Here is a 56272-nt window from a genome sequence, read left to right as displayed (position 1 = left end):
CGGGTTCGGCTAAGGGTATCAATGCTTTTGATTGGCCATCACCCAATGGGTGAGTCATGATCTCTTGCATAAGCGCCTCATTCTCAATTGATATCAATTACTTGAGATAGTTTAGCAAGTTTTAACTGCTCTTTTTAGGATCATGTTTGAAGATCCTCTCGCCCACGACCATGAAAGCAGTGTCGCTGGTCGAAGTTTGTTCTGCTGGATGCAAACACGCTTAAGTGTCCAATTTCTTTCGTCTTAGAGGGTAGATCCGAGTTTTTTGTAAAGTAGGGATATCAAATTATTTTGACCCACTTGGTTTTTACATCGATCAGTTTCTTTTCCATGCTCAAGCTGGCAGGCGTTATTTCGCCGGAAGTGATATTTCCTAAAATTATGCCGTTGGAGGCTTTGGTATGGGCATCGGCATAGAGTTCAGAGCAAATTCTTGTGCGTTGGGGATAAGTAAATGTTCTGGTTCCCCAGTAGCCTGAAAATTGGGATTTCCATAGTAAGGTGAGAATAGAGCGATAACCATATCGGTAGCTTCGTAATTTTAATGCATTGACAGCGAGTTCCCATCTTTGATCATTATTAAGTGTAGGGTTTCTCCTCACTCTAATCAGGTGCTGTCCAATGTATTGGTAAATATCGCTCACGACAACGCCTTTGCGCGTTGCTTCGCACAAGGCGCTCGATCCTATATAGACCGCAGCGTGCTCCCAGCGTGCATGCACAGTGTCATAACCACCCTGTGCTTGTATTCTACGAATGGATTGCTGAATTAAGCCTGGTTTTTGTGCGCTGACTAAAATCAAATCACCGGGAAGCCAGTTGCTGAAGTCAGCACAAAAGCCCCAATTTCTAACGGATCGAGGAATAGGGTGATCAGGTGTCCATGTTAGCAAGGTGCTACGAGCTTTGGCTGGATCAAGCAACTCTTGCATCAATCTAGGCGGCCGTTATTTGTTGGGAATCGATACCGCATTGACGTGTTGATCGTCATCGTATTCGACGATAACTTCTGTGCCGTTGAATAACCCTAGTTCCTTGGCAGTCTCGCCTTTGTAACCTTTTATTTGTTCAAAAGAAAATGCGGTGATGCTATGGCTGACATCATCATTCATATAGCCTATGCCGTTATCAGTCAAACGCAGAATTTTTGCTGATCTAGTTGTCATCTCTCGTACCTCTGTGAGCTTTATGCGTTCACGCCGTTACAGTGATTATCATTATTAGTTTGTGTTGAGTCAATCTTGCATTTATTCGGCATTAAATAGCAGCATTAAGTTTCGGTTATGGCTAAAAATTGAGTATAAGAAACTTGTAACTACTCGCCTTAAGCCTTGCTCAGTCGGCTCTGCCTTCATAGCAAATCATTAAAATAGCCATTTGCTTTCAGCTATTGGCTAGCAGCCAGCTCTTTCGGCCCATTGACATCTTCCGGATCACCTTCATACGGTGTCGCATATTTACAGTCTTTTTGTGGACACACTTTTTCAACGCCGCGCCGTTTAGTTGATTTTACGGTAAGAATCGGCCATTGGCAGGTAGGGCATTCTTCTTTGATTGGCGCATCCCACAACGCATAACTACATTTGGGGTATTCGGAGCACGAGTAAAATATTTTGCCGAACCGCGATTTACGTTTGAGTATGCTGCCCTCTTTGCATTGAGGGCAGGTGACCCCAGTATCCAGAGGTTTTTCCAAAGGCTCAATGTGTTTACATTTGGGATAAGCGCTGCAGCCGATGAACTTGCCGTATTTACCGGCTTTGATGACCAGAGGCGAGTCACATTTCGGGCACGTTCTTCCCTCTACGACTTCCGGTGCGTCGGCGCTGCTGCCGTCTTCATTCAAATTCCGTGTATAAGAGCATTCCGGGTAATTATTGCAGCCGATGAAACGGCCATTACGGCCCAATCGAATCGACAGTTGACTACCGCATTCGGGGCATTTTTCATCAATCGCTTCATGTGTCACATCCTTGCGTTGAACGCTTTCATCTTTTTCATGGATGAGGGTGTTGAAGGGGTTCCAAAATGCATGCATCAAAGGAATCCACTCTTTTTCACCGCGCGAAACGGCATCCAGCTCATCTTCAAGATTGGCTGTGAAATCGTAATCGACGTATTTGGTGAAATGTTCGGTCAGGAATTTATTGACGATGCGTCCCACGTCAGTAGGATAAAAACGTTTGCTTTCCAGTGTGACATATTCACGGTTTTGCAAAGTCGAAATGATCGATGCATAGGTAGAGGGACGGCCAATGCCGTGTTCTTCCAATGTTTTTACCAGGCTGGCTTCGCTGTAGCGGGGCGGTGGCTCGGTAAAATGTTGCCCGGCTATGATGTCATTAAGCGGGACAGGGCGGCCTTGTTCCAATGCGGGTAAAAAGTTTTCTTTGTCGTCGCCTTCCTGGGTATCGTCAATACCTTCAAGATAAACAGCCATAAAACCCGGTTTGGCTATGGTTGATCCTGTTGCTCGGAAGAGGTGTTGCTGCTCTTCGCCGCAGCAAAAATCAATGGCCACCATGTCTATCGTGGCGTGAATCATCTGGCAGGCGATCGTGCGCTTCCAGATGAGATCATACAGTTTAAATTGTTCCGCGCTCAGGTACTTCTGAACCTCAGCGGGCTGATGCCTGATGGAAGTGGGTCTTATCGCCTCATGTGCTTCCTGGGCATTTTTTGACTTGGTTTTGAATTGCCGGGGTTCTTTGGGTACGTTGATTGCGCCGTATTTTTCGGCAATCAATTCCCTTATTTCCAGCACCGCGTCAACCGACAAATTGACCGAATCGGTACGCATATAGGTAATCAACCCGGCTGTTTCACCCCCCAGGTCAATCCCTTCGTACAGTTGCTGCGCCACCATCATGGTGCGCTTGGTGGTAAATCCCAGTTTGCGCGCTGCTTCCTGTTGCAAGGTCGAAGTTATAAAAGGGGGGGCCGGATTGCGGCTACGTTGTTTTTTCTCGACTTTGACAACATGCAGTTTGCCGTCAGCGGCATCCAGCAAGGTTTGTTTGACCTGGCTGGCGTGCTCCTCCGTTTCAAAGCTGAACTGGTTGAGTTTTTCGCCATTGAAATGAGTCAATTTGGCTTTAAACGTTTGCTCTTGCGCCGTCAGTTCCGCATCTATACTCCAGTATTCTCGCGTTTTGAACGCTTCGATTTCAAGTTCCCTTTCGACGATCATTCGCAGGGCAGGGCTTTGAACGCGTCCGGCCGACAGGCCGCGGCGAATCTTTTTCCAGAGTAAAGGCGATAATTTAAAGCCGACAAGATAATCCAGAGCCCGCCGGGCCTGCTGGGCATTGATTAAATTGATCGAAAGTTCGGTCGGGTTGGCGATGGCTTCAGTTACCGCTTTCTTCGTTATTTCATGAAAAATAACCCGGTGTACCGGCTTGTTTTTAAGCAGTTTTTTTTCTTTCAGTAATTCGTAAAGATGCCAGGAAATCGCTTCGCCTTCTCTATCGGGGTCAGTTGCCAGATAGAGGGTTTGAGCTTCTTTTATGGCTTTACTTATGGCCTGCACATGGCGTTGGTTGCGATCAATGATTTCATATTTCATCGCAAAGTCATGTTCCGGATCTACGGCGCCTTCTTTAGGGATCAGATCCCTGACATGGCCATAGGAGGCCAAAACATGAAAGTCTTTGCCCAGATATTTTTCAATCGTTTTAGCTTTTGCAGGGGATTCTACAATGACAAGGTTGTTACTCATTAGGTCTTTAATTCGAGGCCGGTTTAATGCAAGTAAGCAGGAATCTGATCGTAAACGATATCTTCCATTCGTGAAAAAGCAATTTCTTCATCGGGCTGACTTAACAATACCATCAAGACGATCCATTTCAGTTTTTCCAGAGAAATCTCTTCATTTTCCAGTGCTACTGCACGGTCTATAACAAGTTCACGGTTGGCAGGCGACAAAATGCCGTTGTGTTCAATAAACATTAAAAAATTGCGGCATTCAATATCCAGTCTTTCAAGTTCCTGGCTTGAAAATATACGGAAGGCATGAGAGGCCGAAGGATTGATTTTGCCTTGCAAACTCAAGGATTCCAGCCAATCGAAAGCCTTGTTGACTTCGGTTTGATCAAATCCAGCTTCTTCAAGTTCGTTCTTGATCAGCTCACTGTCAGGCAGGATCTCAATCTCATCCTCCATATAGTTTTCAAACAGATACATCAAGACATCAAAAATATTTTCTTTCATAGTAGGTATAAATTATTTAATGCGGGTGTAACACCCGCCGGGCATTGATTCAATGTAACCTTGAAGTTCCATAACCAGCAACATTGACGAAATGACTTCAACGGATTGGCCTGTGCTTTCTACCAGTTTATCAACAGAAGTGGGGCTAAACATGATCAGATTCAATAATGTTTGTTGCTCCAGGTCAAGCATTGATTGTGATAAAGACGGAGTTGTTATGGCATCTTGTTGATTGTATTGACCTAATTCTTCGAGAATATCCTGAGATGTTTCAACAAGTTTTGCGCCTTCCCTGATCAGTGCATTACAACCGCGGGCGAGCGGGTTATGAATGGATCCGGGAATAGCAAAAACTTCCCGGTTTTGTTCAAGTGCCATTCTGGCCGTGATCAGTGAGCCGCTTTGTTTAGCGGCTTCTACCACCAGTAAACCCATGCTTAAGCCGCTGATGATTCGATTCCGTCTGGGGAAATGGTTTGCTTTAGCCGTAGTGCCAGGCGGAAATTCAGAAACTAAAACGCCGGTTTCCGAAATTCGGGTTGCCAAGGCTTTGTTACAGGCAGGGTACACCCGGTCAAGCCCTGTTCCAGCCACGGCAATGGTAAGTCCATTAACCAGCAGCGCGCCTTCATGACTGGCGGCATCTATCCCCAAAGCCAGTCCGCTGGTAATGACAAAGCCGGTGTTGGCCAACGATTTGGCAAAACTGAGCGCTGTCTCCCGGCCCAGGGTAGAAGGGTTGCGGCTGCCGACCATAGCAATTTGCGGCAAGTTCAAAATAGCGGACTCACCCCTGAAAAACAGTAAGGGCGGCGGGTCCGATATTTCTTTGAGCAGAACAGGGTAAGCCGGGTCGGTGATGCTTATAACGCCTTGATGTGGCGATTCCAGCCACAGTAAATCGCTGTCTACTTGAGACCAGTCAGGTGCTCGAATGAATTCAATACTTTTATCATTCAAGCCTAATGCAGATAGAGCGGTTCTGGATTCCTTAAACAACTGTTCCGGCGCGTGCCCTTGCAGCAGTCTCAGAAAAGTTCTACAGCCAACGCCCGGCGTGCGTAATAACGCCAGCCAGAATTTAAGATCATTGGCGGGGATGACGCTGTTCAGGGTGTTCTTACGCGGTCAAGAACATGAATAGCCTGTGTGGCTTCCATAACCAGGGCATAGCTGACGCGTTCAAAGACTCTGAAGACCATCAATTTTCCGGCTATTTCATCGGGCATTTGAATCTCATCATTACGCTGGATGCTGAAGGTATCGCGAACTGTCTTGCCGCTACGGTAGATATCAAATACATGACCAACGCTGATATTATCAACTTGACCTTTGTCTATGGACACAACGTTATAACGGCCGATTTGCGTGACGCCGTCCAGTACATTGATGATATTTCCCTCTATTGTCTCCTCGGGAGCGTGCGGAAAATAATTAAGCGTGAAATCCCCTTCTTCACGCGTCATTAATCGGTCACCGGTTCGAATTTCGCTTGTAGATTTTGTAATGGTCAGTGTGGCGGGATCGCCTTTCTCATTGAGTGTCGCTTCGGCGATATATTTAGCTTCATAGCCCAGAATTTCTGCTGAATTGGGGCTTTTCAATGTGTCGCCCTGCCGGTATATCGTATAAGAGAGCGTTTCCGGTTGCTCGATGGCGCGAACATAGATGCGATCTCCTGCGCCAGCGAGCAGGCGGTCACCGGCAAAGTCGATGATGTAAGGCGCTTTATTGAGTTCATCAGGGCCGACAATGCGCGGCGATACCAGATATTTGGCAATGGTTTCAGACGGGATCAGTTTGATTGCCTGTCTCAAATCCGTTTCACGGATGCGAGGCGTCAGTTTTACATAGTCCGCATTTTCTGAGGTTTCGTAGGATGAGACATTTGTGTTTGTAAGGCTTAACTGCGGCTGACCGTTAACCAGGGAAAAAACGATGGTATCGCCCGGGTAGATCAAATGGGGGTTTTCAATCTGCTGGTTGGTTTGCCATAAATAGGGCCATTGTTCGGGGCGTTGTAAAAATCGTCCGGCAATATGCCACAATGTATCCCCCTCGACCACCGTGTAACGGTCAGGGTGATTGGGGTTTATTGCTATCAATTCCTCACTGATGGCTAAGTTGGATATTAGAAGTGCTAATAATCCCAAAAGGTTACGCAAGGCCATAAACAGGTTCCTGATCGGTCATTTTTATGTGGAGTGATTTCAAAGTTTAGATTAAATCATATAGAATTCCAGCATTGAAAATTATGCAGGAGAGATTGTTGAGTATTTTGACTATTTTAGAGTTTCCTGACGAGCGTCTGCGAAAAAAAGCACAAGCGGTTGCGCGGGTTGATGAGGGTATCAAGAAACTGGTCGATGACATGTTTGAAACCATGTATGAAGCAAAAGGTGTTGGCTTGGCCGCTTCGCAGGTCGATGTTCATCAGCGTATCATAGTAATGGATGTCAGCGAGGACAAAAAATCGCCCTTGTGTTTGATCAATCCCGAAATCATCGAAAAACACGGTGTTGAAGAGGGCGAAGAAGGCTGCTTATCAGTGCCTGGCTTTTTTGAGAAAGTTAAACGGGCCGAACGCATCAAAGTAAGAGCGCTAGACAGACAAGGCAAAGCGTTTGAAATGGAAGCGGATGATTTATTAGCAATTTGTGTGCAGCACGAAATGGATCATTTAGAGGGCAAATTATTTGTTGATTACATCTCTCCGTTAAAACGGCAACGCATCAAGCGGAAGCTGGAAAAAATTCACAAGTTGGAACAAAAAATCTTATGAGAATTGTATTTGCCGGTACGCCGGAATTTGCTGTGCCTGCGTTGCAGATGCTGCTGGCTTCATCGCATGAGGTCTGCGCCGTCTATACACAGCCCGACAAACCGGCGGGCCGCGGGCGAAAATTGACTCCCAGTCCTGTCAAAGCCTTGGCTCTTGAATCCGGAATCACCGTGGTTCAACCTGCGTCACTCAAAAATGAAAGTGATTTCAAGCAGCTGGCTGACTTTAATCCCGACCTGATGGTTGTTGTCGCCTATGGAATGATTCTGCCGCAATCCGTATTGGATTTGCCAAAATACGGCTGTATTAATGTTCACGGATCTTTGCTGCCCCGTTGGCGCGGCGCGGCGCCTATTCAAAGAGCGCTGATGGCGGGCGATAAAGAAACCGGTGTGACGATCATGCAAATAGTCCGGCAATTGGATGCGGGTGATATGCTGCATAAGGAAGTTTACGTGATAGAGCCTCATGATACGGCCAGTGATTTGCACAATAAACTCGCACAATTGGGTGCTGTCGGGCTAAGCAAAGTGCTGGATCAGCTTGATAAGAACGAGTTGCACCCGGAAAAGCAGGATGAAGCTTTGGTGACCTATGCAGAGAAACTCGACAAATCCGAGTCTTTGATGGATTGGAGCCAATCTGCCGAGGTGCTGGCGCTTAAAGTCAGAGGCATGAATGCCTGGCCGGTGGCTCAAACCACGTTTAACGGTGATGTCTTGAGGATCTGGCGTGCTGAACCGGTAAGTAGTGAATCGAACGAGGCTCCGGGTACGGTTTTAATCAACGATAAACAACTGGATGTCCAAACCGGAAAAGGTGTATTGCGTTTGTTGGAAGTTCAATTGCCCGGAGGAAAGCGCGTTTCAGCCCGGGACTTTATCAACGCCCATGATCTTCATGCCCGAAGATTGGGTTGTGGCACGTGAACTTAAGACTTCTGTCCGCCAAAATTATCGGTCGTGTTTTAAAAGAAGGGCAGTCGTTGACGGCGGCTCTTGATCAGCTGTTGCCGGAGGGTATCAAGCCTCAAGACAAGGCCTTTGTTCAAGCGATTTGTTACGGTGTCATCAGGCAGTTTTATCCGCTGGAGTTTTTGCTTAATCAATTGGTGATAAAACCCATTAAAGATAATGAAGTCAAAGTGCTGGCGCTAATGGGCATTTATCAGCTGGCTTACATGCGTGTTAAAGAACACGCTGCCGTATCAGAGACGGTGGCCGCGCTGCCGAGAAAAAAAATCTGGGCAAAATCCCTCATCAATGCCGTGCTTAGAAACTATCAAAGACAGCAGGACCAGTTGCAGGCCAATTTGGATAATGATCCTGTGCTGGCCGCCGGTCACCCCAAATGGCTGATCACATTAATTCAGCAGGATTGGCCGGAACAGGCAGGCACGATCTTCCTTGAAAATAACCGTCAAGCGCCTATGGTGCTTAGGGTTAATCAGTCGCGTTTGACTCGAGGTCAATATCTTCAGCGGTTGACTGACAATGGTATTGCTGCGGCAGAGGTTAGCGCTGCACCCGCCGCATTGATATTGGAGCACCCTGTTCCGGTTGAACAGTTACCCGGTTTTGGCGAAGGTCTGGTGTCGGTTCAGGATGCCGCTGCGCAGCTGGCCGCCGGATTATTGGGTGTTGATGCCGGGCATCGAGTGCTGGATATCTGCGCGGCGCCGGGCGGAAAAACGGCTCACCTGCTCGAAATTCAACCGGAGCTTGCTGAATTGGTGGCGCTTGATTGTGATGCGGCCAGAATGGAGCGGGTCGAGGAAAATATGGCCCGCCTGGGTTTAAATGCGACTTTATTGGTTGGCGATGCGGCAAATCCTGATTCCTGGTGGGACGGCAAGCTGTTTGACCGCATTCTGGTCGATGCGCCGTGCTCGGGCTTGGGTGTTATTCGCAGGCACCCGGACATCAAGTTATTACGCAAACCGGATGACATGGCTAAATTAGTTGAGTTGCAAGGCAGTATAGTCAACGCGATATGGCCTTTGCTGCTGCCGGGTGGCGTGCTTGTTTACGCGACCTGTTCTATCCATAAACAGGAAAATGAATTCCAAATGGCTACATTTCTAAAAGCGCATGATGATGCCCAGGAATTTCCCATTGAACCTTTATGGGGTATTCAAGCCAGTGTTGGCAGGCAGATTCTGACCGGAGAGTCAGGTATGGACGGTTTTTATTATGCACGCTTACGCAAGCAGTAAATTTCTTTCCTTACTGTGCCTGCTGATCTTGGCGGGTATTTTTCCAGTTTCTGCCAGACATGCTCATGCTCAAAATCCCCGAGTTGAAATTAAGGATGTGCTGATTAACCGGCAGGATGGTCATTATCAGTTATCAGCGAATATTGTTTACAACTTAAGTAGCAAGGCCAGGAATGCTTTGCAGAAAGGTATCCCTTTGTATTGGGATGTATCAGTCAAAGTGGCGCAGAGTCGAAACTGGATGTGGGATAAAACAATCTTTAGCTATTCAACGCGGCTTCGTATTCAGTATCAGGCTTTATTTAACTCCTATCGTGTTACCCGAATCGAGAATAACGAGAGCGAAAGCTATTCTAATTTGCAAGCTGCGTTGACTGACATGGGGCTCATAAAGGATTTGATGCTGGTAAAACAAGGCGAAATGGACCCGGATGAAAAATATTATGCGGGTATTAAAGTCAATTTTGACAGAGAGGCGCTGCCGTTGCCGTTACGGCCTGAGTCCTATGTTAATTCTCAATGGTACTTATCGAGTGATTGGATGTTATGGCCGGTAGAAAACTAAGATTCCCGGTCAGTGTGCTGATTTTTGTCCTTTTCGGCTTTGTTCTGCTGTCTTTGCAGCTCATGAGTTCGGCGACTCAGGAGTCATCGGAGTTAAATGAGCTGTATTCCTGGCTGTTGATCATCAATGCCTTGGGGTCGATCATTTTGCTGGGTTTGATCGGCGTCAATACCCTTTCTCTGGTACGGCAATTAAAAAAACGCGAGGCCGGCTCAAGACTGACGACCCGGATGGTTTCGTTATTTGTGTTGCTGGCTTTGGCTCCGGCTGCCATCGTGTTTTACTTTTCCATGCAGTTTTTACATCAAGGCATTGACAGCTGGTTCAATGTGGAAATTGACAGAGCCATGGAGGATTCTCTCGAATTAAGCCAGGTGGCGCTTGATCAGCGAATGCGCTGGTATCTCAAGCAAACCGAGCAGTTGATAGACCGGTTAAGTGATAAGTCAGAAGCCGGGGTAACACTTGAAATGGAGCATATGCGGGATTTTTCGGGGGCGTCGGAAATGACGCTTTTTTCCCGACAAGGCCGGATTATTGCTTCCAGCAGCATCAATCCCAGTGAGATTTTGCCCAGTATTCCCGATGAGCATATCTGGATGCGCCTGCGCCAGAATAGCAATTATGTCGCATTAGACCCCTCGCTTGAGGGGCAGCTGCGCATACAGGTGATTGTTACGGTTAATTCTGAAGATATTCAATATCTGCAGGCGCTTTATCCTGTTCCACTGAGAATCACCGATCTAGCGGATTCTGTCGAATTTGCCTTTGTGCGTTATCAGGAAATGAATTTTCTCAGGGATTCATTGAAACTCAGCTTTTCGCTGGCGCTTTCTCTGGTTTTGTTAATGAGCTTGTCGGCAGCCATTTGGGTCGCCTTTATCAGTATCCGTGAAATTGTTCAGCCGGTTAAAGAACTGGTCAAGGGAACTCAGGCGGTGGCTCAGGGTCATTATGAGCAATGTCTGCCGGTTATGGCTCAGGATGATTTGGGGTTTTTGGTAGAATCCTTCAATGATATGTCTCAACGCATCGCCAGGGCCCGTGATGAAACGCGCATGGCGGGGATTGAAGTAGAAAATCAGCGTGCCTATCTTGAAACGATTTTGTCCAATTTGACGGCAGGCGTTATCAGTTTCGATAGGCATTATAAAATCCGGACGGCCAATCAAGCGGCGTATCGTATTTTTCATATTCAGGTCAGCCGGTTTGTTGATCAAACCTTGCTGGATTTGGCGGATGAGCATAAAGAGCTGGCCGAACCGTTGCGGCAAATTCAGGAGCTTCTGGAGCAGGCGGATGATATTTGGGAGCAGCGTATCTCTTTTCTGGGGATCAACGGATTACAAGAGTTGTTGTGCCGGGGAACGCCGTTGTTTTCGCCTGAGGGAGGCCGGGTTGGGGCGGTTGTGGTGTTTGATGACGTGACCGATTTAATTCAGGCTCAAAAAAATGCGGCCTGGGGAGAAGTTGCCCGGCGTTTGGCGCATGAAATCAAGAACCCGTTGACGCCCATTCAGTTGTCCGCAGAGCGGCTGCAGCTTAAACTGGCTGGAGAGCTGCAAGCAAAATCGCAGGAAATTCTGCTGCGTTCCACGCAAACGATTGTTCAGCAAGTCGAAGCCATGAAAGAAATGGTTGACGATTTTTCTCAGTACGCAAGGGCTTCAAAAAAACAAACCGAAAATATTGATTTGGCTATATTGGTTCCCGAAGTATTAGCGCTTTATGCCTTGCAATCCGGCGTTAAATTTATTACCGCTTTCAACGATAATCCTCTTGTTATTAGTGCAGATCGTGTTGCAATTCGCCAAGTCTTGCATAATTTAATCAAAAATGCGCTGGAAGCGGCTGGAAAGACCGGAGAAATTTATATTGGACTCAGCCGCGCGAGAAAAAATAATGCGAATTTTATCGAAATGTTGTTTCGTGATAATGGTCCCGGTATCAATGAAGATCAGGTGGATAAGGTCTTTGAGCCCTATGTGACGACTAAAGCGAAGGGCACAGGTCTCGGACTTGCGATAGTTAAAAAAATCATTGAGGAACATGGTGGTTCGATTTGGGTCGATACCGTTTATAAAGAAGGTGCGGGTTTCGTTGTACAGTTGCCCGCCGTTTAACGTTTTATTCTTGAGTATCCTATGAATGTACAAGCAGCACATATACTGGTGGTGGATGATGAGCCAGATATTCGCCGGTTAGTCCGGGAGATACTGGAAGACGAGGGCTATCGCGTCTGTGTCGCTGAAAATGCGGCAGAGGCAAGAACACTGAAAATCAATCAAAACCCGGATCTTATATTGCTCGATATCTGGATGCCCGATACTGACGGAATCACCTTGCTCAAGGAGTGGGTGAGTGAAGATCCAGTGATGTGTCCGGTTGTTATGATGTCGGGTCATGGTTCGGTTGAGTCGGCAGTTGAATCGACCCGGTTGGGCGCGTATGACTTTTTGGAAAAACCGCTGTCACTGGCTAAATTATTGTTGATTGTCGAGCGCGCTTTGGAATCCGGAAAACAGTTGAGCGATAGGGCTTCACTGAGACCGTTAATACAGGACATTGAGCCGGTAGGAAAAAGCGCCGCCGTAGCGCGAACCAAAGAGCAATTAAAGCGCTTGGGTCAGCATGATGCGCGTGTTCTCTTTCAAGGCGTTGCGGGTGTGGGTAAGGAGCTCTATGCGCGCTATATGCATAACAACAGCACGCGACGTGAAGGCGCCTTCATTGCCGTTGCGGTTGGCAGTATTTCGCCCGAAAATTCAGCTATTGAGTTTTTTGGCAAAGAACAAGCCGGCAAAATTTACCCAGGGCTTCTGGAACAAGCCAATGGAGGCACGTTGTTTTTGTCGGAAGTCGGCGGTATGGATAAAGATTCTCAGCAGAGGTTGCTGGGCGCTCTTGAATCCAGTTCATTTCTAAGGGTAGGCGGCAGCGAGCCGGTGCGAGTCGATGTGAGAGTCGTCGCTTCGACAAGGACGCCGCTGGAAGAGGAAGTCAAAGCCGGGCGTTTTCGTCAGGATTTGTATTACTTGCTCAACGAAGTCACGATGGAAATCGCCCCTTTACGCGAACACAGCGAAGATATACCGGGGTTATTGAATTTTTATGTCGATTATTTCAATACTCAGGAGAAGTTGCCGTTTAGAAAATTTACTATGGCAGCGCAAAATTATCTGCGAAATTACACTTGGCCGGGAAATGTCAGGGAATTAAGAAATCTGGTCCAGCGTCTGATGATATTGGGTGTCGGTGATGATATGGATGTTGAGGAAGTCAAATCGGCATTAGGCTCAGTGACTGAGGGCGTTATAAACAGTTCTTCAGTGCCCGAGTTTTATAATATGCCTCTTAAAGAAGCCAGAGAGCATTTTGAAAAAGCCTATCTGGAGTATCATTTTGAGAAAAGCGGCGGCAGCGTCGCCAAGTTGGCATCAATTATAGGAATGGAGCGGACTCATCTTTATCGCAAGCTGCACTCGCTTAACATCAAGTTGTAATATACCCATCGCAGATCAAAATTCGGCACCGGGGTGCCCGTCAAAGGACGCCGTAAATACATCCGTGTAGGCTCTATGCCAGCATCCATGCTGGCAAAGCCTTTGCCGAACAACCCGTTGCCTCCTTAGGCACTGCTGAAATTTGAAGTGAGAAAGGTATAATAAGAGCAAGGCGAACTACAAATAAAAGGTCTGATTAATATAACACTTGAATAAAATGTGTTTTTTGAGTACTATTCTCGATCTTTTATTAAGCCTTAACAGATCAAACAGCGACAATGAAAACATTTAGTGCAAAGCCAGCAGAAGTTAAGCGCGATTGGTACGTAGTTGATGCAGAAGGGAAGACGCTTGGCCGCCTTGCCACTGAAATAGCACGACGTCTTCGCGGTAAACACAAACCAGAATTTACGCCTCATGTCGATACCGGGGATTACATTATCGTAGTCAACGCTGAAAAAATTGGCGTTACAGGCAATAAAGAAAAAGACAAAATATATTACCGTCACACCGGTTATGTTGGTAATATGAAATCAACCAGCTTGGGTAAGCTGAGACAAACTTTTCCTGATCGTATTATAACTACTGCCGTGCAGGGAATGTTACCCAAAAATCCACTAGGTCGTGCAATGTTCAAGAAATTGAAAGTTTATGCAGGTCCTCATCACGATCATCAGGCTCAACAGCCAAAAGTTTTAGAATTATAAGCGGGTAGATCATGGCAGCAGCACAGTATTACGGAACAGGCCGTCGTAAAAGCGCAGTAGCGCGAGTTTACGCTACATCCGGCACTGGTAAAATCACGATCAATAAACAAAGCATCGAAGAATATTTTGGCCGTAAAACCGACCAGATGATTTCGCGTCAGCCTTTAGAATGCGTTGATATGGAAAGCAAATTCGATGTTAACGTGATTGTCAAAGGCGGCGGACCTTCCGGTCAAGCTGGCGCAATTCGTCACGGGTTGGCCAGGGCTCTTATGGCGTACGACGAAGCTTTACGTCCATCATTAAGAAAAGCGGGCTATGTTACACGTGATGCGCGTGTTGTTGAACGTAAAAAAGTCGGCTTGCACAAAGCCAGAAAACGTCCTCAGTACTCAAAACGTTAATTGTTGTAACCGCCTGCTTATCAGACGTGTTAAAAAAGCCGCATTAGATGCGGCTTTTTTTTTGCTCATTGATTTGTTAATTTACAACCAAGGTAACTATTCAACGGAACAAAAAAATTAAGTTGATGCGCAGGGTGGGTTTTGGTTACGGCTATCGCCAATCTAACCAATGAATAATTTCGGCCAAGCAGTAAAACCGTTTGTAAAGGGGGACGTGATGGTAGATTGGAACAGAACTTATGCCGCGATATGGCGGCAGAGAAAAGAATATCTGAGACCGGTCAAGCAGCTGGATCCGATAGGTTTGCATGACTTGTTGGGAATTGACGTTCAAAAGCGGCAATTGATCGCTAATACGGAAAAGTTTCTTGCTCGGCAACCGGCTAACAATGCCTTGCTATGGGGTGCGCGCGGCACGGGAAAGTCATCGTTGATCAAAGCGTTGCTTAATGCCTATCATTCGGAAGGATTGCGTGTCATCGAAGTGGATAAAGAGGATCTGGTTTATTTGCCGGAAATTGTCGATGAGATTCGTGAGCAGCCTCAACGATTTATTATTTATTGCGATGATTTGTCTTTTGAGACGGGCGAAAATCAATACAAAGCGCTAAAGAGTGTTTTGGAAGGTTCCATAGAATTACCCCCGGATAATGTTTTGCTCTATGCGACGTCCAATCGCAGGCATTTATTGCCTGAACTGATGAAAGATAATCTGGATACGCGGCTTGTGAATGGCGAAGTCCATTACTCCGATGCCATTGAGGAGAAGATTTCATTGTCCGATCGTTTCGGATTATGGCTTTCGTTTTATCCGGTTAATACAGAAACTTATCTGACCATAGTTGACAGCTATTTTGCTGCTTATCAGGGTAGCTCTGACGCCTTACATCAGGCTGCGCTTGAATTTTCACATCTGCGTGCAGCAAAAAGCGGCAGAACGGCCAAGCAGTTCTACAATGCCATGGCGGCGGTGTTTCTGAAAGCTTGACGGTGTTTAAGGGAAAGATTTGTCTTGCAATGCAAAATATATGGGCACCTAAGTCAAAAAAAAGCCTGCTCTTGATGAGCAGGCTCGTTGTTAGCATTAAGAATTGCCGGATATAAAGCTTTTCAGTGTCAGTCTTTTTAAGCTTGGACAGATGTTTTAGCTTTACGCGAAACCCCCATTAAGCCTATCAAACTGCTTCCCATAAACCATACGGCAGAAGGAACAGGGACGGGGGCGCCATCAAATGTGACTGTAGTTGAAATGTCTTTTGAACTTCCTGAACCGTTAGGTCCGACTGATTGGCTTCTTACGCCAAATACGGAAAATGCATTTTCCAGAGAATTACCCAGACTTGCTATAGCGAAATTAGTGCTGGTAATAAAACCTGAGCTAGACCCTGCACTGCCTATTGACAATAAAAAATAATTATTTTCGCCGGTAAACAAACCACTGCCTTGTCCATTGAAATTGTTTCCGTCTTTGTTATTTAAAGTGTTTAATCCTATTTTGGTGATATCGCTGCCGCTGATATCATCAGCTGTAATCTCATAGTTCAAAGCAAAAGCAATCCCACGGATGTCGCCTTGGTTAGGACTGTTCTCGGCAATTTTTACATTAACGTTGAAAAATCCGGCGGTTAAATCATCAATCGAGACGACATAATCGACCGGATCACTTCCGTATTGATCAAAAGCAGTAAATAGAACGGAGGCTGCATTCGTTGCTCCTGAGGCGGCCATTAATAAACCGGTAAGCATTGCTGCGTAGCTGTAATTCTTTTTCATAGTATTTTTTCCTGTAAGTTATTGAGAGATGTTGCTAAATTACTTAAAGCAAGGTTAGTGCCAACATCCTGGTGCGGTTTTACTTTTCTTTTAAGCCGGAAATAGCAGTCATTCTAAAAGGGCTGGGGGGAAAGATTTTTGAGGGTGTCGTCAGCAGGGCTGCTGTTGTCAACCCAGGGATGGGTTTACGATGTTCCTATGCCCATCGTAGATCGAAATTCGGCACCGGGGTGCCCGTCAAAGGACGCCGTAAATACATCGATGTAGGCTCTGTGCCAGCTCCATGCTGGCAAAGCCTTTGCCGACCTCCTTAGGCACTGCCGAAATTTGAAGTGCGAAAGGTATAGAAAGGCTTTTTCCAGTCCAAAATGACGCTGAACATTTCAAGCGGGAAATTGTTGCGGAAATAGAAGCGGAAGTGACAGTTATGTCAGCTGTGCTGTCAGTTGTGTCATGACGAATTGACATACGGTTTTCAAACCGCTGTCATCTGCCATTTTGAGCGGATCAGGAGGATATTGGTTGTCCGGGCATACATTCTCAATTTTAAAAAAAGCGGCCAATCTCGGAAGAATTTATGGGCTAATTGTCAGGGCTAAACAAGTCAATTTGTTTGGCGACTGATTCGGGTTCAAGGTCATTTAATGATGACAGCGTGACGCCCAGCAAACGCACTTTTTTTGTACCGACATCGGTAGATTTAAGAAGATCTTTAAATAAAGCGGTTGAGTCCATCTTCTCTGAGATGGCTTCTTGGAAAGTCCGGCTACGGGTGATTTGTTTGAAGTCGAAATACTTTACTTTGAGGGTCAAGGTGCTGGCTTGCAGATTTTTATCGGTGAGTTTGGTCTGGGCTTTCTCTAAAAGAGCGGTCAATTGGGTCAATATTTCATCGCCATCGTCGATATCTTCTGGCAGAGTGATTTCAACACCTACCGATTTAGTGATACGGTCCCATTTAACAGGGCGATCATCGATAGCTCGCGCGATATGGTAATAATAGACGCCTGCTTTTCCAAAGTGCTGTTGCAGGTGGGTTAAAGACAGTTTTCTTAGGTCATTGCCGCTATAAACGCCTAACTGATGCATCTTTTTTTCCGTGGCTTTGCCTATGCCATGAAATTTGCCAATCGGTAATTGCTCGACGAAAGCCAACCCTTGATCGGGCGTTATAACAAACAGTCCGTCCGGTTTGTTGATGTCGGATGCAATTTTGGCGAGAAATTTGTTGTAGGAAATGCCGGCTGACGCGGTCAGTCCGGTTTCTTCTTGGATGCGCGTCTTTATCGCTAACGCAATACGTGTGGCCGAACCCTGATAATCGGCTGAGTCTGTTACATCCAGGTAGGCTTCATCCAGCGATAAAGGCTCAAATATAGGAGTGAATTCGGCAAAAATTGTTCTGATTGTGTTGGAAACGGATCGATAGGCCTCAAACCTGGGTTTAACAAACAGCGCATGGGGGCACAGTTGCAGGGCTTTGGCGCAGGACATGGCTGAATGTATGCCGTACTGACGGGCTTCGTAATTGCAGGTTGCTACTACGCCTCGACTGCAGGGGTTGCCGCCGACGATCAGCGGCTTATCGCGGTATTCGGGGAAATCTCTTTGTTCAATGGCGGCAAAAAAAGCATCCATGTCGATATGGATGATTTTTTTAATGCCCGCCATCACCGCAAATTAATTATCGCTTTTATATTTATTGGGGATTTCCAGCGTTTCGGTTGTGTTCCAATCCGAAAAAGGAAAAGGCATTTCATCCGTATTGAACGTCAGAAACAACAGGATATGGTACAGATAAGCAGCCAGTTTTTTGCCCAGGTCCAATATATTCTTATTGCTGTTTCCAGTCAGTAAGGTGTAGGCGATTTGCAATAGAATGATTCCCCACAATACGACTCTGACCAAGCCGACTATGATGGCAAACAGCATAATAAATACAATTCTTTTCCAGGTACTTGGCTTTTTTAAGTTTTCGTTGATTTGTTCTTGCATGTGATTAGCCGCGATTCATGATGTCTCTTAAGTCCAATGCTGCTGCATTGGCTCTGGCGATATAGTTAGCCATGGTGAGTGAGTAGTTGGCAAATAGACCGTAACCACTGCCGTTCAGGACCACCGGGCTTAATGTAGGGGCCAGTGAATTTTCAAGGGCATGGATCATGATATCGACCGTATTCATGGCGCGTTTATCCAGCAAAATGTCCCTGAAGTCATGTTCGATTGCTTTTAATACATGCAACAGTGCCCAGGAGGCACCGCGCGCTTCATAAAAAATATTATCAATTTCCATCCAGGGAGTTTGGGTCAGTGGTGTGGTTTTCTGGTCTATCGTATTTTGTTCGGTTGCCGTCAACGCCAATGTTTTTTGGGCTGTCAACTCTCTGACAATATTGCCGGCATCACTGGCTGCCAGACGGGTGGAAATCCCCCCTAAACGCTTAATGACTAATTCCACGTACTGCCATAAATTATCAGTCCTGGGATAGAAATGGGCCTTTTTGCCTTTGCCTTTACCTCTGCTTGCATCCGGATTTTGCAGTCGGGTCATGTAGTTGTGTAATGCATCTATACCTTTTTGGTATTCCGCCTCTGTTGATGGCAAGGCCCATGAGTTTCGCTCATAGTAAAAATAAGGTTCGGCTATCGCCAAATCAGGGTCTTCAGCTGATTGAGACTGGTCACGGGCAAAGTGATTTCTGAGTGCGGAAGTCGCATCGCGAAGGATGACCAATGCGCCAAATTCCCAACTGGCAATGTTATCCAGCAATAAACCGGGCGGGGCCACGTCATTAGTGATATAGCCGCCGGGCTTGTGTAGCAGAACCTCGGCGATGTGGGCCAGTGTATTGGAATATACATAGCCAATCGGCATGTTATTCGTCGTATTTGTGTCTTTGGTGCGAATGACCGCTTCATCAAAAACATTAAATGGCTTGGGCGGTTCGCCCCACCATAAGCCCAATACAATCATTACCACTAAAACGACGGCGCTTATTACGCCAAGTACCCATAGGATCCCTCTGTATTGCTCACTTTGCGGCGAATCGTTTTCTGACATTTCCAGTATCCTTTAAAGAGAACATTCTTATGCCCCAATGATAACAGTTTTTTTTGCGATGACGTAATATGCCTCGTCGTTATTCCGGCCTTTTTTTTGCCCGAGGGTGGGTTTGATCATAGACGTCAGCAAGATGTTGAAAGTTAAGATGTGTGTAGATTTGCGTGGTGCTGATATTGGCGTGACCCAGCAATTCCTGGACGGCTCTCAGATCCTGGCTGGATTCCAGTAGATGGCTGGCAAATGAATGGCGCAGCATGTGAGGATGGACGTGTTCGGCTACACCTTTTGTCTGACACCAGTTTTGTAAGCGTTGATGGACATTACGGGTGCTGATGCGTTTGCCGCGATTGGAGACAAACAAGGCCGTTTCATCACCGGCGTTAAATTGAGGTCGTTGCATCAGCCAGCTGGTAACTGACTTTACCGCTTTACTGCCTATGGGCAGCACCCTCATTTTATTGCCTTTACCGGAACGTACAATTAACGTGCGGTCCGATAGGTCCAGGTCGTTGATATTCAAGTCGGTCAATTCACTCAAGCGTAGACCGCAGGAGTAAAACAGCTCGAACATGGCTTGGTCGCGTATTTCCAGCACAGAAACAGTGTTCGCATCCAGTAAGCCGCTGACTTGATCCACATCCAGCAGTTTGGGTAATTTCCTATCCTGTTTGGGCGCTCGGATCGCTTGCGCAGGATTTATTGATGCTACTTGAAGTTTTAACAGAAATTTAAAAAATCCGCGAATTGAAGATAATTCACGTTGCAGGCTTTTGCTGCCCATCCCCTGACGATGACGGGCAGCGATGTAGCCGCGAATCAAGGCGGGCTGAATATCCGGCCAGTCCTGAATGTTGTGTTCATCACAATAGGCGGTTAACTTAAGCAAATCATGGCGGTAGCTTATGACGGTATGCGGCGATGACCTTTTTTCGATCTGCAGCTGTTCAATAAATCGCTCCAGCCATTGAGTCGCAGCAGGCGTCACGTCAATTGTGCTCGAGTAGGGCAATCAAGCGCGTGCCGATAATTTCACTCATCTGGGTCAGAAATAGGTTGCCCATACTGTAATGAAACCGGTTTTCCTCTTGGCTGCCGATTGCAATGATGCCTTCCAGTTGCGTAAAAGCCATCGGAATAATGGCGCATGACTTGACTTGCAGCGCATTGCCGCCAAACAGAACCTTGGCTTGTGCCAGGCTGGGACGCCCACATTTTGCCTGGTTGCTGGATAAAATAGGGTAAAAATGCTGCAAATCCGGGCTATCAGCTGAAATAAACAAGTTGCCGAGGTAAGAGTGTTGATCGGAAATGATTTTGATAGACACGAAGTCAGTCAAAAAATACTCGTTAAATACGTGTTCCAGATTGACAATGGCTTCTTCTAAAGTTGAAGCGTCCAATAACGCCAGCGTCAATTTATGCATGCGATTGAACGACGTATCATTGTCACGGGCAATCTCTATCAAGGCCGTAAGCTGGTTTTCCAATTCCTGGTGCTTGACTCTGAAAATCTCCAGTTGCTTGGATATCAGGGAAATAGCATCTCCGCTGGGATGCGGGATGGTCAGTTTTTCCAGCAGATTAAGATGATCATTAAAAAACTCCGGGTGTTTACGTAAATAATGCTCGACTTGCTCTTCGGATATTTCAGAAGTGATGTTGGGGTGGCTCATAGTTCAATATTTCCCTCGAAAACGATGCTGGCGGGACCAGTCATCAAAACAGGCTGACCTCGCCCGTCCCACTCGATTTTTAATTCGCCTCCGGGTAATTCCACGGTGACGTGATGATCCAGCAAGTGCTGTTCAATACCAATTACGACAGCGGCACAAGCGCCGCTTCCGCAGGCCATGGTTTCACCCGTACCGCGTTCATAGACACGCAGTTTAATATGATGTTTATCGATGATCTGCATAAAACCGATATTGGCCCGATCCGGAAAGTCAGGGTGGTTTTCCAAAAGCGGTCCAATCTCATGGACCGGCGCTGTTTTGACGTCGTGAACCTGCAAAACGGCATGAGGATTACCCATGGATACCGCTCCGAAAGCTTTTTCCGTGTTATTAACAATGGCGGTATAAAATCGGGATTCAACTGATGCCAAAAGCGGTATTTCCGCCGGATTGTGTTTGGGGATGCCCATATTGACGGTGATCATGCCGTCCCGGTCAAAGGATAGCAATAATTGACCGCTGTTGGTGTCGACCAGGATTTCATCCTTTTCTGTCAGTTGCTTGTCTCTAACAAATTTAGCAAAACAGCGAGCGCCGTTACCGCATTGAGAGACTTCGCTGCCGTCTGCATTGAAGATGCGGTACTTGAAATCGGCCGCATCACTTACCGGGGGTTCAACCAGTAGAACCTGATCACAACCGATACCAAAATGTCTATGAGCGATAAAGCGAATCTGCTCCGAAGACAATGAAATGTTTTGATGGATGGCATCAATAACGACAAAGTCATTGCCTAAGCCGTGCATTTTGGTGAACTTGATCATGCTGTTTTTTCTCTGTACATAAAAATGTAAAAACGTACGTCTTGTATTTCGAAACTATTGAATGTCATTGGTAACTACTTGCCTGACGGGGAATGGTTTCGCATTTTCCTGGCTTGCCTACGCAACAGAAAGCAGCGATTAGGCTGCTTTCTTAAGGCAGGAGTTTTTCACCTGTCCACAATTGTTCAAGGGTTTCGCGTTCCCGGATAACATAAGCAGACTCGCCGTCAACCATAATTTCGGGCGCTTTGGGTCTGGAATTATAGTTTGAACTCATGGTGAAACCGTAAGCGCCTGAAGACCGGATAGCCAGCAAGTCACCCGCATTGATTTTTAACTGACGGTCTTTACCCAAAAAATCGCCGGTTTCGCAGACCGGTCCGACAATATCCCATTCCAGTTCTTCAGCGGTACTGGTTTTGTCTACTGGAATAATAGCTTGCCAGGCGCCATAAAGCGAAGGCCTGATTAAATCATTCATCGCTGCATCGACGATGGCGAAGTGCTTGTCGGCGGTTTTTTTCAAATATTCGACTCGCGTGACCAAAATTCCGGCATTGCCGGCTATGGCGCGCCCCGGTTCCATCAGAATTTCGTACTCGCTTGAATCCAGCCGCTTCAGCACGGCTTCGACATATTCAGCCGGTTCATAAGGTTTTTCATCCCGGTAGCGGATACCCAGGCCTCCGCCCAGATCAACATGGTGTAATGCAATGCCTTGCTCAGCCAGCTTGGCAACCAAGACAAGAATGCGTTCCAGCGCATCCAGAAAAGGCTGGATTTCGGTCAGTTGAGAACCGATGTGACAGTCGATACCTGCGATCCTGATATGGGGCAATTGCGCGGCGCGCAGATATTCCGTATAGGCTTGTTCTATGGATAAGCCGAATTTATTTTCTTTTAATCCGGTAGAAATATAAGGGTGTGTTTTTGCGTCAACATCCGGGTTAACTCTGAACGAAACCGGAGCAACGACGCCGAGTTGTCCGGCAAGCTCATTGATCCTGTCCAGTTCACCGCTGACTTCAATATTAAAACAACGTATGCCGGTTGTTAGCGCAAAAGTAATTTCATCTTCGCGTTTACCGACGCCCGAAAATACGATTTTTTGTGGATCGCCACCGGCTTTTAATACTCGCTGTAATTCTCCCAATGACACAATATCAAACCCCGAGCCTAATCTGGCCAGCAGATTGAGAATGGCGATATTGGAATTGGCTTTAACGGCGTAGCAGATCAGGTGAGGATGATCGCCAAAGGCATCATTGAATGCGTGCCAATGCCTTTCCAGTGTGGCTCTTGAATAGATATAACAAGGTGTACCGTATTGAGCAACGAGGTCTGTTACCGGGCAGTCTTCAGCGAAGAGCCGGTCATTGTGATAATTGAAATAGTCCATGCTTATTTTTCTTTTTCTACCGTGATGGGGGGACGTTGATCCGGCAAGTACAGCGGTCCGGTTTGACCGCAGCCGGTCAGTAAAATGCTAAAAAGCAAAAGAACGGGGATGAATTTTTTTATCATAGCGGTTTAGCGTAAATGAGAGCAGGTAACCAGGTGGCTAATGGTGGCCAGAAAGCGAGTAAAGCCAGCATTAAGATCTGAATTGCGATAAAAGGTATCACGCCTTTATAAATCTGGAGTGTCGTGATTTCAGGTGGTGCGACGCCTCGAAGATAAAACAGTGCAAATCCAAAAGGGGGGGTCAAAAATGAGGTTTGTAAATTTAAGGCCATCATGACCCCCAACCATACCGGATTGATATCCATCGCCAGCAATACGGGGCCGACAATCGGAACGATCACGAAGATGATTTCGATAAAATCAAGCATAAAACCCAGCAGGAACATGATCAGCATGACGCAGAAAACCGCGCCGAACTTGCCGCCTGGTAAGTCCGAAAGCAGGCTGACAATCAATTCGTCTCCGCCAAAACCTCTGAAAACCAGAGAAAACAGAGCTGCACCCATCAGTATCATAAAAACCATACTGGTTACTTGCGTGGTGTTTTGTACGACGTAACGGATTTGCGGTAGATTAAATTCGCCTTTGACAATGGCCAGAATAATGGCGCCAACCGCGCCGACTGACGCCGCTTCGGTTGGCGTGGCCAGGCCGCCGATAATAGAGCCCAAAACCGATACGATCAGCGCCAGCGGCGGTGTCAGGCTGCTTAATACTTTGCCATAGAATCGCCAGTCACGTTCTACCGGTTGAACGGTCAACGGCATCAAGCCAGGTTTAAACAAGGCAAGTGCGGCAATATAGATAAGATACAAAACGACCAGGCTTAATCCGGGAATCAGGGCGCCGGCAAACAAGTCGCCTACTGAAACGGTTTCAGGCGCGAAAATGCCGTTATCCAATTGAGCCTGCTGATAGGCCGTAGAAATAATATCGCCCAGCAAGACAAGCACAATGGAGGGCGGGATGATTTGGCCCAGCGTTCCTGAGGCGCAAATCGTGCCGCAGGCGATGGCCGGGTCGTAATTGCGGCGCAGCATGGTGGGCAAAGAAAGTAAACCCATAGTGACTACTGTTGCACCAACTATGCCGGTGCTCGCCGCCATTAGCATGCCGACCAGAGTGACAGCAATGCCCAGGCCGCCTTTCAGAGAACCAAACAGATCCGTCATCGATTCAAGCAAACTTTCGGCAACTTTCGAGCGCTCCAGCATAACCCCCATAAAAACAAACAAAGGGACGGCAATCAGCGTTTCATTGGTCATAATGCCGTATAGCCGGTTAGGCAAGGCATTTAAAAAGGCGACGTCGAAGACCTCCAGCCATAAGCCTAAACCGGCAAAGGCAAGCGCAGTTCCGCTTAATGCGAAGGCAACCGGGAATCCGGACAGCAGGACGATAAATACGGCGGCAAACAGCCAGAGCGCCATCGCGTGTTCCATTTAATTCGATTCCTCTACAGGCTTTAAATTTAGCGCTATTAACAAACTGTCGAGAAAAAGCGCGCTGCCCTGCAAGGCAAGCAGGCAGGCCGTAATGATCAGCGTGGATTTGATCAGAAAAACGCCCGGTAAGCCGCCTGAATTACCCGAGCTTTCATGAATTTTCCAGGACTCCACGACATAATCCCAACTGCTCCAGCCGATAAAAGCCGTGACAGGGAGCAGTAATAAAATGACACCGGAGCAGTCAATCCAGGCTTTGGTTCTTCGGCTAAAACCTTGATAGAAAATATCGACCCTGACGTGACCGTCAACTTTCAATGTATAAGCTACGCCTAGCATAAACACTAAAGCATGCATGTAAGCAATGCACTCCTGAGAGGCGACGGAGCCATAGTTCAGGGCATAACGTAACACAACAATAAGAAATGTACCCAGTACCATGACCAGCGTCAGCCAGGATACGGCTTTTCCGACCCGGTCGTTAAGCGCATGAATAATCTGAATATAGACTTTCAGTGCTGGAACAAGACTTGACATAAATGGCGCACAAAAAAACGCTATTCTAAATGAAATTCAAGGCTAGAGAATAAATTTTAGCCCGTATTTTTTTTGGGCGAGACAGTGGTGGGGGTTTCTATCAGGAGGATGGGGATGAACAACAGCAACATGAACGCAATCGCCAGAAAGCCCGGATTGACAATGTCTTTCAGCCAATAGCAGCCAAGACTTCCCCATAAAATGCGCATGGGACCTGGAAGTTTGAACGGTTTCATAAGCGTTAACCTGATTGATGTATTCTGAATTCTAGGGGAGTTTGGCTGATTGAGCAAAAACGGTTCGCAAACTATGAAGCAGTTCAAATGTTGATAAAAATAGATGGCTTAAAAAGCAACAATCGAATTTGATTTGAAATTGACCCAGATGGCCTCGCCCAAGCGCAGGTCAAGATCCTGCAATGCTTCATGAGTGATTAACGCCAGGAATTTTTCATCACTGCTGACCTCTACACAGACTTTGCCGGCCTCTTCTGAAATAGAGGTGATGCGGCCGGGGAATTGATTACGTATGCTGGAAATCAGCGGTGTGCGAGACAGTACGATTTCATGAGGATCAATCGAAATATGACGGCAATCGGAGACATCCCCCGGCAAACGGATCAACAACTTGCCCGTATCGAAGCTATTACCTTGGGTAAAGCCGCCAAAGAGATTGATCAGCGGGGAATCGACTTGAGCACCCTGAACAAGGGAGATGACAGGTCCTGCCAAGGCCAAACCCTGTAAACGGTTATGCGTGCTGAAAATCAGGGTTTGTTGCGCCTGACTGATAAAGCCGCTGATAAACTGCTCCATGAGCTGGTTGCTGGAATGATCCAGAAAATTAAACGGTTCGTCCATCAGCAGTACGTCTGGCTCAGTAATCAAAGCCCTCGCCAGCGCTGTTTTCTGAAGTTCGCCGCCCGATAAGCTATTAGCCTGATGATTGACCAGATGACCAATACCGAATTGAGCCAGCGCGTCATCAATCTTTTGACGGCTTCGTGAAGATTTTACGCCGTGAAATTTAAGCGCCAGCAACAGGTTTTCTTTCACTGTGCCTCGAAACATAAAGGGATTTTGCGGTAAATAACCGATTTTTCGAATAAGTCTACGGCGATTTTTGCCGGAAACTTTTTCTCCCATGAACACAACTTCGCCTTGCTGAGGACTCAGCGTCAGAGACAATATATTCAATAATGTGCTTTTGCCACATCCGTTTGGGCCAATCAGAGCTGTGACTTGTTGCCCATGAATCCATAGCTCAGGCAGGGACAATACTGTCTTATCATCGTATGCAAAACGGATGTCATGCAGTTCATAAATACCATTCAAACGAGGTTATCCTCAAAATCGTTAATCTCAGCAACCGGATGTTATTGTAACGGTATTTTATTTCCGGTTTATGGTTCAATAACAACACAGAATGTTCACGGTCAGTAGCCCCATGGTTGTAAATTTAGGCCATCGCAATGAATCGATAGGCAGTGGCGTATGAGCGGGCCATGCCCGCGACCAAATGTGGCTCAATCGCGGGCATGGCCCACTCCTACAAAATACGCTTAACTTAACGGCATTGGCCGGTAGACTGAATGAAGCAACGCGAAATCCGGATAACGCGTTGCTTCAACCTGGCTATTTAGTATTGATATTACAGGGGGCAAAATTATGAAAAAACTGAAGTATTTATTAGGGATGATGATTTTTACGGTTGCCTTTGAAGGCTATGCAGAAACTGTATTGAGAATGTCTACAACAACCAGCACAGAAAGCAGCGGTTTGCTGAAAGTGTTGAATCCGGCTTTTGAAAAGCGCTATGGTGTCAGGGTTGAAGTTTTAGCGGTTGGCACGGGCAAGGCTCTGAAATTAGCCGAAAACGGAGACGTGGATGTGCTTTTGGTGCACGCGCCTGACGCTGAAACGGCTTTCGTAGCCGCGGGTTATGGCGTTAATCGCAAGCGGGTCATGTTTAATGATTTTGTTTTGCTGGGTCCTGATAAAGACTATGCCGGTGTTAAATCGGCTCAAACAATTGACGAAGCCTTGCAAAAAATAAGCAAAGCCAACGCCTTGTTTATTTCCAGGGGTGATGATTCGGGTACTCATCAAAAGGAACTGGCGCTCTGGCAAAAAACAGGTCTTAAGCCTCAGGGTGGCTGGTATATATCGGCTGGCCAGGGTATGGGGGCAGTTTTAATGATGGCCGATGAAAAACAGGCGTATGCGTTATCGGATAGAGGCACTTATCTCGCAATGCAGACAAAATTAGAATTGCGGATTCTTTATGAGGGAGATGAGGCCCTGGTGAATCCTTATCATGTGATTGCGGTTAATCCCCAGCGTTTCCCCAAAATCAATTATGAATCGGCGATGCGCTATATCGAATTTTTGACTGGCGATGAGGGGCAAGCGCTGATTGCAGGTTATAAAAAACAGGGTCAGGCATTATTTCATCCCGATGCGGAACGCTAAAGCAGGATTCAGTCATATGGCTGGAACACGGCGATTCCACCCGTAAGTGTAAATAAACGGCATTATCAGTTCTTTTTTTGCTCGAGATATCAATCAGCTAAGCTTTTTGCCCTGATTTTACACATTCAAAAAGGAGTTCGTCATAGGCATCTTTAGGCAGGGTATCATCACATTGCACGCCATAGTGCGTGCCTTGGCATAAATGTTTTATTTCGCCGCGAATGGCAACCGGAATCTGCGAGTTGGGCAGAATTAAAATAATGGAGACTCTGCCCTCGCTTTCTTCGGGAAGAGGACTGTCCAGATGAATTTTAATACCGGTATAACTCAAGTCGATAACGTCGCCTTCAAATTCGAGGGTATCATTGGCAGGACGCTTAATCGTGAGATGGGCTTTAATCCCATCGACTGAGAAGCGAGGGTGGTTACGCCTTTCTTGTTGCATAGTCATTCGCCTAAAAAAAAATCAGTGAAAGCGAGTATAGATCAATTGCGCTTTATGAGGATAGGTTGCCCTCTTCAGCGCAAGACTTTATCCCTCCTTATTTTGATGTAAGCAGGGTTCGAACGACCTTGTTAGGTCCTTTCGAGCTTAAAAATACCCAGCAAAAAAAACGCCAATGTTCGTTAGCGTACACAGAAGCTAGCGTATTGAGAGTTATAATGCCGGAAAAGGTAATTTCCTTTGTTGAGTCAAGCTATGTCCGATAAACATTCGCCGCTACAAAACCATCTGATCAATGCCTTACCGGCAGAAGATCAGGCCCGTTTGATACCCCTGCTCGAATGGGTCCCGATGACTTTAGGACAGGTCTTGTACGAATCCGGTGATACCTTGCGTCATGTTTATTTTCCGACAAACTCCATCGTATCGCTGCTTTATGTTACGGAAAGCGGTGCTTCGGCAGAAATCTCGGTCGTGGGTAACGAAGGCATCGTCGGCGTTGCTTTATTTATGGGCGGTGAAAGCACTACGAACCGGGCAATTGTGCAAAGTGCCGGCCATGCTTACCGCTTGCCGGGCAAATACTTCAAGAATGAACTCAATCAGCACGGTCAACTCATGATTTTGATGCTGCGTTACACGCAGGCTCTGCTCACTCAAATGGCCCAGACGTCAGTCTGCAATCGTCATCACAGGATTGACCAGCAACTTTGCCGCTGGCTTTTGCTTTCACTGGATCGGTTGATGAGTAACGAGTTGGTGATGACGCATGAACTGATAGCCAACATGCTGGGCGTTCGACGCGAAGGGGTAACCGATGCCGCGTCAAAACTTCAAAAGTTGGGCGTTATCGAATATCACCGCGGCCATATCACGGTACTGGATCGCCCAAAGCTTGAGGAACTATGCTGTGAATGTTATGCCGTGGTCAAACAGGAAACGGATCGCCTGTTACCCTATGTTCCTAAGCAGCCAGTAAAATAACGGCCTATTCACCGCTCACTATGTGTTGAAGCGAACAGACGCAAGTGCCAGTCTTGATCAGACTGCAGCATCGGGAATGCAAAGTCTTTTTCCCGGATTGTCCTTGATTTTTCTTGAGTGTATAGAGATAAGCAAATGTCTGATGTGGCTTCAATCCAGGTAGCCAATGAGCTGATCAATGGTTTGCCTGACAATGAATACTGCAGGATTCTGGCATGCTGTGAACCTGTGGAACTGATTTTAGGTGAAATTCTTTGTGAATCCGCCCAACACTTTGAGCACGTGTATTTTCCGCTCACCGGTTTCATCTCGCTAGTGAAGACGCTGGATGGACACAAACCCCTTGAAATGGGGCTGATCGGTAACGAAGGTATGTTGGGAGTGACGCTGGCTCTGGGCGTTAATTTGGCGCCTATGCAGGCCATCGTTCAAGGCGAAGGGATTGCCCTGCGTATCAGTGCCAATCAATTTAAACGTGAATTGAACGAGAGCCCCTGTTTACATCGTATGCTCAATCTCTACCTTTATGTGCTGCTGACCCAATTATCCAAAACGGCTGCCTGTACTCATTTTCATGAGATCGAACCCAGACTGGCGCGTTGGTTGTTAATGACGCATGACCGGGTGCATGACGATCATTTTCATCTGACTCAACAGCTTCTAGCCGACATGCTGGGTGTGCGCAGAAGCGGTGTGACGATAGCTGCCGGGGCCTTGCAACAAAGAAAACTGATCAGTTATGTTCGCGGCGAGATCACGATAATCAATCGCAAAGGACTCGAAGCCGCGTCCTGTGAGTGTTACAACGCATTGGCCGACGATTACACGAACTTGTTGGCGTTGGATAGCACGGATCGGCTATGACTGTTCAGCGATGACAAATTAGGCAGCAATTCCCTGTTTGTAATCTCCTGATTTGCAGGCGGTTTCTGGTAACCCCATAAGCGCCCGTCATGCCCATCCGGAAACGGGCATCCAGTGCCATGGAGGGCAAGCTTCGAGCTATCCATTTTGTTTCGTTCACTTTAAAGCACAGGTTTCTGCTGGCGGAAGCTGTTATGGATTTTTTTGGATACCCGTTGACATAAGCCGGGCATAGTTTTCGGCAGTGAGGGGACGGCTGAATAAGAAGCCCTGGCCTTCTTCACACTGTCTCGCTTTCAGAAAGGTCAATTGATTTGCCAGTTCCACGCCTTCAGCAACCACCCGTTTCTTGAGACTGTTGCCCATGGCGATCACGGCGCTGACAATAAAACCATTTTCTTCGATTGAGGAAATGTCTTGCACGAATGATTTATCTATTTTGAGAATATCGATAGGAAACAAGGACAGATAACTCAGGCTGGAATATCCGGTGCCGAAATCATCTACGGCTAATTGTATGCCTATAGCCTTGAGTTGTTTAAGTATGGTTTTACTGGCTTCGGCATCGTTCATCAACACGCTTTCTGTAATTTCCAGTTGCAGTTGGTAGGGGGGTAACCCGGTTTCCTTCAATATGGTTCGCACATCTTCAACAAAATCTTTTTGGGTGAATTCCAGAGAGGAAACGTTGACTGCAACGGATAAAGGATTAAAGCCTGCATCCTCCCAGCTTTTGATCTGAGCACAGGCTTCTCTTATCACCCAGCGGCCAATCGGCACAATCAGTCCGCAATCTTCCGCTATCGGGATAAAACGGTCGGGCTGTACTTCGCCCCATTCAGGGTGAATCCAGCGCAGTAAAGCTTCTGAGCCGGAAATTTTGCCGGTAACCAGATTGACCTTAGGCTGGTAATGAAGCACAAATTCCTGTCTATCCAGCGCGAGCCTTAAATGAGCCTCTATGACTTGCCTCTCCACTGCGCGAACATTCATTTCGCTTTTGAAGAATTGATGATTATTGCGGCCTTTTTCCTTGGCGTGATACATCGCGGTATCTGCATTTTTGATCAGTGTTTCGGCATCCTGACCATCAGAAGGATAAACGCTGATGCCGATGCTGGTTGATATGTGTAATTCTTGTGCGTCAATCTTGTGAGGCGTTGCTAACACTTTGAGTATTTTGTTTGCCGTTAATGTCGCATTTTGTGATTCCTGGTTCTGCGTCACGAGAATAACAAATTCATCCCCACCAATGCGGCTCACCGTGTCGGAATCGCGTACACAGGAAGACAGGCTTAGGGCTACCGATTGCAATAATTTGTCACCGATACCATGGCCCAGCGAGTCGTTGACATACTTGAAATTGTCCAGGTCCAGAAAAAGCAAGGCAAGTTGAGTTCCGCGCCGCTTCGCCAGAGCAATCGACTGATTGATACGGTCGTTAAGCAGTACACGGTTAGGCAAATTCGTCAAAAAATCATGATGTGCCAGATAAGCCATTTTTAAGGCCATCGCTTTAGCCGCCGTAATATCGTGAAAGACGATAACCGCACCGGCCAGTTTGCCCTCCCAATTATGGATAGGCGCAATCGAATCCTCTATGGCTATTTCGTTGCCGTTACGTTGAATCAACAGCGTGCCTGCGGCTAATGCCATCGGCAAATTTTGCTTTAGTACCCATTCGACCGGATTGGGTTCGGGTTCGCCGGTCGTGCCATTGATAATTTGCATCACTTCGCCGATGGGATGGCCATGCGCCTCTTCACGCTGCCAGCCGGTCATATGTTCCGCTGCCAGGTTCAGATAGTCGATGCGACCCGACATATCGGTAGCGATGACCGCATCGCTGATCGAATTAAGTGTAATTTCGGCACGCGCTTTTTCAATAAAAAAGGATTCCTCAACAATTTTTCGCAGGATAATATTACGCAGCGTTTGCGGAACAAGATTGCTGTCAAAGTTATTTTTGGAAAGATAGCCTTGCGCCCCGCGTTGTAAGGCTTCTGATGTCAGGGGTTCGTCATCGGTGGTGTCGAGTATCATGATTGGCGTGTGCTGAGCTACAGCGAACAGCTTATCGAAGGTGTCAATGCCCTGACTGTCAGATAGCGCCAGATCCAGTAAAATCGCATCAATGCCGTTTTTGTTCAGACTTTTAAGTCCTTCAGTCAGAGTAGTGACTGATTCCATGGAGAATGAATGGTCTTTGCCAAGGGCGGCTTCCAGGTTTTTGGCATCGGAGACATTCCCGGTGATTATCAGAACTTGATTCATCATAATGATGCATCTTCCTTATGGGTTAAACAAAGCGGCTATGAGCGTGTGTTTTGAGGATACAAAAAAAAGCCTACTCAGCGCAGCTGCGTAGGCAAGGTAGCAATACTGCTAGCTACAGTTGGCCTTGTTAATGAGTTGTCTTGGCAGTTAACCGGTGCAATGACAGCTTTGCTGTCATCGATAATTTCACTATTGGGCTAATAGTCATATTAATTATCCTTACTGAAATTGTTGGTAACTCAACATCCGGTCTGTAAATCATTGTCCCCTCAATCCTCTTAATAGTCGGTGCGTTATCGTACAAAGACTTTGATATCGCTCTTTATAGTGGCGCGCAGATCCAGTCCGGCATTACCGGTGTTTACCCTGCGTGAATTTCGGGGGCGCCCATCTCTATTCGTATGTGGTGCAGGTTGCCATCATCCAGCAGTGTTACCGTGTTGCCTTGTGCTTGCTGTTTACCGTCCAGTTCTATCAAGGCGATTCCGCTCATGACGCCGTTGGGATTATCAACCGTGATCTCATAAAGGGTTTTTCCGTGCCGGTAACTCAGATTGTAACTGCGCCAGGTACCAGGAATGCAGGGCTTGAAATGCAGTTGATCGGTGGTGACCTGCAGGCCCAATACGTGCTCTAGACCGGCGCGGTAAAACCAGCCCGAAGCACCTGTATACCAGGTCCAGCCGCCTCTGCGTGCATGGGGCGGCTCGGCGTAGATATCCGCTGACATGACATAGGGTTCGACTTTATAGGCATAGGCGCCGGTGGGGCTGGCCGTCCGGTTGATAGGATTAAGAATGCGCAGCAGTTCCGCGGCCTGATCGCCCTGGCCCAGCATGGCATAGGCAATAACGGTCCAGATTGCTGCATGGGTATATTGACCTCCGTTTTCCCTTACGCCCGGCAGGTAGCCTTTAATGTAACCGGGATCTCGCGGAGTTTGGTCGAACGGCGGCGTGAAGAGCAATATCAGGTCATCACCGTGGCGAATCAGATAGTCGTGTACCGAATGCATGGCGCGGCGCGCCCGTTCTGGTTCGGCTGCGCCGGAAATCACCGCCCAGCTTTGGGCAATTGAATCGATGCGGCATTCAACATCGGCAGCGGAACCCAGGGCTGTGCCGTCGTCATAAAAGGCGCGACGGTACCAGGCGCCGTCCCATCCTTCTTTTTCTACTGCCAGTTTCAAGTCGGCAACGTGTGCCGTCCAGCGAGATGACCGTTCGGTCTCGCCTCTTGCTTCGGCCTGCGGTGCAAAATCGGTCAGCGTTTTAATCAAGAACCAGGCTAGCCAGACGCTTTCACCTTTACCGAGTTGGCCGATCCGGTTCATGCCGTCGTTCCAGTCGCCGCTGCCAATCAAAGGCAAGCCATGAATCCCCACGGATAGGCTCAGATCAAGCGCTCTTGCGCAGTGTTCGAACAAGGTCGCTTGCAGATCAGATACGGTAGGGTCGAAATAAGCATCTTCCTTTCCCGGTTCAATGACAGTTCCTTCCAGGAAAGGTAGGGTCTCATCAAGTACGCCGCTATCACCACAGACTTTGATGTAATGGTTGACAACATAGGGAAGCCAGATACGGTCATCGGAAAAATGGGTGCGGACGCCACGACCGGTAGGCGGATGCCACCAGTGCTGGACATCGCCCTCAGGGAACTGGCGCGCCGCTGCCCGGAGGATTTGGGTTTTGGCAATATCCGGCCGGGACACGGTCAGTGCCATGACGTCCTGTAGTTGATCACGGAAACCGTAAGCTCCGCCGGCCTGGTAAAAGGCGGCTCTCGCCCATATCCGGCAACTGAGGGTTTGATAGGGCAGCCAGCGGTTCAACATCAGATCCAGCCCCCGGTCCGGCGTTTTTACCTGTACTTTGTTCAGTAGTTCTTCCCATTGGTATTTAACGGCATGAAAGAGATTATGAACTTCAGCAGCCCGATAACGGCTGATCAGTTGTTGGGCATGTTCCCGGTCATCTCCCTGGCCCAGCAGAAAGACCAGCTCGATTTGTTCATAGGGGCCGATTTCCACGCTGGTTTCCAACGCGGCGCAAGGATCCAGTCCGGCTCCTGTGCGGTTTTTGTGCTTGTACTCGGGGCTCATGTAAGCTGGTGCCGCAAGATTGCCATTGCGTCCGATAAAATCGCTACGGCTTCCGGTCCAGGCTGTTTGACGGCCGCACATGTCGGCAAAAGCAATGCGCGTGCTGAAATCCTGGCTCCATGGGTTAACTGCGAACAAGGCGCCAGTTTCGGGGTCCACTTTCGTGACTATATACGGTGCGGTGACGGTGCGCGATGCGCCAAGTACCCATTCGACGTAAGCGGCTACGCGTATTTTCCGCGCGCGGCTGGTCATGTTTTTGAGTATCAGTCTCGAAATCTTGACCGGATCATCGATGCTGACGAATTGCAGCAGTTCACTGTAAATACCGTGTGAGAGATGTTCGAAACGGCTATAACCCTGGCCGTGCCGGATGATGTAACTCGCGTTTTCGATTCTTATCGGCAGTGCTGTCGGCGTCCAGAGGTCACCATTTTCCTCATCGCAGAGATAGAATACCTCACCCGATGGATCACTGACCGGATCGTTTGACCAGGGTGTTAACTGGTTTTCATGGCTGTTTAGCGACCAGGTGCAGCCGCTACCCGATTCCGAAACCATAAAACCGAAATCGGCGTTGGCAATGACGTTAATCCAGGGCGATGGCGTGAATTGTCCCTTGTCCAGCACAATTACATATTCCCGGCCATCATCGGCAAAACCTCCCAATCCGTTGAAAAATTCAAGTTCGGGTATCTTTATTAAGTTTGTGGCGTTTTCCTCTCGCACTTTAGCGACCGGTTGCGGGATAAATTCCGCCGGTGGCTGTTGGCGTCTCATCAATTGTTCTGTCAGTATGCCCCTGCTGGATACCAGCACGGCTCTGGCTGCAGTTTTCAGAAGCAACAGATCTTCTTCGGGCAGTTGATCGGCCCGCAACACAAAAATGGCACCATTTTCGTTGTTTCTATGATGTCGGGTGAAGCATTGTGATTCCTGTACCAGATTTTCCAGCGAGGTTTGAAGTTCACCTACATAGGATGTCGCCTTGTCGTTAATGATCACCAAATCGACAGTGATATGTTTCATCCCCCAATATTCGTGAGCTCTCAATATTTGACAGACGAGCATTTGATCTTCCGCTTCACTGATGCGCAACAGCAGGATGGGATGATCGCCAGAAATACCATGCCGCCATAGACCGGTTACATTCAAACGGTTGAGTTGCAACAGTTTGCCGGGCGGACGCAGAGAAGGGTCCGCAAAAGTCAGATGGTTGGCCAGGATTTGAAACAGATGGGCCTCGTCCGGCCGTATTCCCAGATAATGCAACTGAACTTGCGCATGAGTCCAGGCAAGGGCTGAAACATCCTCAAAAGTCGAGGCATGACGATATTTGTCTACCAGTTTCTCCAGTGACTCCCTTGAGGCTGCGGCGATAGTGGTGAACGTTGCGTGCGCGGTCGCTCCCGGTTCTATATGCACGCGTGTCCGCAAACTAAACACAGGATCGAGTACCGGTCCGATCGTATTGCTGAGAGGGCGATCGTCCATCACGGCAATGGGCTCTTTGAGGGTATGCCCTCTCCCGATAAAGCGGGCGCGATCGGTTTCATATTGCAAGCTTCCGCTGATATCGAGACCTGAGAGCAGATGCGCTGCCCAGACGCTGGGGTCGTCAGACGAGCGCGGACGGCGTTTGGCGATCAGTCCGCGCGCTTGAGGCAAATACTCGGTCTGTATGAATAAATTGGAAAAAGCAGGATGGGCGATATCCGAACGCTGAGGTGCGAGTACAATTTCAGCATAGGAGGTAATGTCAATTACAATGCTCTGCGTGCCGTTATTAGTCAGGCTAAGACGGCGGATTTCAGCATCGTCCTCCGGAGAAACGACAATTTCCAGAACGCTGGATACCGAGCTGTCAGTGCGACTGATACGGACACGGTCTTCGAGGAAAACGGCTTCGTATTGATCGGGAATGGCAGTGGTCGGTTGATATCCGGCTGACCAGACTCGGCCACTATCGCAGTCGCGAAGATAGATATAACTGCCATGGTTATCGCGGGTCGAGTCTTCACGCCAGCGAGTCACCGCCAGGTTTTCCCAACTGCTGTGACCGGATCCTGCGGCAGTTATCATCACGGTGTAACGGCCGTTGGAAAGCAACTGTGAGGAAGGTATAGGGGAAGTAGGCGATGGTTTACGAATCACCGGTGGTTCTGCAAACGCTCTTATTTCAGCCCGTACCTGAGTGAATTTGGGGCCGGTAGTATCTATATCACGCGGACTGCGTTCCTGCAGCAGAAGGTCGGTTGCACGAATAATGGGTATGGCATGAAAGCGGTGGCGCATCAGGCCATCGAAAACCACGTTAGCTAAAGCGACCAGGGACATGCCCTGGTGGTGAGCCATGTAACAGCGCACGATAGCAACTTCCTGACCTTCTGCGCGCCGCGTCGGGGTGAAATCCAGCGCTTCAAAAAATCCGAAGCGGCCCAAAGCGCCTATTTTTTCAAGCCTTGCGAAATTCTCCGTGGCTTCATGCGGTTGGTACATCGCAGCCAGGGCGCTGGAATAAGGGGCAATCACCAGGTTCTCTGCGAGACCTCGTTTCATGCCAAGTCCGGGTACGCCGAACGCAGAGTATTGGTAGGTGAACTCCAGGTCGCGCTGGTTCATGGCAGATTCTGATATTCCCCAAGGCACGTTACGCTCTTGACCGTATTCAATCTGCTTTTTGACTACCCGACGGCACGTTTGATCGAGCAGACTATAGCGGGGTGTAAAGCTGACCAGCGAGGGCATCAGGTATTCAAACATAGAACCCGACCAGGATAGCAGGACGGGGCCGTCTGCTGCGTGAGTAACTCTTCGCCCCAGGTGAAACCAGTGAACGCTGGTCACGTCGCGTTTGGCGATGGCTATTAAACTGGTAAGCCGGGCTTCTGAAGCCAGTAAGTCGTAATAGCTGTCGTCAAGAACGCCTTCTCTGGCCTGATAGCCCAGTGCAAATAAATGTCTGTCAGGGTTATATAGAAATTTAAAGTCCATTTCTTCGAAAAGACGCAGTGCCTCTGTCGAAATGTTATCCAGACGTCGGGTAAGCGCTGCAGCATTTTCCCCGCCACGCAGCAGAGCTTTTTCCAATTCAGCTGGAACCACCGGTTTTTCTGCGTTTCCGCTCAATGTTTTGATATGGTCAATGGCCAGTGCATAGCGGTCTGCGAGTTCGGCTACGCCTATATCGGGCCGTAGCAGTGCAAGCAGCTCATCGCCGGGTATCGCTGCCGCATTGAGGTGGGCTTCAAGGCGCTGCATGCAATTGAGCCAGGGCATCAGGTTATCTCTGTCGCGAGCATGGGAGCGGAGGTCGTCGCATAACAATCCGGCCCATTCCTGTGCCGGGTCTGCGGCTTCGTCGCCGCGTTCTGCGGCGAAGGCGCGCACCAGGTCTAACAGGTTATCTGCACAGAGTGCCAAGCGGTTCCAGCCAATTGCATCCTGTGGCGCTTCAGTCAGGAGCTTGCCGAGAGTAACCGCTTTTTGCTTCAGCTCTTCCAATGTCACGACCAGCGTGCGCCGTTCATTAGCGATGGCATCAAGTGCTGCGGTCAGTAGTCTATGGCTGTCGCCCAGTCCCTGCCAAGTTGAAGAGAACTCCAGAGGCTGCTCTGCCGCTTCCCTGCAGCTTTGCGCCAAGGTCAGTAAATGTCCGGCCAGATTGCCGCTGTCTACGGTTGATATGTAATGAGGTTCCAGCGCATGGAGATCACGCGTGTCGTACCAGTTATAGAAATGGCCGTTAAGACGAGGTAGCTTTGTGAGGGTTTCCAGTGTCGCTTCCAGGCGATCGACGGTATCCATTAGGCCTAACCAGCCGAAGTCACGCGCCGCGATCACCGATAACAGGTAAAGACCGAAGTTGGTAGGTGAGCTTCGGTGAGCGACAACCGGATGCGGGATTTCCTGGAAGTTGTCGGGCGGTAAATAATTGTCTTTCTGGGTCACGAAAGTTGAAAAGAAACGCCAGGTACGCCGTCCAATCATGCGCAGTTGCATCGCGTCTTCGGGGCGCAGGGCTTCGAGAGGGTCTAGCTGCGGAGGCAGGCTCAACGCGCGGGAGATAAACGGAGCGAACCACCACAACAGCAGGAACGGCACAGCGCTTTTGATGTTGTCCGGATTGAAGATCAGTATCAGTGTTCCGGCAATGAAAATGATGGCGGTCGATCCGCCCAGGGGCAGAATGATGGTTTTTAATGTATGCCCTGACAACGTTTTAGCTTGCAGCGCGGTGACCCATTTGAGCATTTTGCGCCGGGTTACGAACACCCTGAGCAAGGTGCTGACTATGGCATCGACCATAAGCCAGGCTTGATGGGCGAGCAAGGTCAGACCTACCAAGCCGTTGCCCAGTCCCAACAGCACATTTTCCCAAGCTGAGCGCAGATGAATGCGTATAGGGAGATCGCTTGAACTGGGTACAAGACTTTCAGCCAAGGCCATCAATGCGGGCATTGCCAGTGAAGTCAGCACGAAACCAACCAGCATGACTTCGGGTGCATCCGGTATAGTCCAAGCGGCAATCAACGCGAAAAAGGCTGCAGGCGCAGAAAGGGACCTGCGAAGATTATCCAGCATTTTCCACCGGCCAATGAAAGGTATGCCCCGGCTGCTTATGCCAAAGATCCATGGCAATAATTGCCAATCACCGCGGGTCCAGCGGTGGGAACGAGAGTCGGCAACTTCCGTATGGGAAGGAAACTCTTCGAAAAACTCGATGTCGCTGACCAGACCGCAACGGACAAATACGCTCTCGAATAAATCATGGCTGAGCTGGGTGTTTTCGGGTACGCGTCCGGACAACGCCGCTTCAAAAATGTCCACATCATAAAGACCTTTGCCGGTAAAGGTGCCCAGTCCAAAAAGGTCCTGGTAAACTTCCGATACCAGGCTGGAATAGGAATCCATGCCGGATGCGCCGGCGAAAATCCGGTGAAACATCGAATGCTCTTGCCTAAGTGGCAGGGTCGGTGTGATGCGTGGTTGAAGGATGCCATAGCCGGCGACGACCCGGCCTGAGACAGGATCAAAAACGGGACGGTTGAGCGGATGCGCGGCGGTGCCCACCAATTTATTAACCACACCGATGGGTAGGCGGGTATCGGCATCGAGGGTAATCACGTAGCGCACGCCTTCCGGTGTGGAGGCAGGCTTTCCATCTATGGGTAAAAAGGAGGTGTCTTGGGCGCCGCGCAGAAGCCGGTTAAATTCGTGTAATTTACCTCGTTTGCGTTCCCATCCCATCCATTTGCCTTCTCCGGGGTTCCACATGCGCTCTCGGTGGAAAACGAAAAAGCGATTGCCTTCATATTTGTCATTGAGATCAGCAACACCTGATAGCGCGCGGTTTAGCCGTCGCTCATCATCGGGTAGGGTTTTACTATCGGCATCCGTCCAATCAGACAGCAGGGCAAAATAGACATCTCCGTCCGGATTGGCCAGATAACGAACCTCCATCTGCTCGATTTGTTCAATGACGTTAATTTCATTGGCGAAAAGAGTAGGAACCACCACAAAGGTGCGCATTGATTCCGGGATGCCGGACTTAAGTTCCAGTCTGGGCAGATGCCGCGGCGATAGAAGACTCAAAATGCCGCGATTTACGAGGTTCGTGGCAATGTCAGAGGCGGGAAAGACAGCGAACAGCGTGATTATGGCTAGCGAAAACCAGCCAAGCCCGGCGTTTATGCTGGCACTCAAGGGTAAACTGAGTAATAACAAGGTCGTCAGTACCCCAATGCTGCCCAGATAAGCTTGCCCCGCATAAGAGATGAAACCTCGCAATAAGCGGTTCTTGAGCGGGGGACGAAATTTAACCTCTTCCTCAAATTCGTTGCGTCCCTGACCGATCAAATAATAACCCGGATCATTTCGCAGTTCGTCAAAGTCAGGATTAACAGCGTTAGTGTTGACTTTACTGATTACCTTTTTTGCAATCTCCAGTTCCGTATTAGGTGAACGTCGGGCAAGATCCTCTATAGCGTGCCGATAGCGGTCACGCGTAAGAAAATCTATAAGGGGATAGCCACTATGTTCTCGGAGACACTCGTCAACAAGGCTCACGCGCGTTACAAATTCACGCCAATCGAACGCGGAGATTGCGCGCATGCTGGTCATAATGTTGCGCACGGTCATATTGGCGGCGATCTGCGCGGCATGCTCTTTCTGCACGACTTCGTCCAAAGACAAGCCTTGTTCGGATAACCATTCATTTAAAAAGTCCAGGGAAGGAGCGGTCCCCGGATGAGGGTCATGCAGACGCTGTAAAATCTGAACGGAGAAAGCCTGTCGCAAGGTAACGTGCGGTAAGGCCCCCTGAGAAAGGACCAGGGTCGATTTATCACTCTGGTCATTGAAGCGTTCAATTTCATCGACGAACTCGTCGGCTAGGCGCCTTCCCGCTTGTGAACGCATGATGAGAACAGCCAGCCTGCGCAGGTTCTCCAACATCAGCACGCGTAGCGTAATAGGTATTGCCCAGAGTTCACCGAGGTTGAGTGGCTGGATGCGCTGGTAAGCCCTGACGAAAAGCGTCAATTGTGCAGGGTCAAACCGGCTGTCCGTATGGGCTATCATCGCCCAGGCTATGCCGTAAACACGAGGGTAGCCGGCGAGGTTTCCATCCGCCAGTTTGGGCAGTTCCCGGTAATAACTTTCCGGCAAGTGGATGCCGATGTCATGCACCTGTTCTTCAATGACATGAAAATTATCAAGCAGCCACTCGGCTGCCGGTGTGATGGCGCGCTGCTCCTCCGTTACCTGAGTGATCGCGGCATGGACGGCAAGCAAAACCCGTGCATTTTCTTGTACACGCGGCAAAAGCTTTTTGCGATGGTGAACTCCGTTGACTTTCTGTGCTTTCGCCAGACTTACCGCGTGCTCTTCAAACTGCTCGTTAGTAAAAAGCACTGAGCGGATGGGTTTTTCTTCTCCTCCCGGGGCTTCAAGCCTTACTTTACGTCGTTGCTCTTTTTTTTTCGACATGACGATGATTCTCCGAATAGGGGCGTGGCGAAATAGACAATCAAAGCGGCTGAAGAAACTGAATGCGTTTAAACGATATCACTGCTTTTTAAATATAAGAGGTGATTCGTGACTCAATGAGTCCCTGAAAATTGCCCGACTACTTGCTTCGAGAGGGTCAATTAAACTCATCTGAGATAAGGGGCCAATATTCCAACATCATCAAAGGAAGGAAATCTATAACCTCGGGAATATCCAAGTAACGACTCTCAGCGGCTTGTGCTTATAGCTACAGCGTAATGGGTTGGCTGCCAATGGTCTGTACGGTAACAAACATTGCAGCCGGTTGGGCTCGCCAAAAGCAGGCAGCCCTGGAGAATATAACGGAGCAGAGCTGGCCAAAATGGATATGTTAGCTACCGTACAGACCATTGGCAGCTTTATTGTTATGTTGTTATCAAGGTTTAGAAAACAACGTAGAAGGGCGGCTTCTAAGCTCAGTTTCCCGAGAGAGGGAATATCATTCTTAAATCAAACGGAGAACAGGCATGAATAAGAATCAGTTGAAGGGTAACTGGATGCAACTCAAAGGCACAGTAAAGGAAAAATGGGGTGATTTGACCGATGATGAGTTAGAGCAAATTGCGGGTAATCGCGACATTCTTCTTGGCAAGATTCAGGAAAAATACGGAATTGCTCAAGAAGAAGCCGAAAAACAAATCGAGGAATGGGAAAAGCGCCTTGATTGATAATTTTCAATCTAATTCGTCAGTGCCTGATTAACAGTAAACCGCATTAATTAAGAGTAGGTCGGGCACACGCTCTGCGGAAACCATCAGCTTCGGGTTTACCAGATGGCTTGGTTCATTCACTGAATACCGACTACTTACAAAAAAATCACAATTTGGAGCAAGATAATCATGAACATGTCAAAAATCGCATCAGGTTTTTTAATAGGTCTTTTATTAGCCACATCAGTGGTTGGCTGTACTTCTACCCCGACTCGATCGAGCACCGGTGAATACATAGATGACAGCGTTGTTACTTCATCCATCAAGGCTTTGATCTACGATGATCCTGAACTGAAAATTGGTCAGATCAGCGTTAAAACCTACAAGGGTGTCGTTCAGTTGAGCGGTTTCGTGAATTCCAAACAAGCTGCCGACAAGGCTGCTGCACTAGCCAGATCGGTCAAGGGTGTCGATAGAGTCGATAACAGCTTGATCGTGAAATGATTCGGCAGAACGCAGCACTCACTTTTACCTTTAAATCAGGAGTACGAACATGTCAACAGGTACAATTTTAATTGTCATTTTGGTTTTAATTTTGTTAGGCGTCATTCCTACCTGGTCTCATAGCCGGTCATGGGGATACGGACCGACAGGAGGAATTGGGCTTATTTTGCTTATCCTGTTAGTTTTGGTCTTATTGGGCAAAATCTAATAAGGCATTAGCTTTTATTGTCGTTCGAATGTGGTTTCAATTATCGATTTGTCCTTTGTCTCTAGTCGCCGGACATTTCTGATTCAATAAGAGCATCGGCTGGTGGTGTTTTTACTCCCGGAGGGAGTAGGTATGGAAAGGTATTATGAAATTTTCGAAATGGTCGTCGTTACGCACAATTCCATGCTTTTTGATTCAGAGTCTTACCTGCGAAAGTACTGCACGAGCCATGGGGAGCAATTGGTGTTCGGTAATTATGTCGTCAATTGGCCGGACCATATCCGGATAAGGCGATTTAATGAACATGCCGAGTTTTACGGACCTTTCAAGACTCGAAAGGAAGCTCAAGCGACTCTCGACTGGATGTATGACGTCTATCGTCAATATATATTGCGCCTTTCAGTCAATGACAGGTGCAAAACTTGGGATAGCGTCTCGTTGTCAATGATGAATTGCCCGGAGAGAACTTATGAAAAATCCGACAGTTGTCGCTTTAGGTAACTTAGAATTGAGCCCAGCCAATCAAGACTGGCTTCCCCCGAGTTCGTTCGAAAAAAGCAATCCGAAACCCACAATTTGCGAACTTCCCTCTATCAGGACGGATGAACAGCATTTGATTGCCGACTTTAAAAGCTATTACGGATACCGATTAGGTAGGGATCAGTCCTGTAAATCACTGCACTATGCTTACGAGGCGTTATCGCTGGCAATCAGTGACCGTATCGTCGATCATTGGAAGAAAACCTACAACGCTTACAAAGAACAGGATTGCAAAAGAGTCAGTTATCTGTCCATGGAGTTTTTAATGGGGCGGACACTGAGTAATAACATGATTAACCTGGGTATTACCGACGCTGTATTAAAGGCCGTGTACAAACTAGGCCTTGACCTGGAAGAATTGATGGAGGCTGAACATGATGCGGGGCTGGGTAACGGGGGTCTGGGTCGGCTGGCCACCTGTTTTATCGACAGCTGCGCGACTTTGAGCTTACCGGTTACGGGCTATGGTTTGCGCTATGAATACGGCATGTTTTCTCAGCTGATCATCAATGGTGAGCAGGTTGAAGCCCCCGATCGCTGGCTACAAGACGGCAACATCTGGGAAACTGAACGCTTCGAATATCGGCAAATCATTAAGTTCGGGGGGCGCACTAATTACTATACTGATAATCAAGGTATAAGCCGTGTTTGCTGGATTGACACGCATGATGTGCTGGCGGTCCCTTTTGACACGCCTATTCCAGGTTTTCGAAACGGTGTCGTGAATACCTTGCGCTTATGGAAAGCCGTAGCAAACGAAGAATTTGATTTTCAGGAATTCGACGGCCGTAATTATGCCGAAATCGTTGTACAAAAAAACATGGCAGAAAACATAACCATGGTGTTGTACCCCAATGATGTCAGCGAAAATGGCAAAGAACTTCGTTTAAAGCAGCAATACCTGCTTGCTTCTGCAACCTTACAAGATGTCATTGCGACCTGGATCGGTCGGCATGGCAATGATTTTTCCGAATTTACTGCAAAAAACTGTTTCCAACTGAATGATTCGCACCCCAGCATAGCGGTGGCCGAATTGATGCGTTTGTTAATCGATATCCATAAATTGAGTTGGGATGACGCCTGGAAAATAACCAAAAACACGATGGCCTATACCAACCACACCTTGTTGCCGGAGGCTCTGGAATGTTGGTCTGTCAATTTATTCAAGCAGCTCTTGCCGAGACTGCTGGACATCATTTTTGAAATCAATGCGCGGTTCCTGGTTGATGTCTCCCGGCGCTGGCCCGGTGATACGGAGCGTCTCGCTCGTATGTCATTGATCAAAGAAGGCACGGATCAACAGGTCAGAATGGCTTATCTGGCCATAGTGGCAAGTTATTCGGTCAACGGTGTTGCCAAATTACACACCTCGCTATTACAAAAAGGCTTGTTCCGTGATTTTTACGAAATGTGGCCGGATAAATTCAATAACAAAACCAATGGTGTTACGCCCAGACGCTGGATAGCTTCGTGTAACCCCGGCTTGGCTGATTTAATCACAGCAACGATCGGTGATGGCTGGTTGACCCATTTGGACAGGCTGGAAAATCTCGCCCCTTATGCCGACGATAGTGATTTTCGCCAACGCTGGTGGCAGATCAAGCGCAATGCAAAGCAATGTCTGATCGATTTCCAGAAACAGCAACATGACATTGAACTTAGCCTTGACGCCTTGTTTGACGTGCAAGTCAAACGCATCCATGAATACAAACGACAACTATTGAATGTGCTGCATGTGATTCATCTTTATGACCGAATCAAGCGGGGCGATACGGAAAACTGGACAAACAGGAATGTGTTTATAGGCGGGAAGGCAGCGCCGGGCTATTACATTGCCAAAAAAACCATCAAATTAATCAACAATGTCGCCGATGTGATCAATAACGATCCGGATGTAGGCGACCGTCTCAAGCTGGTATTTCTAAAAAACTACCAAGTTTCTGCGATGGAAATCATTTGTCCCGGGACCGATCTTTCAGAGCAAATTTCAACGGCCGGAAAAGAAGCTTCCGGTACCGGGAATATGAAGTTCATGATGAACGGAGCGTTGACCATAGGTACTTTGGACGGCGCCAATATCGAGATACGCGATGAAGTAGGTCCCGAAAATTTCTTTCTATTTGGTATGACCGTCGATCAGTTAGAGGCCTATCGGCAGCACTATGATCCGCTTACTGTGATCAATGAGGATCCGGATTTGGCTAGAGTATTCGAGCTTCTTGACGGGGGGCATTTCAACCGGTTTGAACCGGGTATTTTTGATGGCCTGATTGCCTCGCTCAAAAGTAAACAGGATCCCTGGATGTCCATTGCTGATTTCCGAAGCTATGTCGATACCCAAAAACGTGTAGAAGCAGCCTATAGGGATACGGAACACTGGGTTCGTATGAGTATCCTTAACACGGCTCATAGCGGAAAATTTTCCACCGACAGAACCATTACCGAGTACAACCAGGACATCTGGAAGCTGATACCCATTAACATGTCAGATAGTCATAGCGGTTAGCTGAGTCATACCCATCGTAGATCGAAATTCGGCACCGGGGTGCCCGTCAAAGAACGCCGTAAAACCATCCATGTAGGCTCTATGCCCGCATCCATGCTGGCAAAGCCTTTGCCGAACAACCCGTTGCCTCCTTGGGCACTGCCGAAATTTGAAGTGCGAAAGGTATAAATGACCCGTAAGTATTAAAAAATATAATTGAAGGAGTAAAACGATGGACTTAATTTCTCTGGTAGTGGCCCTTATCGTGGTCGGAGTGATACTGGGACTGATAAACGCCTACATACCTATGGAATCACGCATCAAGCAGATTCTAAATGGCGTGGTGATTATTTCAGTGGTTCTCTGGTTGCTGAATGCCTTTGGTCTATTGGGGGTTCTCCCAAGGGAACTGGTTTCTTTGGTGGTCGTCCTGATCGTTGTTGGTTTGCTGTTGAGTCTGGTCAACACCTATATACCGATGGATTCACGCATCAAGCAGATATTGAATGTCATTGTGATCATTGCTGTCATTTTGTGGTTGCTCAGCGTATTTGGAATCATCAGCGGATTACCGAAAATGCAGTTGGGTAAGTTTTAGCGGCTAATTTAGATAGCTAGCGTTTTGACATTGTTTTAACTGATCAGCAAGTTGTTTCAGCTCTTTTTCTTTATCCCTAGCCGACCGCGTCATTTCGGTAGGGATTGCCGAAATCCAGACTCCATGGATAGCTCGAAGCTTACCCTCCATGGCACTGGATGCCCGTTTCCAGACGGGCATGACGGGCTTTTTGATTTAGCTGAAACAGCTTGCTAATCAGGTTGATTTATCTGATCAGCAACTCCGAAAACCTTCGTTATGCGAGTGAAGAATCGGTGTTGATAAATGGCGTTGGGTTTGCTCGCAGAGCGTAACTCATTCAGGACATGACGCGCTTTTTTAACCCTGCGTTGCCTTGATTCATTGTATCTGCTCACCCCTCCCATTGTATTGGGTGTGGGCGATTGATTGAAAAGGACGTGTGAAACCATCCTTGTTGCAGAAGCCTTTTCAATCAACCACCTACACCCTCAATTCCAAGCGGGCAAGTAGTTACCATTCATTTACCAATTACACTCCTATTTTGAGGAATAACTCATGAAAAAAATCAACGAACAAAGAATAAACCTTGCAAACAGCATTTTGGTAACGTTGTTGTTATCTGCTGTCATTATTACCAGCGGCTGCAGCGAAGAGGGGCCGGCTGAAAAGACCGGTAAAAAACTTGATCAAGCCATTGAAAGTTCGAACGAAAAAATTGACGAGAAAGTCGACGCACTAAAGCAGTCTATTGACACCAAAGAAGAGGCAATGGAAAAGCAATCTGAAACAGTTGGAGAACTCATTGACGATGCGGCGATTACGGCAAAAGTAAAAGCGGCCATGATGGCAGATCCATTAGTCAGCGCATTCAATATCGACGTAGTCACTGTTCAAGGCGGTGTCAAATTAAATGGGGCTGTTAATAATCAACAGATTATTGATAGGGCGCTGGAAATAGTTCGTGCTACGCCGGGTGTTAAATCAGTAGAGAACTATCTGGTCGTCAGTGCGGGAGACATTAAATGAAAACAGCTTTACATTATTTGAGCGGTATTGGTATTGCTTGTCTTTATTCTGTCGGAGTCTATGCGTCACAAGTAGAAGATGCTTATATTGCCGGATATGCTGCGGGTATACTTGAGCGCGATTTTAAACTCGAAAGACCCGCAATCAGTGTCAAGGACGGTGTTATAAAGCTGGATGAAGATGATTTAAAACATACCGACCAGAACAAGGTCATGGAAGCATTATCTAACATTCCCGGCGTGTCAGGTGTCGGCGTCGGGGAGCATAACAATAACAGTGTCTCCTCACCGTTGACGCTTTCTACAGCCCAGCTTGAGAAAAGCGAGGAATCGAATGAATCCGCAGGATTGAAGACAGGAATATTCCCTGAAGGTCATTTGTTCAAGTCTTTATTCGCCGATCCGAGCTGGCCTCATTTTGCAGCTTCTTATCACAATTATATCGGCGGCGATTTTGATGGTACCAATATAGCAACTGTCAGTTTTGGCGAAACAATTCCGTTTTATCGCCAAAACATGGGGATATTGCAACGCTTTGGTTCGCAGTGGGAGGTGGGGATTCAGGGTGGAGTCATCAGTGATTTTAATCTTGATGCGCCCTCATCGGATTTAGTCAATACTGATTTTGTCGGGGCTTTGTATTCGAGTATGCGTATTGGCGATTTCTCAGCTTTCAGCCGTATTTTCCATCAAAGTTCTCATTTAGGTGACGAGTTTCTGTTGCGAACACGATTGGAGCGCGTGAATTTGAGTTTTGAAGGGATTGATTTAAAACTTTCTTACGATTTGCCTGTCGGTTTTCGCTTATACGGGGGAGGTCGTGGTCTATTCCATAAGGAGCCTGAATCACTTAAAGTGTGGTCAGCTCAATACGGTATTGAGTTTAGAAGCCCATGGCGCATGGATTTTGGAGGCATGCGCCCAATCGCGGGAGCCGATTTTAAAAATTACGAAGAAAACGATTGGTCAACTGACATATCAGCGCGTGCCGGCGTAGAGTTCGAAAACATGCAGGTGCTGGGAAGGAAGTTCCAGATTCTTGCTGAATATTTTAATGGCTATTCCCCCAGCGGTCAGTTCTACAACGATAAAATTGAATACATCGGCCTGGGCGCCCATTTTCACTTCTAAAAATGGGGGTTATGATCTAGCCCCGCCCTCAATTCAAAGCGGTCGATCAGTAGTTATACCTTTCGCACTTCAAATTTCGGCAGTGCCTAAGGAGGCAACGGGTTGTTCAGCAAAGGCTATGCCGGCATGGATGCTGGCATAGAGCCTATAGGGATAAATTTACGGCGTTCTTTGACGGGCACCCCGGTGGCTGAATTTCGATCTACGATGGGTATACCTTCGCTTAATAATGAAGAACGTGCATTTAATAAAACGCACGTTCTTCAGCCAAATTGCCTGCGAAAACGCCAGACACCAAAATTAAAAAATACCGCTCCTAAAAGAGCCAGTCCCAGCAGCGAATCCCATAAAATCTTAACGCCTGCGCCTTTTAATAAAATGGCATAACTCATTTCGTTAAAGTAATACAGCGGCGAAATTTTCATCGCCCAGCGCATGACTTGCGGCATGGCTTCAGGCGGCGTCCAGGCTCCTGAGAGCAGTAATATCGGCATCATCAGCAAAATCACGAGCATGGTGACTTGTGCCAGACTTCGGCTGATGGTTGCAACGAACAAGCCAATGCCGGAGGCGGTGAAAACATAAAGCCCGGTTACTGTAAAAAACAGGCCGAGACTGCCTTTAACCGGTAAATCAAAGACCGGAATAATGATCATGAACAAACTGACCGCAACACCTAGTAAAATAACCAGTCCCATCGAGATAACCTTGGGCAGTAAAATCTGCAGCGAGCTCAACGGTGATACTGCCAGTTGTTCTATTGTGCCGCGCTCTTTTTCCCGGACTGCGGCGGCGGCCGGCAACATCATGGCCAGCATGGTCGTCACGGTGAGTAATTCAGAAATCGACATAAACCAGCCGTCAATTTGATTCGGGTTATACAGTACGCGGTAGCGGTTTTGAATGATAGGCAACGAGGCCATTTGTTCTGCACCCAGACCCAGCCTTTTAGCCACAAAGTCCTGGCTAAAACCGGCGGTAATTTCCGTGGCATAACTGGTTGCTAATGTCCCTAATACGGTATTGGCGCTATCTACCTGGAATTGTACGGCGGTGGCTTGTCCTTGCAATAAATGACGCTGAAAGTTTTCGGGAATGTCCAGGACTGCCAGAATCCGGCCTTGGTCTAATAAGGATTCGGCGGTCTTGGTGTCAAAAATCTCTCCTTTGAAATCAAAATAGGGCTGCCTGAAACGGTAGATCAACTCGCGTGATGCAGCGCTATGGTCGTGATCGATCACCATCACTGAAGCGTTACGCAGATTCAGATTGATACCGGAACCGGCCATATACACATCGACGGTAAAAAAATAGCTGATGATGAGCAGCAGCACCGGATCGCGTATCAACTGTTTCAGCTCTTTAAGCGTCATGGCGAGCAGCCTGTCCCACCAGAGTATGAATCCATGTTGGTTCATGTCGACGGCCTTTTGTGGAAATTCATATAACCGGCTATCCAGAGGATAACCGCGTATAGCATCAGCGCCAACACATCGAACCACAGCTCTTCCCAACCCAGACCTTTAAGAAAGCTGCCCCAGGTAATTCTAAGATAATATAGTGTCGGAAATAAATGCGACTCAAATTGAGTGGCGGCGGCCATCGATTCGATAGGCACCAGCAAACCTGAATACAACATGGCAGGGACAAAGGAGACCACCATGGTCAGCATCACTGCCGCAACCTGGGTTCTTACCAGTAGCGAGATCAGCAATCCCACTCCGGCGGTACAGATCACATAGATCACTGACGCGGCATAATAAAAAAACGGATGGCCCTTAAACGGCGTGCCGAATACGTTCATTACCACCCACCACAAAATCAGAATATTCAGGCTGGATATCAACAAATAGGGCAGGAACTTGCCCAGAATAAATTCACTGCGGCTGATGGTTGAGGCATAGATATTATAAATAGAGCCGTTTTCTTTTTCACGAACCACGCCCAGCGCCGTCAGAAACGGAGGCGTCACCATCAACACCAGCATCATCAGGCCGGATGAGATGGACCATTGACTGCGCAAGGCCTGGTTATACAAATAGCGCGATTCCAGACGCAGCGGCGCCACCTGAGCGCGCGCTTGTTCTTGAGACTTTCCCTGCGTACCGGCTAAATGATTGACCAGTGATTGAGCATTGAAATTGGCGATAATCGCCGAAACATAGCCTTTTGCCACTTCGGCGCGATAAGGAAATACGCCATCGATCAGGCTTTGCACCGACGTGGCTTGTCCGGCCAGCAGCTGCTCCTGAAAACGGGGCGGTATGATAATGGCAAAGCGTATATCGCTGTTGGCCAGCAGAGGGTCAAGCTCGCGCTCACTGGTGACATGGCCTTGGTAATCGAAGTAACGTGAATCCATAAACCGGTGCAGGAAGTCACGGCTCATTGCGCTGCGATCCAGATCCAGCACTGCAAACGGAATTTTTTCGACATCGAAGGAAATGCCATAACCCAACACCATGAAGATACCGACCGGCAGCAGGAAGGCCATCGCAAAGAACAGCCGGTCGCGCAAAATTTCGCGCCATTCCTTGTAAGTAACTGCCCAGACCCGGGTAAGATTCATTCGGGCTCCTGATTTTCCAGGGCCAACACCCTGTACACAAATACGTCCTCCAATGACGGTGCGTCGGCTGATAAGTTGAGCAATTTGATAGACTCTTTATCCAGCAGTTCGCGAATCTTTTTTTCGGCGGTGTCTCTATCCTGTGCCAGCAAATGAATATGCCGGCCGAATAACGCTACGCCTTTGAAATCGCTTTTTTCAAATAAGGCCAGCGCTTGTAATGGCTGATCGGTAGTTATATTCAGCAGTTGGCCGGCCTCATCTTGCAGCGCCTGAATCATATTGCCGGGCGTATCGTCGGCAATTACTCGTCCGGCATACATTAATGCCAGATGGTCGCAGTGTTCGGCTTCGCTCATGTAATGGGTGGTCACTAAAATAGCCACCTGCTCGACGTTGGCCAGATGCATCAGGATTTCCCAGAAATGCCGCCGTCCGATAGGATCGACACCCGACGTGGGTTCATCCAGAAACAAGACGCCGGGTTGGTGTACCAGTGCGCAGCCCAAAGCGAGCCTTTGCCTGACGCCCATAGGCAGGCTGCCCGCCAATTGTGCCGTGACCTCTTCCAATCCGGCAATTTGTATTACCCAGTCCAGGCGCTGTTTGAGGATGCTCCGGCTAACGCCGTAGATGCTGGCGTAGAGATGAATATTTTCGATGACGGTCAAATCCAGATACAGCGAAAATGCCTGGGACATATAGCCTATGCGTTCCTTGATCGCCTGAGCGGCATTACGCATGTCGGCGCCTGCAACCTGACCTTCACCGTCACTGGGCGGCAGTATTCCGGTCAGCATTTTGATCGCGGTCGTCTTACCGGCGCCGTTGGCGCCCAGCAATCCAAATATTTCGCCTTGTCTGACCTTGAAACTGATTTTATCGACCGACCGGAATTGATCAAAATCCTTGCATAATTGCCTGGCTTCTATGGCGATGGCTTTATCGTCGGGTAAGGTCTTGTCAAAGCGCGGAATGCTTTCATCTTTGCCGGTTTTCGGGGCTAACGGACCCTGGCGTAACAAGGCGATAAAGGCGTCTTCCAATTCAGCATCAAAGGCTTTGATCGATTTGATCTGCAAGCCGTCAAGATGGCCGGAAACGGTGCTGGCCGCTTCATCTAATGCCAGGTTATCGACAAATACCCTGATTTTGGTGCCAATGGCTTCCAGTTGCGGATAATGGGATTTCAGTTTGCCAAGCGCTTCTGTCTGTGACTCGCTCGTCAGCTCAACCATGCAACCTTGCGCTTGCTGACAAATGGCATCCGGTTCGCCATCGGCCAGCACTTGGCCGTTATACATGAGAGACAAGCGGTGAAAACGTGCCGCTTCATCCATATACGCCGTGGACACCAGCGCGGTGGTGCCCTGTTCGCGCAGCAACTCGGCGAGTATGGCCCAAAAGTCCCGCCTGGAAACCGGGTCCACGCCAGTGGTTGGCTCATCAAGAATGACCAGTTCGGGGTTATGGATCAGTGTGCAAACCAAGCCCAGTTTTTGTTTCATGCCGCCGGAGAGATTTTTCATTGGCCGGTCACGAAACTTGTCGAGTCGGGTCATCGTCAACAGCTTTTCTTTACGTTCGCTCAGTTGCTGGAGAGATACTTGCCGCAGTTGCGCAAAAAAATCGATGTTTTCCTCAACCGACAAATCGCCGTAAAGATTCAGTCCCAGGCCTTGAGGCATGAAGCCCAGCCTGCCTTTGACCTTTTCCGCCGCCGCTTCCGAATCGATGTTGACTTCAAATACGGTTAATGAACCTTGTTCAAACGACAGGACGCCGGCAATAGCTTTCATCAGACTGCTTTTGCCGGCACCGTCAGGGCCGATTAATCCATAAATTTCGCCTTGCTTGACGGTTAAGGCCACCCCATCGACAGCCAGCTTTTTTTTGTAACTTTTACGGAGTCCGCGAATATCGATAACCGGGTTTTCGTTCACCAGCGCGGCTTCGCCCATGGGCTTTCCTCTTGCCAGCGGATTACCGCGTCTGCGGGCAGTCCCGGCGTCAGCTGATGCTGAGGATTTTCAGCCAGATAAAGTTTGACGGCGTAGACCAGTTTGACCCGTTCATCCTGCGTCTGAACTTCTTTGGGGGTAAACTCTGCCTGGGAAGCGATATAGCGAATCACCGCAGGAAACGGTTTATCCGGAAAGGCATCGGTAAAAATTTGTGCGGGCAAGCCCAGGCGAACCTTGCCTATTTCTTTTTGTGGAACATAGACTTTTAAATACAGGCTGTCCAGATCGACAATATCAAATAATGGACTGCCGGCGGCTACCATTTCGCCGTTATCGGCGATACGGGTAGTCACCATTCCCGAGGCCGGAGCCCGAATGATCAAGTCATTCATCACGCTTTGGGCTTCCGCCAGGGCGGCTTGACCTTGTTTCAGTTGTGCGGCTATTGCAGCCACTTCATTAGTGTTCGCTTCGATCTGATCCCAGCCCAGTTCAGTTTCTGCCAGTAGTTTTTCAGCCTGGATTCTTGCTGCACGGGCAGTGCGGTGCTGGGCTTGGGCAACTTTCCAGCTTAAATCAGCCAGTTCGCTGCGGTGCTTTTCTACGGTCTCTGTTAACAACAAGGCTTGAAATCGTTCTGCATCCTTGAACATTTGCTGTTCAGTAGCGTGGCTGGAAATCAGCTCGGCATCGGCATGATTTAGCCCGGCTTTGGCCGTTGCTATTTTTAAAGGCACATTTTTCTTGAATACGCTCAGCGAAGTTTCAGCTGCCCTGAGTTGGGCGGCAATGACGTCCACAGCCGATTTGGCTTGATTGAGTTTGGCTAGTGTCTGGGCATCATCCAGTTTGATCATCACTTGTCCTGTTACAACAAAATCACCTTCCCTTACCAGCATCTCAATGATACGACCGGGCCACTTGCCCGATACAGTGTAATGATCGCCCTCGATACGGCCATTCGCCTGTACCAGACCCTCAGGGAAGGGTGGTTCGCGCAACCAAAACCACCATACTGCTAGAGAAACAAGCAAAATGCCGGTAATTATTCCGACGATTGCGAGTAGCCGGGTTCGTTTTTCCATTTACAAAACCCCCATTGCATAACGCAATTGCAGGGTTGACAAGGCGGTGTCGTAATTTGAGTTATTGAAATTATCATACGTTCTGGCGCGCAGTTCTTCTGCTCTCAGGACTTCGGTATTGGTGGCCAAGCCATTTTTATAGCGGTTAGTTGTCACTTTAAGGTTTTCATCCGCTTCTGTAATGGCGAGTCGGGTGACCTCGGTTCGTTGCTGGGCTTCCTGAATAGCCAGCCAGGTTTTGCGCACCTGCAAACCGATCGTGCTGCTTAAATCGTCGCGTTGCTCTTTTAGAGAAACCGCCCGACGAAAAATGGCATCCCGGGTATGCCGGGTGCTGCCGTCGAACAATTTCCATTGCATACCGACATTGACCATCCATAAGCCCTCGTAAGACTGATAACGGTTTTCCTGGTATTGATAGCCGCCGTTGACTGCGACTTGGGGCAAAGAATCCGCCGCCACACTTTGTGCTTGCTGCTCCAGGGCTTGTATTTGTTTGTCGAGTACCAGCAGTTCAGGACGCTGCGACAAGGCGTTAGTGCTCAGTTCGTTTAAACTGCCCACGGGTATTTGCGGAAACTGCGGGGTGACAACCACAGGATCCGTCAGGCTACGGTCGAGTAACTGGTTATATTGGGCTTGGGCAATATCAAGCTGATTATTGGCCTGTAGCAACAGTTGCTGAGCATTGGCCAACTCGACATTCGCCGCTAATAAATCGTTCTTCGCCACCATGTCCTGGTCGAACAGATTTTTAACATCCCTTTGATGTTCGACCAAACTGCTGAGATGTTCTTGAGCAACCTGCACCGCGCCGTCTAGACGCAACACTGCAATATAAGCGGCCGATACCTGCATTTTGATGGTCAGTACGGAACTGATTTCGTTATGTTGTGCGGCTTGAAAGGTTGCCTCGGCAGCTTTGATGTTATGACTGATGCGGCCGCTGGTGAAAACCGGTACAGAAGCAATCGCATGTGCATTCATACTGCCGGCTTGTGAGGTATTGAATTCGGCTGACTGACCGGCAAAATTGGCTTTTGCCGCCGGAGTTTCGTTAAGTTGGGTATATCCGGTACCTATATTGAGTTCCGGAAGCCGTTGCCCCTGTGCCGAAAAAAGGTTTTGTTCCGTTGCAGTGGTATCGGCTTGTGCCGCTTTAATTTGATGGTTGTTTTCGATTGCAATATCCCAGGCTTCTTCCAGTGTTTCTGCTGAGGTGCTCGCTACAGGGATAAGCAATAACCCGCCTAGCAGACTGATTCTCAGACCGGGTTTTGAACTCAGCATAGGACACCTGAAATGTAATGAATGACGAGATCATCCGGTTTCTAGTCCGGTGCAAGATCTGAAAACGATGCAAAGTGGCGCAGCACGTCAGTCATAGACTGTATAGAGAAGATTGGCGTTGGTCTGTGCGCTATCGAACTAACTTCAATTCAGCAATAGGAACGGAATTAAATGAGTTAGTACGGCCTCTTTATTTCTGTGTGCGCAAACGTACCGAGAAAAGGGGAGGGTCAGCTTATTATCCTTGTTAGCGCATGGGTTATATGTTCAATGGCCCTGTTACTGCGTTAAAAAGGACACTTATTCAGGGATGGCTTAATCGGATCTGATTTCTTATGGAGAATCATTTTGAAAAATAAACACATAGCGCTTATGCCGTTGCTGTTGCTGGTTTCCAACATGGCTTCTGCCAATGTTTGGGCGCCAACCAATGCTGACAGTAATTTCTTTAATCTTGAGACTTTGATGGGTCTTCCCACGGCTTCTCAGTTTGGCATCTTCGAAGACAATGTCGATGTTACGACTGCTGTGCCGATCATATCGTTTAACGGCGGAACCAAACTTGGTTTTACGCAAAATGGGATCAATTGGGACCTCACTTCCGGTAGCGGAACGGGCACGCTATCTGAATCAAGCAATTTTCAAATAGGGTATCTTTCCGGAGCAGGATGGGTTGGTGAAGCGGGAAATAACGAGATTAGTTCGTTAGGCGGAACTTCTTACCAATTATTCTTTATTGATCCAACACTGGCCATCAATAACGTTAAATCGCTTTTTGCTGTTGACATCATCTCTTCAGAAGCGGGTGCTCCAGTGCCTTTACCTGCGGCTGCCTGGTTTTTGGGTACCGGTTTAATGGGTTTGATGGCAGTAAGCCGTCG

At 48.1% G+C, this 56272-nt stretch carries 48 protein-coding genes (1 of these 48 running past the window's edge); 21 read left to right on the top strand and 27 right to left on the bottom strand.

Annotated elements, in window-relative coordinates; all coding sequences use genetic code 11:
- Window positions 1-281: 281 nt before the first annotated feature.
- From Q7V32_RS06800 to Q7V32_RS06775, 6 genes are all read right to left on the bottom strand, one after another.
- Window positions 282-932: a hypothetical protein gene (locus Q7V32_RS06800; protein WP_304896224.1), complete on the bottom strand. Its 651-nt coding sequence runs from the start codon at window positions 930-932 to the stop codon at window positions 282-284.
- 15 nt (window positions 933-947) lie between these two features.
- Entirely contained in the window at window positions 948-1166 is a 219-nt protein-coding gene (locus tag Q7V32_RS06795; RefSeq protein WP_304896223.1) for a hypothetical protein, read from the bottom strand.
- Window positions 1167-1387: 221 nt separating this feature from the next.
- Window positions 1388-3721 carry a type I DNA topoisomerase gene (gene topA / locus Q7V32_RS06790; protein ID WP_304896222.1) on the bottom strand — a complete coding sequence of 778 codons (2334 nt, stop codon included), beginning with the start codon at window positions 3719-3721 and terminating at the stop codon, window positions 1388-1390.
- Window positions 3722-3744: 23 nt separating this feature from the next.
- Window positions 3745-4212, bottom strand: a complete 468-nt coding sequence (locus tag Q7V32_RS06785) for a DUF494 family protein (protein ID WP_304896221.1) — start codon at window positions 4210-4212, stop codon at window positions 3745-3747.
- Window positions 4213-4224: 12 nt separating this feature from the next.
- Window positions 4225-5313, bottom strand: a complete 1089-nt coding sequence (gene dprA / locus Q7V32_RS06780) for a DNA-processing protein DprA (protein WP_304896228.1) — start codon at window positions 5311-5313, stop codon at window positions 4225-4227.
- Window positions 5314-5321: 8 nt separating this feature from the next.
- Window positions 5322-6383 (bottom strand): LysM peptidoglycan-binding domain-containing protein, encoded by a 1062-nt coding sequence (locus tag Q7V32_RS06775; RefSeq protein WP_304896220.1) that lies wholly within the window; start codon window positions 6381-6383, stop codon window positions 5322-5324.
- Between the two features lie 98 nt (window positions 6384-6481).
- Between Q7V32_RS06775 and def the strand changes: the two genes are divergently transcribed.
- The 9 genes from def (at window position 6482) to Q7V32_RS06730 (ending at window position 15376) form a co-directional block, all read left to right on the top strand.
- Window positions 6482-6994 (top strand): peptide deformylase, encoded by a 513-nt coding sequence (gene def / locus Q7V32_RS06770; RefSeq protein WP_304896219.1) that lies wholly within the window; start codon window positions 6482-6484, stop codon window positions 6992-6994.
- On the top strand, window positions 6991-7923 hold the full coding sequence (gene fmt / locus Q7V32_RS06765; protein ID WP_304896218.1) for a methionyl-tRNA formyltransferase: 933 nt from the start codon (window positions 6991-6993) through the stop codon (window positions 7921-7923). The genes def and fmt overlap by 4 nt, the downstream gene beginning before the upstream one ends.
- The gene (rsmB, locus tag Q7V32_RS06760) at window positions 7920-9209 is read left to right on the top strand and encodes a 16S rRNA (cytosine(967)-C(5))-methyltransferase RsmB (RefSeq protein WP_304896217.1); all 1290 of its coding nucleotides are present in this window, start codon (window positions 7920-7922) and stop codon (window positions 9207-9209) included. The genes fmt and rsmB overlap by 4 nt, the downstream gene beginning before the upstream one ends.
- Window positions 9187-9774, top strand: a complete 588-nt coding sequence (locus Q7V32_RS06755; RefSeq protein WP_304896216.1) for a DUF4390 domain-containing protein — start codon at window positions 9187-9189, stop codon at window positions 9772-9774. Before rsmB ends, Q7V32_RS06755 begins: the two co-directional genes overlap by 23 nt.
- Entirely contained in the window at window positions 9756-11897 is a 2142-nt protein-coding gene (locus Q7V32_RS06750) for an ATP-binding protein (protein ID WP_304896215.1), read from the top strand. The genes Q7V32_RS06755 and Q7V32_RS06750 overlap by 19 nt, the downstream gene beginning before the upstream one ends.
- A 21-nt stretch (window positions 11898-11918) precedes the next feature.
- Complete coding sequence (locus tag Q7V32_RS06745) at window positions 11919-13277, top strand: sigma-54 dependent transcriptional regulator (RefSeq protein WP_304896214.1); 1359 nt, start codon at window positions 11919-11921, stop codon at window positions 13275-13277.
- 278 nt (window positions 13278-13555) lie between these two features.
- Window positions 13556-13984: a 50S ribosomal protein L13 gene (rplM, locus tag Q7V32_RS06740; RefSeq protein WP_304896213.1), complete on the top strand. Its 429-nt coding sequence runs from the start codon at window positions 13556-13558 to the stop codon at window positions 13982-13984.
- Between the two features lie 11 nt (window positions 13985-13995).
- On the top strand, window positions 13996-14388 hold the full coding sequence (gene rpsI / locus Q7V32_RS06735) for a 30S ribosomal protein S9 (RefSeq protein ID WP_304896212.1): 393 nt from the start codon (window positions 13996-13998) through the stop codon (window positions 14386-14388).
- A gap of 217 nt (window positions 14389-14605) precedes the next feature.
- The gene (locus Q7V32_RS06730; protein WP_304896211.1) at window positions 14606-15376 is read left to right on the top strand and encodes an ATP-binding protein; all 771 of its coding nucleotides are present in this window, start codon (window positions 14606-14608) and stop codon (window positions 15374-15376) included.
- A gap of 137 nt (window positions 15377-15513) precedes the next feature.
- Here the strand turns inward: Q7V32_RS06730 and Q7V32_RS06725 are convergent, their stop codons facing one another.
- The 13 genes from Q7V32_RS06725 to Q7V32_RS06665 form a co-directional block, all read right to left on the bottom strand.
- Window positions 15514-16161, bottom strand: coding sequence for a hypothetical protein (locus tag Q7V32_RS06725; RefSeq protein WP_304896210.1), 648 nt, complete (start codon window positions 16159-16161; stop codon window positions 15514-15516).
- 582 nt (window positions 16162-16743) lie between these two features.
- A complete protein-coding gene (dinB, locus tag Q7V32_RS06720) occupies window positions 16744-17832 on the bottom strand; it encodes a DNA polymerase IV (RefSeq protein WP_304896209.1) in 1089 nt (362 codons plus the stop codon).
- 9 nt (window positions 17833-17841) lie between these two features.
- Complete coding sequence (locus tag Q7V32_RS06715) at window positions 17842-18156, bottom strand: DUF4389 domain-containing protein (RefSeq protein WP_304896208.1); 315 nt, start codon at window positions 18154-18156, stop codon at window positions 17842-17844.
- 4 nt (window positions 18157-18160) lie between these two features.
- On the bottom strand, window positions 18161-19222 hold the full coding sequence (locus Q7V32_RS06710) for a DUF2333 family protein (protein WP_304896207.1): 1062 nt from the start codon (window positions 19220-19222) through the stop codon (window positions 18161-18163).
- A 79-nt stretch (window positions 19223-19301) separates the two neighbouring features.
- On the bottom strand, window positions 19302-20210 hold the full coding sequence (gene xerC / locus Q7V32_RS06705) for a tyrosine recombinase XerC (RefSeq protein WP_304896206.1): 909 nt from the start codon (window positions 20208-20210) through the stop codon (window positions 19302-19304).
- A gap of 1 nt (window position 20211) precedes the next feature.
- Window positions 20212-20898 carry a DUF484 family protein gene (locus Q7V32_RS06700; RefSeq protein ID WP_304896205.1) on the bottom strand — a complete coding sequence of 229 codons (687 nt, stop codon included), beginning with the start codon at window positions 20896-20898 and terminating at the stop codon, window positions 20212-20214.
- Window positions 20895-21722 (bottom strand): diaminopimelate epimerase, encoded by an 828-nt coding sequence (gene dapF, locus Q7V32_RS06695; protein ID WP_370690782.1) that lies wholly within the window; start codon window positions 21720-21722, stop codon window positions 20895-20897. The genes Q7V32_RS06700 and dapF overlap by 4 nt, the downstream gene beginning before the upstream one ends.
- A gap of 151 nt (window positions 21723-21873) precedes the next feature.
- Window positions 21874-23121, bottom strand: coding sequence for a diaminopimelate decarboxylase (lysA, locus tag Q7V32_RS06690; protein WP_304896204.1), 1248 nt, complete (start codon window positions 23119-23121; stop codon window positions 21874-21876).
- A gap of 2 nt (window positions 23122-23123) precedes the next feature.
- Window positions 23124-23246 carry a lipoprotein gene (locus Q7V32_RS06685; RefSeq protein WP_304896203.1) on the bottom strand — a complete coding sequence of 41 codons (123 nt, stop codon included), beginning with the start codon at window positions 23244-23246 and terminating at the stop codon, window positions 23124-23126.
- Window positions 23243-24628: a TRAP transporter large permease subunit gene (locus Q7V32_RS06680; RefSeq protein ID WP_304896202.1), complete on the bottom strand. Its 1386-nt coding sequence runs from the start codon at window positions 24626-24628 to the stop codon at window positions 23243-23245. The genes Q7V32_RS06685 and Q7V32_RS06680 overlap by 4 nt, the downstream gene beginning before the upstream one ends.
- Window positions 24629-25168: a TRAP transporter small permease subunit gene (locus Q7V32_RS06675; protein WP_304896201.1), complete on the bottom strand. Its 540-nt coding sequence runs from the start codon at window positions 25166-25168 to the stop codon at window positions 24629-24631.
- A gap of 56 nt (window positions 25169-25224) precedes the next feature.
- Entirely contained in the window at window positions 25225-25404 is a 180-nt protein-coding gene (locus tag Q7V32_RS06670; RefSeq protein ID WP_304896200.1) for a hypothetical protein, read from the bottom strand.
- A gap of 108 nt (window positions 25405-25512) precedes the next feature.
- The gene (locus Q7V32_RS06665; RefSeq protein ID WP_304896199.1) at window positions 25513-26502 is read right to left on the bottom strand and encodes an ATP-binding cassette domain-containing protein; all 990 of its coding nucleotides are present in this window, start codon (window positions 26500-26502) and stop codon (window positions 25513-25515) included.
- Between the two features lie 333 nt (window positions 26503-26835).
- Between Q7V32_RS06665 and Q7V32_RS06660 the strand changes: the two genes are divergently transcribed.
- Complete coding sequence (locus Q7V32_RS06660; protein ID WP_304896198.1) at window positions 26836-27639, top strand: substrate-binding domain-containing protein; 804 nt, start codon at window positions 26836-26838, stop codon at window positions 27637-27639.
- Between the two features lie 97 nt (window positions 27640-27736).
- Here Q7V32_RS06660 and Q7V32_RS06655 read toward each other — a convergent pair whose 3' ends face one another.
- Complete coding sequence (locus Q7V32_RS06655; protein ID WP_304896197.1) at window positions 27737-28084, bottom strand: PilZ domain-containing protein; 348 nt, start codon at window positions 28082-28084, stop codon at window positions 27737-27739.
- Between the two features lie 255 nt (window positions 28085-28339).
- Here Q7V32_RS06655 and Q7V32_RS06650 point away from each other — a divergent pair, with 255 nt between their 5' ends.
- Window positions 28340-29068 carry a Crp/Fnr family transcriptional regulator gene (locus Q7V32_RS06650; protein WP_304896196.1) on the top strand — a complete coding sequence of 243 codons (729 nt, stop codon included), beginning with the start codon at window positions 28340-28342 and terminating at the stop codon, window positions 29066-29068.
- A gap of 135 nt (window positions 29069-29203) precedes the next feature.
- Complete coding sequence (locus Q7V32_RS06645; RefSeq protein WP_304896195.1) at window positions 29204-29932, top strand: Crp/Fnr family transcriptional regulator; 729 nt, start codon at window positions 29204-29206, stop codon at window positions 29930-29932.
- A 192-nt stretch (window positions 29933-30124) separates the two neighbouring features.
- On the opposite strand, the gene Q7V32_RS06640 is transcribed toward Q7V32_RS06645, so the two are convergent.
- Together Q7V32_RS06640 and Q7V32_RS06635 are read right to left on the bottom strand one after the other, a co-directional pair.
- Window positions 30125-32209 (bottom strand): EAL domain-containing protein, encoded by a 2085-nt coding sequence (locus Q7V32_RS06640; RefSeq protein ID WP_304896194.1) that lies wholly within the window; start codon window positions 32207-32209, stop codon window positions 30125-30127.
- 361 nt (window positions 32210-32570) lie between these two features.
- Window positions 32571-41300 carry a GH36-type glycosyl hydrolase domain-containing protein gene (locus Q7V32_RS06635; RefSeq protein ID WP_304896193.1) on the bottom strand — a complete coding sequence of 2910 codons (8730 nt, stop codon included), beginning with the start codon at window positions 41298-41300 and terminating at the stop codon, window positions 32571-32573.
- A gap of 527 nt (window positions 41301-41827) precedes the next feature.
- Here Q7V32_RS06635 and Q7V32_RS06630 point away from each other — a divergent pair.
- The 8 genes from Q7V32_RS06630 to Q7V32_RS06595 all read left to right on the top strand — a co-directional run bounded on the left by Q7V32_RS06630 (window position 41828) and on the right by Q7V32_RS06595 (window position 48483).
- Entirely contained in the window at window positions 41828-42028 is a 201-nt protein-coding gene (locus Q7V32_RS06630) for a CsbD family protein (RefSeq protein ID WP_304896192.1), read from the top strand.
- Window positions 42029-42199: 171 nt separating this feature from the next.
- On the top strand, window positions 42200-42514 hold the full coding sequence (locus tag Q7V32_RS06625) for a BON domain-containing protein (RefSeq protein ID WP_370691429.1): 315 nt from the start codon (window positions 42200-42202) through the stop codon (window positions 42512-42514).
- Between the two features lie 49 nt (window positions 42515-42563).
- Window positions 42564-42722, top strand: a complete 159-nt coding sequence (locus Q7V32_RS06620) for a DUF3309 family protein (RefSeq protein ID WP_304896191.1) — start codon at window positions 42564-42566, stop codon at window positions 42720-42722.
- Window positions 42723-42854: 132 nt separating this feature from the next.
- Window positions 42855-43223 carry a hypothetical protein gene (locus Q7V32_RS06615; RefSeq protein WP_304896190.1) on the top strand — a complete coding sequence of 123 codons (369 nt, stop codon included), beginning with the start codon at window positions 42855-42857 and terminating at the stop codon, window positions 43221-43223.
- The gene (locus tag Q7V32_RS06610; RefSeq protein ID WP_304896189.1) at window positions 43192-45768 is read left to right on the top strand and encodes a glycogen/starch/alpha-glucan phosphorylase; all 2577 of its coding nucleotides are present in this window, start codon (window positions 43192-43194) and stop codon (window positions 45766-45768) included. Before Q7V32_RS06615 ends, Q7V32_RS06610 begins: the two co-directional genes overlap by 32 nt.
- 211 nt (window positions 45769-45979) lie before the next feature.
- A complete protein-coding gene (locus Q7V32_RS06605) occupies window positions 45980-46345 on the top strand; it encodes a Thivi_2564 family membrane protein (protein ID WP_304896188.1) in 366 nt (121 codons plus the stop codon).
- Window positions 46346-46882: 537 nt separating this feature from the next.
- Complete coding sequence (locus Q7V32_RS06600) at window positions 46883-47353, top strand: BON domain-containing protein (protein ID WP_304896187.1); 471 nt, start codon at window positions 46883-46885, stop codon at window positions 47351-47353.
- Window positions 47350-48483 (top strand): DUF1207 domain-containing protein, encoded by a 1134-nt coding sequence (locus Q7V32_RS06595; RefSeq protein ID WP_304896186.1) that lies wholly within the window; start codon window positions 47350-47352, stop codon window positions 48481-48483. The genes Q7V32_RS06600 and Q7V32_RS06595 overlap by 4 nt, the downstream gene beginning before the upstream one ends.
- A gap of 263 nt (window positions 48484-48746) precedes the next feature.
- On the opposite strand, the gene Q7V32_RS06590 is transcribed toward Q7V32_RS06595, so the two are convergent.
- From Q7V32_RS06590 to Q7V32_RS06570, 5 genes are read right to left on the bottom strand one after another with little or no spacing between them, the layout of a single operon-like run.
- On the bottom strand, window positions 48747-49901 hold the full coding sequence (locus Q7V32_RS06590; protein ID WP_304896185.1) for an ABC transporter permease: 1155 nt from the start codon (window positions 49899-49901) through the stop codon (window positions 48747-48749).
- Window positions 49898-51052: an ABC transporter permease gene (locus Q7V32_RS06585; protein WP_304896184.1), complete on the bottom strand. Its 1155-nt coding sequence runs from the start codon at window positions 51050-51052 to the stop codon at window positions 49898-49900. The genes Q7V32_RS06590 and Q7V32_RS06585 overlap by 4 nt, the downstream gene beginning before the upstream one ends.
- Window positions 51049-53013, bottom strand: a complete 1965-nt coding sequence (locus Q7V32_RS06580) for an ATP-binding cassette domain-containing protein (RefSeq protein WP_304896183.1) — start codon at window positions 53011-53013, stop codon at window positions 51049-51051. The genes Q7V32_RS06585 and Q7V32_RS06580 overlap by 4 nt, the downstream gene beginning before the upstream one ends.
- Entirely contained in the window at window positions 52992-54101 is a 1110-nt protein-coding gene (locus tag Q7V32_RS06575) for an HlyD family secretion protein (protein ID WP_304896182.1), read from the bottom strand. The genes Q7V32_RS06580 and Q7V32_RS06575 overlap by 22 nt, the downstream gene beginning before the upstream one ends.
- Window positions 54102-55391: a TolC family protein gene (locus Q7V32_RS06570; protein WP_304896181.1), complete on the bottom strand. Its 1290-nt coding sequence runs from the start codon at window positions 55389-55391 to the stop codon at window positions 54102-54104.
- A 348-nt stretch (window positions 55392-55739) separates the two neighbouring features.
- Between Q7V32_RS06570 and Q7V32_RS06565 the strand changes: the two genes are divergently transcribed.
- Window positions 55740-56272, top strand: partial view of a VPLPA-CTERM sorting domain-containing protein gene (locus Q7V32_RS06565; protein WP_304896180.1) — the 5' portion only. 16 nt of this gene lie beyond the right edge of the window; only the first 533 of its 549 coding nucleotides appear in the window; it begins with the start codon at window positions 55740-55742; its stop codon lies off the right edge, out of view.

The sequence above is a fragment of the Methylicorpusculum sp. genome (genome assembly GCF_030651835.1).
Lineage (GTDB): Bacteria > Pseudomonadota > Gammaproteobacteria > Methylococcales > Methylomonadaceae > Methylicorpusculum.
The sequence above is the reverse complement of the archived record's forward strand: the minus strand, read 5'-3'. Positions and strand labels throughout refer to the sequence as shown.

Coding starts and splice junctions, on each gene's coding strand:
- Q7V32_RS06660 (WP_304896198.1), top strand. CDS start 26,836: ATGAAAAAACTGAAGTATTTATTAGGGATGATGATTTTTACGGTTGCC.
- Q7V32_RS06575 (WP_304896182.1), bottom strand. CDS start 54,101: ATGGAAAAACGAACCCGGCTACTCGCAATCGTCGGAATAATTACCGGC.
- Q7V32_RS06795 (WP_304896223.1), bottom strand. CDS start 1,166: ATGACAACTAGATCAGCAAAAATTCTGCGTTTGACTGATAACGGCATA.
- Q7V32_RS06775 (WP_304896220.1), bottom strand. CDS start 6,383: ATGGCCTTGCGTAACCTTTTGGGATTATTAGCACTTCTAATATCCAAC.
- Q7V32_RS06700 (WP_304896205.1), bottom strand. CDS start 20,898: ATGAGCCACCCCAACATCACTTCTGAAATATCCGAAGAGCAAGTCGAG.
- Q7V32_RS06730 (WP_304896211.1), top strand. CDS start 14,606: ATGGTAGATTGGAACAGAACTTATGCCGCGATATGGCGGCAGAGAAAA.
- Q7V32_RS06645 (WP_304896195.1), top strand. CDS start 29,204: ATGTCTGATGTGGCTTCAATCCAGGTAGCCAATGAGCTGATCAATGGT.
- Q7V32_RS06755 (WP_304896216.1), top strand. CDS start 9,187: ATGCACGCTTACGCAAGCAGTAAATTTCTTTCCTTACTGTGCCTGCTG.
- Q7V32_RS06585 (WP_304896184.1), bottom strand. CDS start 51,052: ATGAATCTTACCCGGGTCTGGGCAGTTACTTACAAGGAATGGCGCGAA.
- Q7V32_RS06605 (WP_304896188.1), top strand. CDS start 45,980: ATGGACTTAATTTCTCTGGTAGTGGCCCTTATCGTGGTCGGAGTGATA.
- Q7V32_RS06615 (WP_304896190.1), top strand. CDS start 42,855: ATGGAAAGGTATTATGAAATTTTCGAAATGGTCGTCGTTACGCACAAT.
- lysA (WP_304896204.1), bottom strand. CDS start 23,121: ATGGACTATTTCAATTATCACAATGACCGGCTCTTCGCTGAAGACTGC.
- Q7V32_RS06725 (WP_304896210.1), bottom strand. CDS start 16,161: ATGAAAAAGAATTACAGCTACGCAGCAATGCTTACCGGTTTATTAATG.
- Q7V32_RS06595 (WP_304896186.1), top strand. CDS start 47,350: ATGAAAACAGCTTTACATTATTTGAGCGGTATTGGTATTGCTTGTCTT.
- Q7V32_RS06800 (WP_304896224.1), bottom strand. CDS start 932: ATGCAAGAGTTGCTTGATCCAGCCAAAGCTCGTAGCACCTTGCTAACA.
- Q7V32_RS06680 (WP_304896202.1), bottom strand. CDS start 24,628: ATGGAACACGCGATGGCGCTCTGGCTGTTTGCCGCCGTATTTATCGTC.
- Q7V32_RS06675 (WP_304896201.1), bottom strand. CDS start 25,168: ATGTCAAGTCTTGTTCCAGCACTGAAAGTCTATATTCAGATTATTCAT.
- Q7V32_RS06710 (WP_304896207.1), bottom strand. CDS start 19,222: ATGTCAGAAAACGATTCGCCGCAAAGTGAGCAATACAGAGGGATCCTA.
- Q7V32_RS06600 (WP_304896187.1), top strand. CDS start 46,883: ATGAAAAAAATCAACGAACAAAGAATAAACCTTGCAAACAGCATTTTG.
- dapF (WP_370690782.1), bottom strand. CDS start 21,722: ATGATCAAGTTCACCAAAATGCACGGCTTAGGCAATGACTTTGTCGTT.
- Q7V32_RS06745 (WP_304896214.1), top strand. CDS start 11,919: ATGAATGTACAAGCAGCACATATACTGGTGGTGGATGATGAGCCAGAT.
- rplM (WP_304896213.1), top strand. CDS start 13,556: ATGAAAACATTTAGTGCAAAGCCAGCAGAAGTTAAGCGCGATTGGTAC.
- Q7V32_RS06640 (WP_304896194.1), bottom strand. CDS start 32,209: ATGATGAATCAAGTTCTGATAATCACCGGGAATGTCTCCGATGCCAAA.
- Q7V32_RS06715 (WP_304896208.1), bottom strand. CDS start 18,156: ATGCAAGAACAAATCAACGAAAACTTAAAAAAGCCAAGTACCTGGAAA.
- Q7V32_RS06750 (WP_304896215.1), top strand. CDS start 9,756: ATGGCCGGTAGAAAACTAAGATTCCCGGTCAGTGTGCTGATTTTTGTC.
- fmt (WP_304896218.1), top strand. CDS start 6,991: ATGAGAATTGTATTTGCCGGTACGCCGGAATTTGCTGTGCCTGCGTTG.
- Q7V32_RS06625 (WP_370691429.1), top strand. CDS start 42,200: ATGAACATGTCAAAAATCGCATCAGGTTTTTTAATAGGTCTTTTATTA.
- Q7V32_RS06655 (WP_304896197.1), bottom strand. CDS start 28,084: ATGCAACAAGAAAGGCGTAACCACCCTCGCTTCTCAGTCGATGGGATT.
- dinB (WP_304896209.1), bottom strand. CDS start 17,832: ATGGCGGGCATTAAAAAAATCATCCATATCGACATGGATGCTTTTTTT.
- Q7V32_RS06685 (WP_304896203.1), bottom strand. CDS start 23,246: ATGATAAAAAAATTCATCCCCGTTCTTTTGCTTTTTAGCATTTTACTG.
- Q7V32_RS06670 (WP_304896200.1), bottom strand. CDS start 25,404: ATGAAACCGTTCAAACTTCCAGGTCCCATGCGCATTTTATGGGGAAGT.
- Q7V32_RS06785 (WP_304896221.1), bottom strand. CDS start 4,212: ATGAAAGAAAATATTTTTGATGTCTTGATGTATCTGTTTGAAAACTAT.
- Q7V32_RS06610 (WP_304896189.1), top strand. CDS start 43,192: ATGAAAAATCCGACAGTTGTCGCTTTAGGTAACTTAGAATTGAGCCCA.
- Q7V32_RS06635 (WP_304896193.1), bottom strand. CDS start 41,300: ATGTCGAAAAAAAAAGAGCAACGACGTAAAGTAAGGCTTGAAGCCCCG.
- Q7V32_RS06650 (WP_304896196.1), top strand. CDS start 28,340: ATGTCCGATAAACATTCGCCGCTACAAAACCATCTGATCAATGCCTTA.
- Q7V32_RS06630 (WP_304896192.1), top strand. CDS start 41,828: ATGAATAAGAATCAGTTGAAGGGTAACTGGATGCAACTCAAAGGCACA.
- Q7V32_RS06590 (WP_304896185.1), bottom strand. CDS start 49,901: ATGAACCAACATGGATTCATACTCTGGTGGGACAGGCTGCTCGCCATG.
- rpsI (WP_304896212.1), top strand. CDS start 13,996: ATGGCAGCAGCACAGTATTACGGAACAGGCCGTCGTAAAAGCGCAGTA.
- Q7V32_RS06570 (WP_304896181.1), bottom strand. CDS start 55,391: ATGCTGAGTTCAAAACCCGGTCTGAGAATCAGTCTGCTAGGCGGGTTA.
- topA (WP_304896222.1), bottom strand. CDS start 3,721: ATGAGTAACAACCTTGTCATTGTAGAATCCCCTGCAAAAGCTAAAACG.
- Q7V32_RS06580 (WP_304896183.1), bottom strand. CDS start 53,013: ATGGGCGAAGCCGCGCTGGTGAACGAAAACCCGGTTATCGATATTCGC.
- Q7V32_RS06620 (WP_304896191.1), top strand. CDS start 42,564: ATGTCAACAGGTACAATTTTAATTGTCATTTTGGTTTTAATTTTGTTA.